Source organism: Vreelandella indica (assembly GCF_037070225.1).
Taxonomy (GTDB): Bacteria; Pseudomonadota; Gammaproteobacteria; order Pseudomonadales; family Halomonadaceae; genus Vreelandella; species Vreelandella arctica.
This window is the reverse complement of record NZ_JBANSO010000032.1, coordinates 1-41,790: the sequence shown is the minus strand read 5'-3', so window position 1 is coordinate 41,790 and position 41,790 is coordinate 1. Positions and strand designations below refer to the sequence as shown.

The window sequence follows — 41,790 nt, the reverse complement described above, 5'->3', positions numbered from 1 at the left end:
CGAGGCTGCTCGGGTGGCCGGCCGGGTGGCCGCTTCAGGTGCGGTGCCGCCAGCTTCTGCAGGCCGGAGTGACTGCGCAGTCGGCCCAGGTACTCGATGTCGCGCTCTTCCAGGGCCTCCAGCGTCGCGTTGTCGGTGAAACCGGCGTCGATGCGCACCCGAACCTGGGCGCCGGTGCTCTCGTTGAGTCGCTTCACCAGGTGCGGGATCCAAGTGTCGGCGTTCTCGGCCGGGCCGGCGTTGCCCTCGCGCAGCAGCCCACCCACCATGTCGCCGGTCTCGGCCAGCGAGGCGACCAGCGGCGAGTAGATGCGGGCCCCGTAAAGGCCATGATAGGCCGACCCGCCCTGGTGGCCATGCACCTTGATCGGCAGGCCGTCGATGTCCAGCGTCAGCTGCTTGGGACGTTCACCGTTCTGCAGCGAGGTCAGGCGCCAGACCACCAGCCGCAGCAGGCCTTCGTGCACGGCATCGATATTGTCGTTACGACCGAGGCAGCTCAGCAGCCGCGACAGCGTGGCTTGAGACGGCCGGTCCTGGGCCAGGGGCGTTGTCCCGCGCGCATCGCTGCAGGCCAGCTGCCAGAGCGGATCACGGCGCAGCGTGTCGGTATCGCTGAGGTCGATCCAGCCCATCGCACGCTGCAGCACCAGGGTACGCAACTGGCTGGCCAGCGAATGAAGGATGCGCAGCGGGTGGCGTCGATCGACCAGATTGTCTTCCAGCGCCTCAATCACGCCGCTGTTGTCGAGGGCCTCACGCAACAGCAGAGCGCCGCTGTCGCTGGTAGTGCGCTGGCCGCTCAGCTCAACACGGACAGAGCCGTTGCATGAGGGCGTCCAGGTGGATAGGCTTTCACCCATGGCGAGTGGTCCTCTTGAATCGTGTTCTGGCAGGAACATCCTGATTCTACAAGAGAAAACCACTTGCCATCTTCGTTTTCAGGTCGGCCTCATGAATAAGCCGGGTTAATGACATCTGATTGATCATCACTGATAGCTTTTGGCAGCAAGGACCGACTGATTAAGCTCAATAGGTTTGTGGACTATTCGGGTGGCATGCTTAAACACCATCAAGCTAGCCGAGCGACGTACGGGACGCGACGCCCCAGCAATGGCTATATGAGTCAGTGCTACCCGTAGCCGCATAAAAATATGTCCGGCAGGCTGATTTCCTTTGCCGTCCTCGATAACTTGTTTGGCGGGGCCTTTCTGTCGACCAGAGTGCTCTATAGGTCTATGCAGGGCTGAATTCTGGGGTGAAGCGGCTCTCTAATAGCAATAATCAGTATGGCGGTTGGCCTGCTGTTATTTGTGCTGTTTACTGGCTCAACCGTTTTCCTATTACGTGCCATTGTCGAAACCTTTGGCCTGTATATAACCAACCTGCTGTCCATGGCGTTCTGGAATGACACGCTGGCACGTTACTCCAGCGAAGGCTGTATCGTAGAAAAAAGCAGCGTAGTGCCGTCGAACTCGCCGAGGGGGTAAATGCGGCTTCCCCCGTCTGACAAAGCAAATCTCGATTGCTTGGCCTCAGCATCAGAATAAGAAAAGATCATCTAATGGCAAGAGCAACGGCTCTACACTTATAAAGCTTTACTATCACGATCATCTGTATAGGCTATTAAAAGTAGAGTTATATCTCGTAAAAACGCTCGGAAACATAAAATTAGCAGGATTAGGCAATCTTCAGCGAGGAATACACCTACTGCTCGTTGCCATCCCTCTCTATCATTTCTCTCACGGTCTTAACGGCCAAAACATGCCGCCACCTGGCGCCCACCGCGATATATATCAGCCATATACTGGCTCTAAGCGGACGGGCATAAAGACTTCATTTTCCAGGTTATGCGGATATGTCATTCAATGAGAGGAATTAATTCCATGAAATACTCCACTATTATTATGCAGACAATTACCGCTAGCGCTTTAATCCTGGGCATGGCCGCTCAAGCTACCGCTGCAGAGTCAAACCAAGCTGGCTTCGACACTAGCAGCTCTACTCATGGCGGCACACGGGAAGGCAGCCCTCAGTACCGTGTTGAAGCAGAAGATGGCCAAGCCATTGAGTATCAAGAAAACCAGTCTTACCGCACTACGTTCGAGGCTGGCAGCCCTGCACTGGGCGGCACACGTGAAAGAATGCATCGTGACCTTGTTGAGATCGAGAGTAATCAGACCATGTCTCAACAGGTTGCTCATTCCGATCATGCTGACAACTTAGTACGCGGCACACGTGGCTAAACCCAGCGTCAATATATCGCGCCGACCTAGCAACTAAAGCGGCGCAGACATTTCGGGCCACCCAATCGGGTGGCCCGTTCTTGTATATAAGCAACGACAGTGACAATATCGCTGAAAATGCAGCCTAAGCAAGCATGCTTATGCGTGTTTCACCCCGCAACTTGATCATATCGGTCCGTGGTGGTGCGCCAAACATGCGGCTATATTCGCGGCTGAATTGCGACGGGCTTTCGTAACCAACTCGATAACTGGCCGTAGAGGCCTCAAGACCCTCTTTGAGCATCAACAAGCGTGCCTCGTGCAGCCTCAGCTTCTTCTGGAATTGCAATGGCGACATGCAGGTAACCTGCTTGAAGCTGTGGTACAGCGCAGATTCACTCATATTCACATCTTCCGCCAATTGCCTCACCCGCAGTGGCTCGGCGAAACGATCCTTCAGTACCGAAATCACCTGGAAAATTCGGTTTGACTGGCTGTCGATGGAAGCGAACTCACGCATGCGAGGGCCCATCTCGCCAACCAATGCACGGTAAATAATCTCGCGCCGAATCAGCGGCGCAAGTACACGCGCATCGGTGGGGGTGTCAAGCAATCGAACTAGCCGGGTCATTGCTTCCAGAATTTCCAGGTCGACCGAGGCGACACTCATGCCGCAGGCTGAATGTGGGAAGGCACTGGATTCGGTGACATGAGTGGCATCGCCCAACTGCAGCACCAGTTCGGCAACTTCGGCAGGGTCGATATTGATCTTAACGGCTAGAAAAGGATTCTCCGGCGAGGCATCTATCACCAGCTTGTTCACCGGAAGATCGACGCTGGAAACCATATAGCTGAGAGCACCGTAAACGATTTCACGATTCCCCAACTGTACAGTTTCGCGCCCCTGAGCAATAACACAGAGCGACGGCTCGTATACTGATGACATGCAACTGGTAGGCGCATCCGCTCGAAACAAGTTTAAGCCTGGAATAGCTGTTTCATATAGGCCCTCTTCACTCACTCTGGACGAGACGAGATCGGCAAGTTGCCGGCACATTGGGGCGGCAGTTAACTGCGCAGGAACTGACAAATAATTTGGATAGGCAATATTACTCATGACTGACCTCTCAATACGTAGAGGCAGTATACAGGATTAGGTAAATCATAGCCCGCTAACAAAAATGTCAAAAAAGCAGATAATCCACTGGGAAAATTACTCAAACCTAGGCTGTGCAGGCACTATGCTGGCACCATTGGTTGAGTTTAAGATTGTTTTTTTGATATTGGATTGTTGCAGTTTCATTAAAAAAATAGGATTAGGCAAATATTTCGTAGTAATGTGCATACCGTTACGGCTCCTCCAATCGAAACGACACCCAACGACCTCGATCGAGCTGCATTTTTGTTGCTCTTTCCTAAGGCTTTGTTTTCCTAATTGTCGATATGTTGTCTGCTGGCAGACGATGCTGGGCTAACCGCATTGCAGGAGGTCATCACCGTGGTCGGCCTGCCGATGTTTATTCTGGTGTTTATCATGATGTTCGCATTGTATCGCGGCCTCTCCCATGAGGATCTGAGCGAAGTAAGGGTACGAAGTAAGGGTAGGCAGCCCAGGCAGGAAGAGTTGAAGCCGGAAGATTAGGTGACGCACAACCTTATCCATCGCAGACCCTGCTCTTCTGGCGGGGTGGGCGTTGAAAGCTCAAGCTTACGACATCGTTCTCTTAGCAGCACATAAAGTGAAGAAAGCTTCGGCACTAAACTTAATTCAAGCTAAGCTTGATATAGGGGCTAGTGATATAACAGTAGCTTCTAAATAAAGAGCATAATAATTAACAATGAAGAGAAGGAGGCAAAATGGCGGTCAAACATACCCCAACAAATGAAGTGCATAAAGGATCAATAGGTGGCAAAACGGGTTGCGGGTTTGATACCCGTGAACACTCTTCCCACTGGGTAGCCATCTGAACGAATTAGCTGCGCTAAAAATGGGTGTAAGAACTAATATCCCAACCCAACAAAAAAGCCCACGACTAGGTCGCGGGCTTTTCTACAATTTGGCACGCCCGGCAGGTTTGAACCTGCGACCCTCGGCTTCGGAGGCCGGTTTCAATTTTACAGCCCATCTTTTTTATCACCGGAAAAATTTATAAAATTAAATATAAAACAATAGCTTATAATATTAATCACTGCCTTAAAACTCTTCACCAAAACACCAATTAACGCCATACTGTGCCTTTTGGCGGCACAATATTGGCACACACCGTGACTTTTCCGCGCCCTGTTTTTGACCGGATTTGACCTTTGGCCAACGCGCAATATGTGCCTGTTTAAATGATTTGGCTACGCGTAAAACGCCAATAGTGCCACCGCCGAAAAACGCAGCACCATACGCACAATCTGCCCTTACCACTACCATGTAAACTCATCATCAACGCCAACACGCGAACGGTTTCGGCTTTGGAGGCCGGCATGTCATCTGCTTATCGCAGCAAGTTGCCCATAGGTATTCAAACGTTTTCGGATATTCGGGAAGGCGGCTATTACTACGTCGACAAAACACCGTTTATTGAGCAGCTGACCCATCAGAACAAATACTACTTTCTTTCTCGCCCGCGCCGCTTTTAAAAGCCTGCTGCTAGATACCTTGGGCTGCCTATTTGAAGGCCGAGATCATCTGTTTCAAGACTTATATATTCATGATAAGTGGGACTGGCAACAGCAGTACCCCGTGGTGCGTTTGAGTTTGGTAGCGGTGTTGCCAACAGCCGTGAGGATTTAGATGCCAACATCCGCTATCAGCTTCAGCAGCAACGGAAAAGCTGAATATTGAAACACCGCCTCCCGAACGCATTGCAGACAACTTTGCCAGTCTGCTTGAAAATGCACGGAGTGTTCACGGCCAACGCGTGGTGGTGCTCATCGACGAGTACGATAAGCCCATTTTGGATAACCTCTTGAATACTGAACGAGCCCGCGAACTTCGCGAGGGACTGAAAAACCTCTAGAGCGCGCTTAAAGACGCCGACCCTCACCTGCATGACCGGCGTTTCCAAGTTCAGCAAAGTCAGTCTATTTTCGGGGCTAAACAACCTCAACGACATTACACTAGATGCCCCTTACGCCGCCATTTGCGGCTACACCGATCACGATATTAATACGGTATTTGCCTCCGAGCTGCCAGGTCTTGACTGTGAAGAGATCCGCGCTGGTACAACGGCTACCGCTGGGGCGGAAAGCACGTCGATACTGTTTATAACCCCTTTGATGTATTGCTGCTGTTACAAAAACGCGAGTTTGGGCCGTACTGGTTTGAGAGCGCCACGCCCAATCTATGTAACGTCCCCTTCACTCCAGCAGTGAACCCCAACTGGTGTTTTCCTACGGCTCGGGTATCACCGTCTGCATCCTTCTGCTGGCCGCCGAACTGGCGGGCTACCATCAGCTATCGCTGTACGACGGTCCTTGGGCAGACTGGGGGAGCGATGAAGCACTGCCAGTGAATTAGGGTGTTGAGATGCCAGCCATCACAGCAATGAACAACCTGCTGTTGGGAGTCAAACGCAGCCACAACTGGCGCTGATGCCTATTGAGAGACAGCACTCACCACTACCGCTACTCCTTGGTGAGTTTATCCCACTCACCATGCTGCCACACAAACCCTTCAATTGAGGCGCTGTAAAGCTCATCATGCCAGGGGCAGGCAATGGTAATTAAGGTACCCAGCGTTTCAGTCTGCCATTGCGCAATAAGCGCTGCCATTGCGCCTAACACTGTCTTCTTGTTGTCATCATCGACATACGCAAACACCGTCACTTTCACAGGCGCTGCCATGTTGATGACTTTTTTAAAGTCAAAAAGCACCGCTTCCACCGTTTGCTTTGACGACGCCAACACACCCCACTCGCTCTCTAACGCCAGCAGAATACGCTGGTGTGGATTATGAAACGTGAAGTCGCAAAGAAACTCCCGTGGACGGCCAGGGGCATTACAATAAACAATCCCGTTAGCGGGAAAAACAGCCGATTGCGCGTTGCAAGCCGCTTCAGCAGCCTGAAAAACGCGAAGCGTATCATCTGCATTATGGGTTTTGGCAACCAAAGTACGCCCACGCGTTTCATCCAACGCTTTAGCAAACGATACAAAAAAGTAGGGTGCATCAAATGTCATCATCCGTTCCCTTTACACATTACCCCTAGGTTAGGTAGCGCTGCTTTTACGCCAGCAGCATTTTCGTATACTCACGCTGCTGTTTTATCGCGTCGTCTAAAATAGCCAGCAGCTTGTCGTAATCCTCTGGCATGTTTGCATCCATGCCGGCTTCCTCAAAGCTCCTTAGCGTGGCTTGGGTGTCGCCGACGAGCGCTTGAAGCTCGTGAATTACGCGCTGGTGATCATCAGGCGTCATGCTGGCCCTTGGGTTTGGAGTGTCGATAACACGCTGGTAAAGCGTTTGGCGATTTGCATCTCAATGTTTTCGTGTTTACCCAGAGTAAGTAGCTCAACCTTGCGCAGATAGTTCATCACCGCTTCTTGCTCACGGTAGTTTTTTAACCCTGAGGTTACTCGACCGGTTACAAGTTATTACCCGTGTCTGCTAACTACAGAGAAATGGCCTTCATTCACAAAATCCATTGATAAACTTTCTCATTATACAATTAGTTCTTAGGACTTACTTTGAGACGTTTACACTACGCTGTGTGGTACGGTGATAGTGCTAGCTGATTTTTACCCATAATAATAAAGCAGGGCATTCTATGACCTCATTTCGCCATCTTCTCAACGTTAAAGAGCTAGGCTACGGCACCACGCCCATTTTGCTGATTCATGGCTTTGGTTGCGACCAAACGGTATGGCGTCGCCTTCTTCCAGTACTTGAGAAAGACTACCGACTGATCCTAGTCGACCTTGCAGGTTTCGGCGGTGCCGCACCGGAAGCCTACGACAAAGCGCGGCATGGTACGTCCTCCGGTCATGCGGATGACATCGTCGCCCTATGTGATGAATTAGGCTTGGAAAATGCGCTGATGCTTGGCCACTCCATCGGGGGGACCATCGGTATGCTCGCCTCTATCCAACGTCCCAAGGCCTTCCGCCGTTTAGTGATGATTTGTAGCTCTGCGCGGTACCTTGACGACCCTCCTGACTACCAGGGTGGCTATACGCATGAGCAGCTTGATAGCCTGATGCTTCTTATGGAGCAGAATTACCTCGATTGGGCCGGTACCGTCTCGCGGGTGGCGCTTGGCGATGCTGCCACTGAGACTCACCAGCAGAACCTGCAACAACGCTTTCTTTCCGTATCACCTGAGGTACTGCGACCACTGGCAAGAAGCATTTTTCTCGGTGATACCCGCCACCACCTGCCCAGCGTCACGGTGCCTAGCCTAATCATTCAAACTGCCCGCGACGCCATGGTGCCTCTCGAGGCAGCCCAGTACCTGCAACAGCACCTCCCCGATGGTGAACTCGTGGTGCTGGATGCAGGTGGCCATTATCCCCAGCTCACGGCCCCTGACATCTTGGCTCAAGCCCTGCGGGAGCGGCTCGACATGCAGAAAGGCTGATCCCTATGAGTTTGAGAGCTTCCGATTTGGCCCGCTGGTGGCAGTTCGCTCCGTCTGGTCAGGTGGTTATTGATGAGCAGGGCAAAGTTCTGTTGGCCAATTACACCCTCCGTGATTGGCTAAGCTGCTCGACAAGCCAGCTGATTAACCAGCCGGCAAGCGACCTGTTTACGGTTGAGTCGCGCATGCTGTACCTCGGGGTTCTAGCGTATCGACTCACCGATGTAGGAGCAGTTGATGAAGTCCATCTCAACCTACGCTTGGAAAATGACGATGCCCTTCCAGTACTCTGCAGTGCGCGCCGCCTGGGCGCGGAAGAGCCCTCCCTGACGTTAATTTCGATGCTGCCCATAGGCCGTAAGGATCAACTAGAACGCGAACTGCTAGAAGCTCGCCAGGCAGTCCAACACGCTCTGGAGGAGAAAAATGCGGTCATCGCCGAGCTAGAATCGATGCGCGCCACATTAGAATCGCACAACTCGGAACTACAGCGTCTCACCATGCAGCTTGGCCATGAGGCTAACAGCGATGCGCTTACCGGCTTGCCCAACCGACGCCATTTCGATCTCGTGCTGCAGGAGAGACTAGCCTTAGCAGCCGTCGCTCGTTCCTCTGATGTTTTCAGCGTGGCTATCTTGGACATCGACCACTTTAAGCCAGTCAACGATGAACATGGGCATGCTGTCGGTGACCATGTCCTACAACAGCTTGCTACGCTGCTTTCATCGCAACTACGCGGCCAAGATATTGCCGCGCGTATCGGCGGCGAGGAGTTCGCCCTGCTGATGCCGGACACCTCCATTGATGAGGCAGTCAACGCCTTGGATCGCTTGCGCCTTGTCATTGAGACGTACCATTGGCAACCAGTTCCCATCACCGCCAGCTTGGGCGTGACAGGCTATCTGCCGGAAGATACGAGCGAAAGCCTGATGGCGCGCGCCGACGACGCCCTATATGCGGCCAAACACCAGGGGCGTAACCACGTCGCACGAAGATGAAGAGGAGCTTGTCATGCAAGCCAGAGCGACAGCACTAAACGCACGGGATGATATTGAGCTGCCTTACCGGATACGAGATGTCGCCGCGGATGTTGGCCTACTCATGGTCGCCACCACGTTTACTCTGCTGGGAGGCACAGGTCTCATCGGGCATCTCCTCGGCATTGCCTATCCGCTGAGCGGTGTGATGGTGGTCGACGCTGCCTTAACTGGTTTCCTGGCTGGCCTCTGCTTGTTGGGTTGGCTGTTTAATCGGCACTGGCTGAACTACTTGGCAGCCATGCCGTTGGCGGTGGTCACTCTCTACACCCTAATACATAACGGCTTAGCCGATGGGCCCTGGGTAGGAACGTCTTGGGTGACCGGTGGCCCAAGAATTCTCTCGGCGGCGGCGTTTCTGCTCTTTCTAGTGGCCCAATGCACCGCTCTAGGCATGAAGCGGCCTTGGCACCGGTTAGTCTGGGCCGTTAGTGGGTTGCTAGCACTAGGCGCGGGTAGCTTTTCACTGCTGCTAATGCTGCTTCCGGCTAGCCGTTTAGATTGGGCAGAAGGCTTTGTGTCTGCCCCTATACTGGCCACCCTTTACGCCCTGCTGGGTGGTGTTACTTTCGTTGTCGCCGCCTGGCGCGGTAGTCGTCGCTTGATTCCCCTGGGCAGTCTGACCAAGATCGCCGCCGTTGCTGGCGTCATGGTCAGTTGTCTCGCCTGGTACACCCTGAGCTGGAGCGCTCAGAACGATATGCAACGTCAGGCAGCCATCTTGATAGATAATGCTGCTCTCAATGCACGCCACATAATGAAGACACAGCTGGAATTTATTCAGCGTTTGGCATGGCGTAGGGGGTTAAATGATATTCCTGAACTGGTGGGCAATTGGGAGCACGATGTTCAGACCTACTTTCGACATGCCCCTTATTTAAAGAGCCTTGCCATACTGAACCCTAACGGGAGCCTTGAAGATCTGCGCGTTTCTAATGAGGAATATCAGCGCCACTTTGTTCAGGAGATAAATCTATCCCGCCTTCGCGATGAGCTACTCTCTGGGTGGGAAGAAGCGTTGGCATACACGATACCGAGCAACCCGAGGACGTTACTGATTATCGCGCCCTTAGGTAACGGCACAGGCAGCCGTCTAATCGCGGAGGTCGACTTGGTGGGGCTGCTTGAACACGAGCTTAGCCTACCCTTAAACCTTTTGCGGCTTTCAGTCGGTGGAGACACACCTTATCTGGTCATAAGGCACCCTGACCGTCTGGCCCACGGCAGTGGTAAACGATCTCTCCCACACCTTGAACGTCGCCTTGTCGGCCTTCCCGGCGGCACTCGCTTAACGCTTGATGTCCATATGAACGCCACATCAAGCATGCTGCAGGCAGGTGTTATGCCGGCAGGTTTTGCTATCGCTGGCCTGACGCTCAGTTATCTGCTGGCCCTGAGCCTGGGGCTGGTCAGGCTGGTGGTCTGGCGCTCACGTGAGCTGTTGAGTGCCCGACAGCGCCTTGAAGCGCAATACGACCTCGAACAACGTTATCGTTCACTTTACCTCTACCATCCTGATGGCGTCTTTTCGCTCGACCATGCAGGCCATATTGTTACCGCGAATGATGCCTGCAGCAAAATTACCGGGCGCACCAACGATAAGATAATCGGACGTCATTTTTCTACCCTATTGCAGCCTCAAGATATCGAGCGAATGCAGGCTCTTTATGCGTCGACATTGTCCGGACACCCCACCCAGGTGGAACTGCAGATAACCAGGAGTGATGGGCATGGGCGGTTCCTTGATTTGACTACAATGCCGATTATTGTTGACGGGGAGACACACGGTGTCTTCGGCATCGTTAAGGACATTACTAAACAGTATGAGCAGGAAGCCCAACTGGCTTATCAGGCCTCCCATGATCTGTTAACCGGCCTCCCGAACCAAACGACCCTTGATGAGCGCCTGAAGGAAGCGTTTGATCAGGCGCAGCAGTCGGGCAGCTTACTGGTCGTGATGCATCTCGACCTGGACGGCTTTAAGGCGGTTAATGACGGACTGGGCTATCACATCGGCAACCAACTCTTGGTGGCGGTGACCGACCGACTGCAGCCGCTAACCGGGCCAGACGATACGCTGGCTCGCCTCACCGGTGACGAGTTCGCCCTACTGTTCAATCATCTCCAGGACCATCAGGCCGGGGGCGATATGGCCGAGCAGATGATTGATGCACTGTCAGCGCCTTTCCAGCTCGAAGGCAGGGCTGTCCATATCAGTGCCAGCATAGGCGTCGCTTGTAATGCCGAATCTTGTGAATACGCTTATGAGCTGATGCAACGCGCCGACCTTGCCATGACCGACGCCAAACAAAAAGGGCGCAACACCTGGCAGTGGTATCAGGGCGAAGAGCAGCGCGTAACCGAAGCATCCGTTACCCTGCGACACGGCTTGCATACAGCCTTGCAGGATGATCAATTCGAACTCTACTACCAGCCCATCGTGGAGGCAGTGAGTGGTCGCATCCGTGGATTGGAGGCGTTAATCCGCTGGCAACATCCCGAGGGAGGTATGATCTCGCCAGGAGAGTTTATTCCGCTTGCAGAGCAAACGGGGCAAATCATTCCAATGGGGCGCTGGATTATGCGTCAGGTGTGCCAAGATGCTGCAACCATGCTGGCTGCAGGCGGGCGTAGGGTGCCAGTAGCTGTCAATATCTCATCGCTTCAGTTTCGAAGAGAGGGATTTCTTGACGATCTTCATCAGGCGCTAAGTGCTTCTGGCCTCCCACCCGAGTTTCTGGAACTGGAGGTTACCGAAAGCGTTCTGCTGGATGGGTCTGAACAGGCCACTGAGCTGATCAATCAGCTCAACGCCATGGGGATTAAGGTGGCACTCGATGACTTTGGCACCGGTTTCTCCAGCCTGAGCTATCTGCGTGATCTGCCCATTCACAAGATCAAGCTAGACCGAGCCTTCATCAAGGACATCACGACCGACAAACGCAATGCCGCTATTGTGCAGGGGATTATCACCATGTCGCACCAACTGGGTCTGCTAGTGGTGGCCGAGGGCATTGAGGAGCTCAAACAGCAGCAGGATCTCGTCCGCCGTCACTGCAATCTATTGCAAGGGTTCCACTTCGCCAGGCCTATGCCGTTAGAAGCCGTCATGCAACTGCCGGATCAGTTACCTGCATCTTCTCACGCCTGAGGTTTAGACCTCTGGCTCCATGTCTATTAGTCACAGGTTTCAGGCATACGGTAGCTCTAGACATAGCGAGGAAGGAAGGCGGAGAAACGTGTGTGATATCGAGCGCCATCACAAATGTTATGCAAATCAAAATATAATTTCCCGCTTGTAACTTAACCTTACTAGCCCTGCGATCACGCCCCATAAGAGGGAGTACAAGCATCATGATCGTGTAGATCAATTGACAATGGACACATTATGATTAGTTTATAGGATCGCTTGGCACCTATCTGCAATCCACCGAATGTATCGCATTAGCAGGGGTAATTACCGTGGCATTTTCGTTGGATGATAGTACTGAACAGCTGGCGAATACTTTACCAGTGGTGGCCCGCCTATTTGATATTAGTGGCGCTGCGATTTCTTTATTCGATGACCATGACAGGTTGGTTTATGGAAATGCCCACTACTATCAACTCATCTGTCATACGCAAGGGTCGCACCCAACTTGGCCGGATGTCGTACGTGACAATTACGCCAAGAGCCAGGGGCTAATTATAGAGACGGAGGATATTGAATTATGGATTCGGTTGGCGCTCGCAAAGCGACGCAAGCAAACCTATCGCCAGTTTGAAATTGATGCATGGGATGGCCGCTGGCTGCTGATGACAGAAACCCTGATTCCGGATGTTGGCCTGCTCGGTATCGGTGTGGATATCACCCAGGCAAAGACCTTAACGACGGCATTAAAACGAGAATACCAGAACGCGCTGGTCAAAGCGGAAACCGACCCACTAACTGATATGGGCAATCGCAGAGCGCTAGAGCGTTTGCGTAAGATACTCGTGAGTAAGGGACGCCATTTTCAGGTGACTGCGTTGATGATAGATATTGACCAGTTCAAGCCCTACAACGATAGGCTGGGGCATTTGCAGGGTGACCTTTGTTTACAGCAGGTGGCCCTGGCGATTCAGAATAGTCTAAGAGAGTGTGAAGCTTACGCAATAAGATTAGGGGGTGACGAATTTCTGGTGCTACTACTGGATGCACCTTTATCAAAACCACAGCAAGTGGCTCATCGAATTAGAAACAGTTTACTTAGAAGTGCCATTCCCCATCCTACGACAGATTCTGGTCTTGTTACCCTCAGCATGGGCCTTGCCAGTCGGGACATCATCGATCCAGAAGGCTTTTCAACGTTACTTAAAGACGCTGACGATGCGCTCTATGACGCTAAACGTAGTGGGCGTGACTGTATCAACGGCCTTAGAAATTGGTAGCGTTGATGAGTAATCGCTACAGGCTATGCGCAAAGTCGCTCCCGTTTGTTGACTTGATTAAGTGTCTGAGGCTGCGCCTATTAACTCATCAGAGTGTATTGACATGGCGCCGCTCTTTATCACCGTGGCCGCTTCACATCGAGCGTCTTTATGAGAGCGGCTCACTCCCATTTCCTTGCGGGTCGCTGAAGCAGTAAACCAATGTCGCCAGTACGAGTACGCCAGCAAGAAGGAAGAATAACAAGCAGTACTGCTCGCTTGGAAACAGTTGATTTTCATATGCAATACTCATTATCCATCCGCTGATGCTTTGAATCAGGGCAACACCGATAAAGCTTAATGCCGTGAGGAACGCCATCCCCCGTCCATAATAGGCTGGCGTCAGAAAGCTTCGACAATGGGACATCAATAACGGATAGTTAAAACCAAAAAGCCCTACAGCAACGAAGGCCCACATCGCAAAATAGGGTCCCTCAGACGGATAAATCGCTAATACAAACAAGGGAACCAAGGTCAACACAGAACTGAAAATCACTAGCTGTTTAGTCCTTTTCAGTAAACGGTCCAATACGCCCAGCATGAAGGTGCCGATCCCCAGCGCAATCGACATCGCCAGTATAATGTTGCCCCGCTCGTCGGTTCCCAACTGAAATACCTCTGCCAGGTAAGGGCCACTCCAAAGTCCACGAATAGCCATCAAAACCGCATAACTAGTCAGAAACATCGGGATAATCGGCCATAGTCCCCGTACGGTGGTGACACACGCCATTCCCTGCAGCAAGTTTATCAGCGAATGGTTTATGCTATCAGGACGGTCCGCCTTCAGCCCCAACAGGCAACAGCTAGCCGAAAGTGCGGACAACACTGTGACAAATAGAAGTGCAGACCGCCATCCCAGCCATTCGGCAAGAAGGGCCAACGGGGTAGTGCCGAGCAGATCACCGATGCTGCCAACCGCAATTATTAATGTGGTGTAATAGGTAAAACGGTCAGGAGGAAAATTGTGACCTATGAATAGCATCGTCCCGGTGAATATAGGCGCACAGCCGACACCAATAAGCACCTGTCCAACTAATGCGAGCGAAGATGAACTGGCTGTTGAAAAGAGTACCGTGCCTAGTACTGCTAGCCACATGAATAGAGCGATGCTTAGACGCGCACCAAGTCGATCCAGCGCCAGGCCACTGGGCACTTGGGCAACTGCAAAACTAATAAAAAATGTCGACGAAAGCAGCCCCAGGCCACCTTCACTTAAGGCAAGATCAGATGATATTTCCGGCGCAATCACCGAGATCATGCTGCGATAAAACAGGCTGATCGAGTAGGCGAAACAAAGTATTAACATGTTACGCATTTAACGTATCCATAAGCAGAGACTAAAATTTTTGTTGAATTGGGGTGCTCAGGTAGGGTGTTCGGAATATCAAGCAACTTTTATCACTGCATGCAGGCCAAAGCTCACCGAATAAGCAATACTTGTACTTCGTCGGGAGTCATCCGCCGGAGCCGGAGACCGGCGTATCCGCGCGTTTCTCGTCTCAGAAGAATTAGTGATAAATCCTCGGCCCGCATGGCTAGGCGCTTGTGATACACCGATCAGTAGTCGTCAACGAGCAGCTGCCATTGCTGTCGTGTTCTCCTTTTGCGCCCTTCTTCGGTTCTGTTTTCTCGCGTTTCCTGTCGGTCAAGGCTTCTTCAATCGCTACTGCTGGGCAGCCATACCTGCAAGCAGGCCCTGGGCCATTTAGCAGACAACATGCCTGGCGAGCGAAGCTGCTCAAAACTTTGAACGTGACCTGCCCAAACCCGATTCGGCATGCGCCCTATCATCGGCTATCACTGATGGCATCAATACCCATAACGCGCCCAGTCCCATGAACAGCGATAAGGCTGAAGCAGCGGTATAAAGGCTGGCCCGAATTATTTTAGATGAGGTTAATCAATCATCCGGGCCCCGAAAACCAGCCGAAACAGTCTAAGCGAGATTGCTGATTGTCAGCACTCAATGGCGTTCACGGCCAGACCGCCCTTGGAGGTTTCCTTGTACTTAGCCTGCATATCAGCACCTGTGTCACGCATGGTGCGAATGACTTTATCCAGGGAGATGAAGTGCTCGCCATCCCCGCGCAGGGCCATCTGGGCGGCATTGATCGCCTTTACCGAGGCGATAGCGTTACGCTCGATGCAGGGCACTTGCACCAAGCCCCCCACGGGGTCGCAGGTCAGCCCCAGGTTGTGCTCCAGCCCAATCTCGGCGGCGTTTTCCACCTGGCCCACGCTGCCCCCCATCAGTTCGGCGAAGCCGGCGGCGGCCATCGCGCAGGCCGAGCCAACCTCCCCCTGACAGCCCACCTCGGCACCGGAAATGGAGGCATTTTTCTTACACAGGACACCCACAGCACCGGCGGTAAGAAGAAAGTCCACTACGTCACGCTCGTTGGCACCCTTGCGAAACTGCATATAATAGTGCAGCACGGCGGGGATGATGCCGGCGGCGCCGTTGGTAGGGGCGGTTACCATACGCCCGCCGGCGGCATTTTCCTCATTGACCGCCAAGGCATAGAGGTTGACCCAATCCATAGCCGACATCGTGGAGGCGATCAAGGAGTCGTCGTCGTCGCTTTCCAGCATCCGTTGATGCAGCGCTTTCGCACGGCGCCTGACGTTCAGCCCGCCGGGCAGCACGCCTTCGGCCTCAAATCCCTTCACCACGCAGGCCTTCATGGCTTCCCATATTTCGCAGAGCCCTGCACGGATCTCGGCCTCGCTGCGCCACATCTTCTCGTTGGCCAGCATCAGTTCGCTGATGCGCAAGCCACTCTCCCGACACATCCTTAACAGCTCGGCGCCGGTCTGGAAATTATAAGGCAACTGAGAGGTGTCTCTATCTAGCTCGCCACTACTCGCCTGGGCGTCGTCGATGACGAAGCCGCCGCCCACCGAGTAGTAGGTGTTCTGGTAGAGTTCGCCAGCATGGCCGTGGGCGATCAACCGCATGGCGTTGGGGTGGTAAGGCAAGCTATCGGGATGCAACTGCATGTCACGCTCCCACAGGAAAGGCACGCTATGCTGATCATCCAGCCGCAACGTAGACACTTCCCGCAGTTGGTCGATGCGCGGCCCAATCACAGTCGGGTCGATCTGATCCGGGCGCTCGCCCATCAAGCCCATGATCACGGCGTGGTCTGTCCGGTGGCCGATACCCGTGGCGGAAAGAGAGCCGAAAAGCTGCACTTCAATACGCGCCACCTCGTTCAGCAGCTTATGGGCGTGCAGTTCACCGACGAAGTCATAGGCTGCCCGCATGGGCCCCACCGTATGCGAGCTCGATGGACCGACGCCGATCTTGAACAGTTCAAAAACGCTGATGGGCATGTCTCTCCCCCTTAAAAAATGATTGTTGTTATCTGTGTTAGCGATTGAATACCACGGTACGCCTGGCATGCAGGAAGACACGACGCTCCACATGCAGGGCGATCGCCCGGGCCAGGGTTAGGCATTCGATATCGCGCCCTTTGGCTACCAGGTCGTCGGGGTAGTCGGCATGGCCGACCGGTTCCACCCCCTGGGAGATGATTGGCCCTTCATCCAGGTCATTGTTGATGTAGTGAGCCGTGGCACCGACCAGCTTTACGCCCTTCTCGTACGCCTGGTGGTAGGGCTTCGCGCCCTTGAAACCCGGCAGCAGTGAATGGTGAATATTTATCGCCCGCCCCGAGAGTTTTTGACACATCCCGCTGGAAAGCACCTGCATATAGCGGGCCAGAATCACCAGCTCGGCGCCGGTCTCCTCGATCACCTTCGCAACCTGCGCCTCCTGCTCGAGCTTGGTCTCCGGGGTGATCGGAAAATGGTGATAGGGGATGTCGTGCCATTCCGCCAGCGGTGCCAGGTCCGGATGGTTGGAGACGATGGCGCGTATCTCGATAGGCAGCTGGCCGACGCGGTAGCGGTAGAGCAAATCATTGAGGCAATGATCAGCCTTGGAGACCATGATCACCACCGGCATACGTGTGCCTGGGGCTATCAACTCGGAGGCCATCGCAAATTCAGCGGCCCTTTCGGCGAAGCCGGCCTGGAAGGCTTGGGCATCGAAGCTTTCCTGCTCGGGACGAAACTCGGTGCGGATGAAAAAACCGCCACTGAGCCGATCGTCAAACGATTGCTGCTCGGTGATGTAACAGCGCTGTTCTTTCAGAAAGCGTGTCACGACGTCCACGGTCCCAAGCCGACTGGCACACTGGGCGGCCAATATCCAACCATTGTTTTTATCTTGCATAGCATGTCTCTCTCGAACGCAGCCGTCTTTCGTCGGCGCCTTCTATCTCAGGCATCGACGCCGATGGCGTATTCTTTACCGGCATCTAATAGCCAACGATAGAGGTAGTCTGCGAAGCTACGGCGCAATACCAGCTCCCAGCGGTTCTCCGTCGGGCGGCGCAGGATCAGGTTACTTTTAGCAAAGACCGTGGTGACTCCTTTGCCCACTAGGAAAGCCTCGGGATGGACGTCGTAGGCCGTCGACTTCATCAGCAATTCGCGGGCCTTGTCGCCTTCAAGCTCAAGCAGGGTCTGGCCGCCGCTGACGTTGACGATGGCGTAGTGAGCATCGCCCAAAACTTTGCGCAGCCGGTTTTCGAGTTCGAACTCCTCGCCGCCGGGCACGATCAGTAGCCACTCATCCGGCGAGAGCCACTGGATCGAGCACTCGCCACTCTCGTCCCCGATCAGGCCGTTGGGGCGCCCCGGCAGGCCGAAGCCAAGCACTTTGCGTACCGCTTCGTCGAGTACGATGGCACCGCCGCGCAAGATTAAATACCCCAGCATGGCACGCTCGCGCAGCACGACACGGCTCTTGGCGCTGATGCTGGGACGGCCGTTGTTATGGTAAAACCAGGCCAGCGGGGACTCCACCGGCACTGCCGCTTTGGGATGCGTATCGAAGGTTCTGACGTTCTCGGCAATCGAATTAGACATGCTGGCGCTCCCCCTTGGGATCGTAAAAGATAGGGCTGACGATCTCGGCCTCGTGCATCTGCCCATCGACCATGGGCAGATAGACGGTCTCGCCCATCCGCTGTTGTCCGCCCTTGACCACCGCCAAGGCAATACCGTGACCGAGAATGGCGCTGTAGTAGCTGGAGGTGACATGGCCCTTCATGGGCATCGGGATCGCATGCCCCGGGTCGAAGACGATCTGGGCACCCTCCTCCAGTATCACCGTCGGATCCTTGGGTTTCAGGCCCACCATCTGCTTGCGGTCCTGTCGGGCGGTATCCGGGCGTGTCAGGGCCCGCTTACCGATCCAGGAAAATGGTTTGTCGTAACCCACTGCCCACTGCATCCCCAGATCTTCAGGCGTGACTGAACCGTCAGTCTCTTGCCCCGCAATGATCAGGCCCTTCTCTGCCCGTAACACGTGCATGGTCTCGGTGCCGTAAGGCGTCAGGTCATACTTTTCACCATGCTCGAACAGCGTCTTCCACACATGCAATGAATAGTTAGCCTGCACATTAATCTCGAATGAAAGTTCGCCAGTGAACGAGATGCGGAACACCCGTGCAGGAACATCGGCGACCGTGCCTTCGCGCCAATCCATAAACTTGAAGGCGTCACGATCCAAGTCGATATCAGTGATCTCCTCGAGCAGCTTGCGTGCTTCCGGACCAGTGACGGTGATCGTCGCCCAGTGGTCGGTGACCGAGGTGAAATATACTTGCAGCTCGGGCCACTCAGTCTGGTGCCACAGCTCCAGCCACTCCATCACGCCGGCGGCCCCCCCCGTGGTGGTGGTCATCAAAAAGTGATTCTCGCCCAGACAACTGGTCGTCCCGTCGTCCATGAGCATGCCATCGTCTTTGCACATCAAGCCGTAGCGCACACGCCCAGGCGCTAATTTGGCCCATTTATTGGTGTAGACACGCCCCAGGAATTCTCTGGCATCCGGCCCTTGGATATCGATCTTGCCCAGGGTCGTGGCATCCAGTATGCCCACCCCCTGACGCACGGCCAGGCACTCCCGGACCACTGCATCAGCCATGCTCTCGCGTTTGCCGTTGACGGCTTCGGCACCTTCTTGTGGAAAGTACCAGGGGCGCTTCCATTGGCCGACATCTTCGAACTCGGCACCACGTTCCACGTGCCACTGGTGTAGGGCCGTGTAGCGCTCAGGGTCAAACAGGTCGCGACAGTGACGACCGGCGATAGCGCCGAAGGTCACCGGCGTATAGTTGGGGCGGAACACTGTAGTGCCCACATCAGGAATCGTCTTGCCCAGGCAACGTGCGGCGATCGCCATGCCGTTGATATTGCCGAGCTTGCCCTGGTCGGTGCCAAAGCCCATGGCGGTGTAGCGCTTGACGTGCTCAATGGACTCGAAGCCTTCGCGGGTCGCCAGCTCAATGGCCGCCGCCGTAACATCGTTCTGTAAATCGACGAACTGCTTGGGGCCACGCAGCGTCGATTTCTCATGGGGCACCTGATACAGGGCGCAGGCGGCACCTTCGCGGCGAGCCTCAACCTGGGGCAGCTCAACCGCCTGGACAGACCGGCCGAGCGCCTCCAGGGCACGGGCAGCCATGGTAGCGCCATCGGCCAGCCCTTCGGCCAGGTCATGGATGCCGCGGGCACTGCCCGCGGCGTGCACGCCCTTCACCAAACTGGGCACGAAGCCAAGAATCTCGTCGTTCCAGGTCGGCCGCGCGCCGGTGTGGGAGGCCAGGTGGAACACCGGGCTGTAGCCGCCGGAGGTGGCGATGGTATCGCACGCCAACGTCTCAGCCTGACCGGTCACCTTGAACGCATCAGCGTCGATGGTGGCGATGCGGGCGCCGTTTACCCGAGTGCCTCCCTTGGCTTCAAGCACAGCACTGCCGGTGATAATACGAATTCCTCGGGCGCGGGCTTGCTCCACCAGGTCGCCATCCGGCGCCTTACGGGCATCGACGATGGCCACTACCTTTCGGCCGGACGCTGCTCCCAGGTCATGCCAGTCCAGGGCGGCGCGGTAAGCGTGGTCATTGCTGGTCGAGAGCACCAGCTTATTCCCAGGTACCACACCGTAGCGGCGAATGTAAGTAGAAACGGCACCGGCCACCAGGTTGCCCGGCACGTCGTTATTGGCGTAGACCAGCGGCCGCTCGTGGGCGCCACTGGCCAAAAGCACTTGGCCAGCGCGCACGCGATGCATCCGCGACCGGCTGGGGCGATAGCCGTTAATCAGCGGAGCGGTCTCGCCGAGATGCTCGGTGCGCCGCTCATGCAGGGTGACGAAGTGGTGGTCATGGTAGCCATTGGCGGTAGTACGCGGAAGCAAGGTGACGTTATCCAATGCGGCGAGTTCACCTATTACGCGCTCCACCCACTGGGCGGCAGGTCGGTGGTCAAGCTGCTCGCGACTGTCGAGCAGCGAGCCGCCCATCTCCTCCTGCTCGTCACAGAGAATCACCCTGGCCCCGCTGCGTGCTGCGGTCAGTGCCGCCGCGAGGCCCACGGGACCGGCACCGACCACCAGGAGGTCACAGTGCTGGTGCAAATGGTCGTAGCTGTCCAGATCGCTCTGCATAGGACTGCGCCCCAGTCCTGCGCCCTTGCGGATGTACTTTTCATAGGTCATCCACATTGAGGCCGGCGCCATGAAGGTCTTGTAGTAGAAGCCCGGCGGCATGAAGCGCCCGCCCAGCTTGCCCACCAGGCTCATAACATCGCGCTGGACGTTAGGCCAGCCGTTGGTGCTCTGCGCCGTGAGGCCGTTGAACAGCGCTTGCTGAGTGGCGCGCACGTTGGGCACTTGAGCAGCCTCGGTACTGCCTAACTGTACCAAGGCATTGGCCTCTTCAGCGCCAGCAGCGACGATGCCCCGCGGCCGCGAGTACTTGAAGCTGCGGTTAACGATGTCGACCCCGTTGGCCATCAGCGCCGAGGCCAGGGTATCGCCGGTATGGCCCTGGTACTGTTTGCCGTTGAAGGTGAAGCCCAGTGAGTGGGCGCGATCGATGCGTCCGCCTTCGCTAAGACGGTTCGGCTGTTTTAACGACTGTTTCAAAGACTTGCTCATGCCTTGACTCCTTCCTGACGCTCGACCACTTCCGCCTCGGCAGCGGCTTTCTCAGCGGCGACCTGCTCGGCGGGTTTGCCCTCAGGATGCTCGGCTGTGAAACGCGGCGGCTCACCGATCTTGTAGGTCTCGTATATTTCGTAGGTCACGGTATTACGCGTGATGTTGAAGAATTTGCGACAACCGATGGCATGCACCCATAACTCATGGTGGATGCCACGCGGGTTGTCGCGGAAGAATAGGTAATCTCCCCATTCTTTATCGCTACAGGCCTCGGGATGCTCTGGGCGAGCAAGGTGCGCCTGACCCTTGGCATGGAACTCCTCTTCCTCGCGAAGCTCCCCACAGTAGGGGCAATGGATATGGAACATGCTACTGACTCCTTTTAGTGGGCCACGCCTGCGGCGCCGTGCTCGTCAACCAGTGCCCCGGTGTGAAAGCGATCAATGGAGAACGGTGCGGCAAGTGGATGCGCCTGGTTCTTGGCCAGTGTCCAGGCGAAGACGTGACCGGAGCCTGGTGTGGCCTTGAAGCCACCGGTGCCCCAACCGCAGTTGAAGAACATTCCCTTCACGGGCGTCGCAGAGAGGATCGGGCAGGCGTCTGGGCAGGTGTCGACGATGCCGCCCCACTGGCGATTCATTCGCACCCGGGAAAATATCGGGAACATCTCCACAATAGCCTGCAGGGTGTGCTCCACGGTGGGATAACTGCCCCGCTGGCCGTAGCCGTTGTAGCCGTCGATGCCGGCACCGATCACCAGATCACCCTTGTCGGTCTGGCTGATGTAGCCGTGCACATGGTTGGACATCACCACGGTATCTAACACCGGCTTGAGCGGCTCGGAGACCAGCGCTTGCAGCGGGTGGGACTCGATGGGCAGCTTGAAGCCTGCCATCTTGGCCAACACGCCGGAGTTGCCCGCAGCCACACAACCCACTGTCTTGGCCTCGATGTCGCCGCGATTGGTATGCACCCCGTAGACGCGGCCATCGCGAATCTTGAAGCCAGTGACCTCGGTGTTTTGGAGAAGATCGACACCCAGCGCATCGGCTGCCCGGGCATAGCCCCAGGCAACGGCGTCATGGCGTGCAACCCCGGCGCGGGGCTGCCAGGAGGCCCCCAGCACCGGATAACGGGCATTTTTCGAGCAATCCATGATCGGTACGATCTCCTGCACGCCTTTGGCGTCCAGCACCTCGCCGTCGATGCCGTTCAGGCGGTTGGCGTTAACCCGGCGCTTGATGTCGCGCATATCCTGCAGGGTGTGACCCAGGTTCATGACGCCGCGCTGGGAGAACATCACGTTGTAATTGAGATCCTGAGAAAGTCCTTCCCACAGTTTCATTGCATGTTCATAGAGCGCCGCGGATTCATCCCATAGGTAATTGGAGCGCACGATGGTGGTATTGCGTGCGGTGTTGCCGCCACCCAGCCAGCCCTTCTCAACCACGGCGACGTTGGTGATGCCATGCTCCTTGGCCAGGTAGTAGGCCGTGGCCAGGCCATGGCCCCCACCGCCGACGATAATCACGTCATACTGTTTCTTGGGGGCGGGATTACGCCATTGGCGTTCCCAGTTTTCATGATGACTAAGCGCGTGCTTGGCCAGTCCGAAGCCTGAATAGCGTTGCATAACTTTCTCCTGAAACCGCTCCTGACTCGTGAAGGCGATTAGACCGCCGATGCGGCGTCAGCCTGGGCGTGGGCCTGCTGACCGCTGGTAGCAGCGGCCTCGGCGTAGACCGGATGGCGCTCGCAGAGCTCAGCAACCTTGTCGCGCACTTCCGCCTCCACGGCATCGCTGTTACCAAGCTCGGCCAGCACATCAAGGATGTCGCAGATCCAATTGGCCAATTCAGCGCATTCGCTTTCGCAGAACCCGCGTGTCGTGGCTGCCGGTGTGCCGATACGCAGCCCGGAGGTGACGAAGGGGCTCTCAGGGTCATTGGGCACCGCATTCTTGTTGACGGTGATATGAGCCCGCCCGAGTGCCCCGTCAGCATCCTTGCCGGTGACGCCCTGCTTGATCAGCGAGACCAGGAAGAGGTGATTGTCGGTGCCCTTGGACACAACGTCATAACCGCGAGCCATGAACACTTTGGCCATGGCCCGGGCGTTATCGATCACGCGCTGTTGGTACTGCACGAACTCCTGGCTCATAGCCTCTTTGAACGCGACCGCTTTAGCAGCAATCACATGCATTAACGGGCCGCCCTGCTGGCCTGGAAAGACCGCGCCATTGAGTTTCTTGTACAGCGCCGGATCGCCATGGTCAGAAAGGATCAGCCCACCCCGCGGGCCGCGTAAGGTCTTATGGGTGGTGGTGGTCACCACATGAGCGTGGGGGATCGGGCTCGGGTAGTGGCCAGCAGCGACCAGGCCCGCGACGTGGGCCATGTCGACCATCAGCCAAGCGCCGACCTCGTCAGCGATGGCACGAAAACGCCGCCAATCGACCACGCGGGCGTAGGCCGAGAAACCGGCAATGATCATCTTCGGCTTGTGGCTGCGCGCCAGGCGCTCGACTTCTTCGTAGTCGATCTCGCCGGATTCCGGGTTCAGGCCATATTGCACGGCGTGATAGTGCTTGCCGGAAAAATTAGGCGCGGCGCCGTGGGTCAGGTGGCCGCCGTGGGCCAGGCTCATGCCCAACACGGTATCGCCGGGCTTGATCAGCGCCATGAAAACCGCTGCGTTAGCCTGAGCACCCGAGTGTGGCTGGACATTGGCATACTTGGCCCCAAACAAATCGCAGGCACGGCTTATCGCCAACTGCTCGACCACATCGACGTGCTCGCAGCCACCGTAGTAGCGCTTGCCGGGGTAACCCTCGGCGTACTTGTTGGTCAGCTGGGTACCCTGGGCCTCCATCACCGCGCGGCTGGCGTAGTTCTCGGAGGCGATCAGCTCGACGTGGGCCTCCTGGCGAGCCGCCTCGTCGGCAATGGCCGCAGCGATTTGGGAATCAAAGTTGGTAAGAGAAGAACGGTTCATGGAAGACTCCTGTTGTTCTTAAAAGTGGGCAGGGCGTTTCCTCGAATCTATCGGCAACCCGCCATGATGAGAAATTTGAAATCCTTATGCGCAGATAATCGCTGCACAGCTCATTCGTTTCACGTCTCGATTAAAGGCGATAGTGAGGGGTAAAGATTGAACAAATGCGACAGGTTTCCTGAACTCTCAGCACAGCAAGCTACCCGCTCCCTTTCAGCAGAAAGCGTCAAGTGGACTTCAAGGAAGCCCTGGGGGAGCCCAGGACAAAAGGAAACGAGCCAATACTCAGAGCGTCAGGTGGCTATCGACATGCAGGAAGAAGGGGTCGACCCGGTCGCTGCCGGGCTCGCCGGAGCGCTTGCGCATCTCCGACGGACTCATGCCGAAGGCGCTACGAAACCGGCGCGAGAAGTGGGCCGTATCTGCGAAACCGCAGCGCTCGCCGATCTCGGTGACGCGCTTGCCAGTATAGTGGAGCAACCACAGGCCATAGCGCAGCCGAAGGTCGCGGGCAAACTTCTGCGGCCCGACACCCAGTGTTTCACGAAAGTGGCGCTCCAGATTGCGGCGTGAGGTTCCCACCCGCTCTGCCAGCTCATCTATCGTGATCGCCACGCCCAGGTGCTGCTCGAGCACGGTGATGGCGCGGCGCACCAGACGATCCTCGATCTTGCCGAACACCACCGGCTGCGGCTGGGGATGGGCGCTGGTGCGGGCCTCGTCGAGCAGCATGATATGCAGGCTCTTCATGGCCCACGCCTTGCCCAGATGCCGCTCGACCAGATAGGCGGCCAGATCGGCGGAGGCCGCCCCGCCCGCGCAGGTGAGGCGGTCCCCATCGTCGATGAAAAGGCGATCGGCGACCGGCTGGATGGCAGGAAAACGCTGCATCATGTCGCGGTGGTGATACCAGCTGACGCAGCAACGCCGCCCCTTCATCAGCCCCGCCTGGACCAGGGCGAAGACCCCGGTGCATAACCCCACCAGCGGCACGCCCGCCTCGGTCGCCTGTCGCAGGTAGGCCAGAGCGGTGGAATCCGCCCAGTCGCACTCATCCAGCACGCCACCGATCACCACGATGTAGTCGAACTCACCGGGGACCCGGAAACGCTCGCAGGGCGAAACAGCGGCACCGCAGCTCGAGAGCGCCTCCTGCCCGGTGCTGGTCATGAAGGTCCAGTGGCAGCTCAGCTGGCGGCTGCGGTCTCCCTCGTCGGCGGCCAGGCGCAGACAGTCGACGAAAGCGGCGAAGGGCAGCAAGGTGAAGCGGTGCAGCAGGACAAAGCCGACCGAGAGATGCTCATCGCGAGAAGGGTAAATCGAGGCGTTTTCTGGCGTCATGGCAATCCATCCTGTAGACCCTGTTTCAGGTTCGAGATCATAGCCTACCTCGCCACCAGCCCCGTCCTCTTAAGCAAAGCGAGCCCAATAGGGCTCGCTTTTTTAACCGATGCGCCGAAGCCAATTCCAGAATCAGGCCTGGCCGACGGTCTCGATATAGTCCACGCAGCGATCCACGGGTTCGACATCGCCGAACTTGGCGTCGATATCGAACAGGTTCCAGGCCACCGCCCCCGGCACACGGTCACCGATACACTCCTTGACCGCGATAGGACGGAAACCATCAGCGATGCCGTCACAGATCGTCTGGCGAACACAGGCACAGGCCGTCACTCCGGTCACCAGGATCGTGTCGATACCGTTGGCCCGCAGGATGCCAGCAAGCTCGGTACCATGGAAGGCCGAGGCACGCTTCTTCAGCAGCGTATATTCACCCTCGACCGGGGCAATTCGGGAATCGATGGCCCACAGTTCTTTGTCGGCAAGATCGACGACATCGATCGGGATCTTGTTGTGCCACAGCCCCATGTCGGTAAAGGGCGCATTGCGATCGGTGATCTCGTAAGCCGTAGTCACATGAATAACCGGCAGGTTCGCGGCGCGGAACGCCTTGAGGAGCTTCTGCATGCCGGGAATGATCTCGTTGTCCATCTTCTCCTGGTCGCAGGTGAAGGGGTTGCCTGGGCGGGTCCAGGCATTGGCGAGGTCGACGCTGATCAGCGCTGGCTTCTTGCCGAAACCGACACGGCGCTGGAAACCACGCTCCTGGTAAAGCTTGGTGGATTCTTCAAAGGCTTGCTCGAGCATTACCGTCAGATCTTGAGACATTTGTCTTACTCCATTTTATTGAGATTAGTGATCTTCTTTAATTGATGAACAATCAGATGTCATCAGACAACTTCAAGATTAATCACTTCATCTAATGCCGTCCAATTACATTTTCAAGAACATTGATACCAAAATAAGCAACAATACACCGAGACAAAAGTTTCGAAAACCTGTTCTCGAAAGCCTATAGATCCTCTCGCGAAACCGTCTTGTCCAGTTGAGCGGAGCGCAGGCGCATGAAGCTTTGATTTTCGCGGTCATAGACCCAGTTATAATCGACACTGGTAGCCAGATAGTCATCGGAGGGAACACCGCCACATTCCTCCTGTGGAAAGTGCTTCATCACATACAGCTTCATGATCGCGAAGTAGATCAGGGCACCGAGAACGAAGCCCAGCAGGAAGGCCCACTGCCCCGAGGAGAAAGCGACAGAACCGGCCACCAGCCAGGCAATGATGCCCGCAGGGTTGAAGCCCTTGATGTAGTGAAACTGGCCGCCTTTGCGATAGAGATGGGGCACATTGAGGCGCCGCTTACGGATGAAATAGTAATCGGACACCATGATTCCGCCGATGGCCGACAGATAGGCACCATAGGAGAAGAGAAATGCGAAGAGGTTGTCGAGTATCGCCCAGGGCATGAACAGGGTCCCGACGACGGCCGCAATGGCGACGGCGGCGGGATAGGACACCTTGGGAGCCCCCACATTAACGAAGGCGAGCGCCGCCGGGATCAGGTTGGCCGCATTGTTGGTTGACCACTGGGCCAGGATGACGAGCACCAGGAGCACAATGAGGCTCAGGCCTTCGCCCTGCCCCTGGATGACGGTGACGGGGTTCCACTCGCCCGCCGCAATGAAGGAAACCGCACCGATCAGGGCAATCCAGGCCTGGGTCGCCGGTAGCGCCAGCAGCTGTGCCAGCAGCACATTCCGGTTGCGCGAGAAGAAGCGACGTTCACCGGGCGGGGCCTTGACGAAGCGAGTGATATTGGGGATATCTATGGCCAGCGTCGACCAGAAGGCCACATTGGCGAGAAACAGTGTCAGGATGGTGACGTTCTGCTCGCCGACGAACCGCCAGATATTGATCCCCTGGGTCTGGGCCAGCACATCAAGGGTGAAGTACATCCATATCGAGATGGCCAGAATGGCAGGTGCGGCGATGGCGGCCAGCCTCTCCACCGCCTTGATCCCCATGGCGGTGTTGGCTACCTGAACCAGAGCGAATACCCCATACCACAGGGCCCAGTTGGAGAAACCGGTGAGGTACTCCACGATACCGTTGAGCGCGAGAGCTCCCAGATAGGTCTGGATGCCGAACCAAATAGCGGCCACAACACCACGAAAGACCGACGGAAGATGCGTGCCATACACGCCGAAAGGGGCCCTGAGATAGACCGAAAACGACAGCCCATGTTCAGTGCCAATATCGGCGGTCAGCAGCATCAACAGGGCCAGCACCACGTTGGCAAAAAAGATGACTGATACAACTTGCCAGAGCGACAAGCCTGTAATGCCATTCGCTCCCAGCTGGAAGGTCGCGATCATCACCGCGATGCCGATCCAGATCCAGACGAAGCCCAACGCCGAGATGGGTTTCTGGGAATTGACGACAGGAAGGATGGACTCTTCCAGCAGATGATTCTTTTCCGTCGCGATAGACGAGCCGCTATCGGCGACATCCAATCCTGTATTAGGCATGGCTGCACCTTTGAGGAGTTATTGACGTTTTGTGACGCCCTGGGATCAAAACAGGGCAAGGATGGTGGAGTGGAGAATGGGGGGCTTCAGCCCCTGCCTCTCGGCGCTGCTAAGCGCCCATCTCGCTGCGCCTAGCAGCGGTAGCCAGCCGGTTCAGCTCAAGGCTTTCATCAAGGACGACACCATAAGCTTCGTAGGCGTGCTCGACGGTGCAGAAGTCATCAAGTACGTCTTCCCTGACCTGCTCGGGAGAGCGCTCGAGGGGGTTACCATACCCCCCGCCACAGGGTGCATAGAAGGCCATTACATCATTGACCTTGGTCGTATACCCAGAGAACTTGGACGGCATGCTGGTCACTTCGTCTCGAGCGGCGTAGTTGTAGATATCGCACTTGCCAACGGCGCCATCCGAGCCCCCGAAGGCTCCCCAAGGCACGTGATAGTGACGTTCGCTCTCATGGGTGATAAATCCCGGTGTCAGGACGCGCTGGGCTTTGACAACACCGATCCCCCCGCGATGTTTGCCGGCGCCGGGCATAACATCGTCGCGGAGTTCGTAGCGGTCGCAGATCATCGGCAGGTGCATGCCGAGATCCTCGATCGGGTTGTTGCGGGTGTTCGCCATGAGGTTGTCGATAGAGTCGGGGCCATCGGAGGCGGGACGCCCGCCATAGGCTCCCTCGTTGACCTCCAGGAAGACCCAGTAGTCGCCGTCGGCTTTCATGCCCGCATAGGAGGCGAAGGAGATGGCGGCAGAGCTGCCGGCGATGGTTTGTTCGGGCATGACGGGAGCGAGCGCCTTGATGATCAGGTCGATCATCATGTTGCACTGCGTGAACCGCGCCTCCGCCGCAGCCGGAAAGATGGGATTGAAGATCGAGCCCTTGGGCGCCACGACGTTGATTGGGCGGAAAGAACCCTCGTTCGAGGGAATCGGTACGTCCAGCTTGCTGGAATCCAGCAGCAGCTTCCGGAACGCGGCGAACGCCGCCACCTTGCAGGAGCCCTCGAAGGGCACGTTGTAGGCGGTAGGCGTCTGGTCGGCGGAGCCGGTGAGGTCGACGGTGACGGAGTCGCCCTCCACCTTGACCGTCACCACGACCGGAAGTCGCACGTCGCGATTACGCCCATCATCATCCAAAAAGCCTTTCGCCTGATACTCCCCGTCCGGGATCTCGGCGATCCGCTTTCTCAGCATCGTCTCGGAGTAGTCGATCAGCTGGTCGATCGCGGTGAAGGTGCGGTCCTTGCCATACTTGTCGAGCAACTGCTTGAAGCGCTTGCCCCCCAGTTGTGCCGAAGCCACCTGCGCCTCGATATCACGCATCAACTGCTGAGAGGCACGGCTGTTGGCCGTGATCATCTTCTCCAGCCCGGCGTTCTTCTTGCCCTTCTCGTAGAGTTTCAGGCCGGCGAACAGCATCCCCTCGGCATAGACATCGCCGACATCAATGATCAGCCCTGGGGTGGCGGCCCCGATGTCAATATGGTGCGCAGTGTTGGCGGAGAACCCGATCAACTCTCCCTCGTAGAACACGGGAATGATGATGGCCAGATCGGGGGTGTGGCTGGAACCGTAGTAAGGGTGGTTATGTACCACGACGTCCCCTTCGTACCACTCGCCATCCTGCAGCGTCTTCTCGACGCCTCTCAGGTAGGCGGGAATCGAGCCAATGTGCATCGGGGTCGACTCGGACTCGCAGATGGTCTGGTAATTCCGGTCGAACAGACCGGCGCCCAGGTCCTGCGACTCGCGAATGATAGAGGAAAAGGACATTCGGTAGAGCACATGGCCCATTTCCTCGGCAATGGTGTCGAGTGCACCACTGATGACTTGCATTGTGATCGGATCAACTTTCTTGTTCTCCATCTTGCCCACCTGTATGAGTAATTAGCTGGTTTTCGTGATCATGAGGTTGCCGTGGTTCGAGACAATAGCCTTCCAACCGGGCGGCACAAGGGAGGTCGAGTCATGTTGCATGACCAGGGCCGGACCGGGTATCTCATGGCCGCACAGCAACTTGCTGCGGTCATAGCGAGGCGTGCTGTGAAGGGAGCCGTCATCGAACACGGTTTCCCTGACATACATGAAGGCCTCGTCCAGCCCACGTCCCTCCGCCAACGCGAGCGGTTTCCACGCCAGCTTCGTCGATTTCGACTCGCCGACTACGCGCAGCGTGACCAGCTCAACGTCGGCATCGTCATAGCTGTAGCCATAGTCGGTCTTGTGCTGTCGATGGAAGTTCTCCACCACTTGATGAACGCTCTCCCTGGTGAGGTCACCATCCGGAATTTCCGCTCGCAGCTCGAAGCCCTGACCGTGATAGCGACACTCGGCGAAGCGGGTCAACGTGACATCGGCCGCTGCCACACCATCCTTGGCCAGCTTCTGCATGGCCTCTTCATCCAGGTCGTGCATCAGTTGCTGCACGGTCTCGAAGTTCTGGTTGCTGATCGAGGTCAGCTCGCAGAGATGCGAGCGGGTGACTTCGTACTGCAGGTTGGTGGTCAGCAGCCCGGCGGCCGAGGTGATACCTGGAGCGGGTGGTGCGATCACACCCTTGGCATTGACCTCCTCGGCCAGGGCCGGGCCATGCACCGGGCCGGCGCCACCGAATGGCATCAGCATGAACTCACGCGGATCAACGCCCCTGGCCACGGAGTTGGAGCGGATCGCCAGCGCCATGTTGTTATTGACGATTTTGATGATGCCCAGGGCGGCGTCCTTGACGCTCAGGCCCAGCTTGTTGGCGATCTTGTTCTTGATAGCATCATGGGAGAGTTGCGCATCGACCTTCAGGTCGCCACCCAACATCTGGTCGGCATCCAGACGCCCGAGCAGGATGTTGGCATCGGTGACGGTCGGTTCCTCGCCGCCCCGGTTATAGCAGGCCGGCCCCGGCATCGAACCCGCCGAGCGCGGCCCGACCTGGAAACCGCCTGCCTCATCGACATAGGCGATGGAACCGCCCCCGGCCCCGATGGTGATCAGGTCGATCATCGGCACCATCACGGGATGACCGCCCACGTAGGAGTCACGCGGGTTCATGATCTTGATATCGCCTTCCGTCAGCGTCGAAATATCGGCCGATGTACCGCCGATATCGACGGTGATGATGTTGCGCTCACCATCCAGGCCGGCGAAGAAGTGGCCCCCGATCACGCCACCGGCCGGACCGGACATCAGGATGTTGACCGGCTTTTCACAGCAGCTATCAACTGTGGCCAGGCCACCATTGGACTGCATAATTCTCAAGTCGGAATCGATGCCGTTCTTTTTGAGCTGAGTCTCGAGGTTGATGAGGTAGAGGGAGGTCTTCGGTCCTACATAGGCGTTCATGGCCGTAGTGGAAAAGCGCTCGTACTCGCGCATGGCATCGACGACCTCACATGAACAGCAGACGTAAGCATCGGGCATCTCTTCCTGGATGATCTCCTTAGCCCGGATCTCATGGGACTTATTGAGGAAGGAGAAAAGAAAACCAACGATGACAGACTGGATGCCGGCCTTCTTAAAGGTCTGGGCGGCCTGCCTCACCTCGTCCTCGGCGAGAGCCACCTCCACCTCGCCAGTTGGCGGCAGCACGCGTTCGGTGATGGAAATACGATAACGGCGCTTGACAAGTGGCCTTGTCTGCCAGGGCACATCGAAGTGGAGGGAAAAGTTGTGGGGCCGCTTGTGACGCCCGATATGCAGGATGTCACGGAACCCCCGGGTGGTCAGCATGCCGATCTCTGCACCATTGTGCTCGATCGAGATGTTGGTCGCGACCGTCGTGCCATGCACAATAGTACCGACCTCGCCTCGTTCGATCCCGGCCTTGTCACAGACCTCCAATATCCCTTGCAATACGCCAATCGACTGATCCTGTGTCGTGCTCGGTACCTTGTGTCGGTAGGTGCCAGCACCGACCGAATCGGTAGAGAACGTCTCCAGGATAATATCCGTGTTGGTACCACCAACATCTACGCCAATACGAGCCATTAAAGCTACCTCACTGTTTTATTCTTTAAGTATTAGAATCACCAGAATCGGAAATCTCTTATCTTCACTATCCTGGTCTATTGCCTTCATTGCTCTTGTTGGGTCTCGCTAATTTTTAGTCCACAGAGACCCTCCCAACCCCCAGCGACCTTAGACCAAAGAATAACAATAAATAACTGGACTCTTTTCAGACTAGGACTTAAGAGTTATGAGGTCTAATGCCATTTTCACTCACATTGATACCCTGAAAATCATGAATATTCGTTTTGACCTCCGACAGATGAGAGCCTTCCTCGCCGTCGCCCAGACCCTGCATTTCAAGCAAGCCGCTGAAATATTGTGCATTACCCAACCCGCCTTGAGTCGTATGATCAAGGCACTGGAAGAGAACGTCGGCGCTGAGCTTTTTTCGCGAACCACCCGGCAGGTCGAGCTGACCATGGCCGGCCGGCTCTTCCAGGAGGAGTGTCAGACAGCCATCTTGCATCTCGAGCGCGCCGGACATCTGGCCCGGCAGGCGGGTAGTGGTGACATCGGGCATCTTTGCATTGCCTATAACGACTTCTCCATCAACGGTGTCCTGCCCAGCATTCTCGAGCTGTTCAAGGAGCAATACCCCGACATATCCGTTGACCTGGCGTACATGCCATCGCATCTGCAGCACCGTGCGCTCCTGGACCACGAGATCGATGTCGGCTTCCTCATCGGCCCACTGCAGGCCGACGGGATCGAGACGTTCCGTGCAGCCATGGAACGGATTGTCGTCATTCTGCCGCGTCGCCATCCTCTGGCGACGCGGCAACGGTTGAGCATCGAGGAGCTGGCCCAGGAGAAGTTCATCCTCGGCACCGAAAGCGGCTGGAGCGAGTTCCGTCTCACCGTCTTCAACCTCTGCATGCGCGCCGGCTTCACGCCCCACGTCGTTCAGGAAGCGAGTACCAGTAACGGCATCTTTGGCCTCGTCGCTGCTAACATGGGTATCTCGCTCTACTCCGACTGCGTCACGCGCTTTCAGCGGGAGGATATCGCCATCGTTCCCCTGGATGATGACTCGATCACGGTCGAGACCATAGCAGCCTGGAGTCGGGCCTATGTCACGCCCAGCTTTCGGCTCTTCAAGCAGGTGCTTCAACGCCAGCTGGCCTCAGCTCGGCCGCCCGAAGACTGAGCGCCGCGTCGAGCCAGCCACTCTGCACTTAACTATCTGGGAAGACGCCATTCTCGATGGTCAGGGCATGCGCTCAGTCTCGTGGCGCAGGCCTGCGCTGATGATTTTCATTAGCTACCCCTTATTGATAACTCGGGGAGTCGATCGTGTGGTGATGAAAGAGCATCTGTTCCATCAGCAGCGCGTTCTGCAAATTCAGACGCACATGAGGATCCTGCAGCGAGTGCCCCGTCAGCTGTTCGATGCGCTTGAGGCGTTGACGCAGCGTATTGCGATGGATACCGAGCGTGTCGGAGGCCTGGCACTGATTGCCGAGGCTCTCCAGAAAGACCGTGGCCGTCGCCTTGAACTCGCGTGATTTACGGTCATGGGCAAAACAGAGCGCGCCCAGCTGCTCCTCGCAGAAGCGCGCCACCATGCCGCGCTGGGGAATCGCCGCCAGGAGTCGCGCGATGCCGAGCCGTTCGTAGAAAAACAGTGGGGTATTGTGCTGCTGCATCGCGAACCGCAGGGCTTGAGTGGCCTGCTCGGCCGCGATCGCCAGCTCGCTGAGATCTGCTCGACGTTCACTGACCCCGGCGTACAGCGGCGTGTCCGGCTGACAGGCCTGCAGGGCCTTCACTGCCTGCTCCAGGGTCTCCGCCAGCATCACGGCCTCATTCGGCGACGCTGGCCAGATGGCGATCAGGCACCGATCGTATTGCACAACTGGCCAGTCGATGCCTCGCCGCTTGAGCAATGCGTCCAGCTGCTGCTCCAGCAGCGTCAGGTCTGCCGCCGGCGGGGTATTGCCCTCTCCATGCCAATCGGCTGGCCGCAAGGCCACCAGCACGAAGGCCCCTGTAGCTTCGAGCCCCAGTTCAGCAGCGCGCAGCCTAACCAGCTCCGGCGTGTTCGCCCCTCCATTGATTAATCGCGTCAGGAAAAGCCGGGTCGACTGCCCGGTGAGGTTGTCCTGGACGATGGCGTTGCTGAGGGTTTCCATCACCATGACCAGCGGCAGGGTGTAGGGTTGCTCGAACAACGGACAACTCAGCTCATTGGCCAGCTTGATCACGCTTGCGGGAATCTCCTGCATGCCCTCCGCGCCCGTCAGGATGACCATGCCCGCCGCACGCTGCTCGGCCCCTTCGCGGACCAGCTGCTGCAGACTGGCTTCGCTGCGTGGCCGGCTGACGCCCGTCACGAACACCAGTTCGCCGCCCCGCACCCAGGGCGCCAGGGTGTCGCCCTCGACAAGATAGGGCCAGCGAATTACACCCTGGCTGCCCTGCCACCCGGCCCGCAGGCATATGCTGTCGAGGCCTGGCAGGCGGGGAATGTCGGCACAGAGGATGGCCATCAGCTTTTCGCCACACCCAGCGAGGTGGCGCCTGAGGGCAGGTAGCTGAGCATCGCGTAGCCAACGACGGCGGCCAGCACGCCCACGACCGGGGGCAGCACGGGCGATGCATATGCCGCGGCGGAGCCGATGACGTAAGCTCCTAGGCCATGCCAGTTGAAGGCCGGCAGCCGGGCTTCCGCCAGTAACGGGTACTGGCCACGGTGCTTGAGCCAGAAGTCCGCCATGATGACCCCGCCGATCGGCGGTATGAAGGTACCCAGCAGCACCAGGAAGGGGGTCAGGAAGTTGTACATGCCGCCGATGGCCAGCACGGTACCGACGATGGCGCCGCTGGCCGTGACGATACGACGCTTGTCGGTGCGCAGCAGGTTGCAGCCGGCGACGGCGAAGTTGTAGATGGTGTTGTCCTGGGTGGTCCAGATGTTCAAGAACAGCATCAGCACCGCCAGCACGACGAACCCTTGCGCCAGCATCACGCCCACGATATCGGCCTGTTGGTAGACCAGCGTGCCGAGGGCACCTGTGAGCACCATCAGTCCGTTGCCCACGAAGAAGGCGGCCAGCGTGGCGATCACTGCGATCTTCGGCGTGCGCGCGAAGCGGCTCCAGTTGGTGGCCTGGGTGCCGCCGCTGACGAAGGTGCCGAACACGATGGTGATAGCAGCCGTCACGTTCATGGTGGTCGTGGGCGTCTGACTGGTCAGTCCAGCGAACCCACCCACGTCGACCAGCCCCGTGTAGAGGCTAATCAGGATGAATACCAGCATGGCCGGCACGGCGAACCGGGACAGCAGATCCAGACCGCGATAGCCGACCATGGCGGTGAGACAGAAGGCCAGGCCGAAGAACACCATCAGGGGGGTCGCGTAAGCCTCCGGGATACCGGTCGTCTTGACGAGCACCAGTGCGATGGTGGCGGTCCCCCACGCATACCAGCCAATCTGGGTGAAGCCTAGGATGATGTCGGAGAGTTTGCTGCCCACCTCACCGAAGCAGAGGCGCCCCATCAGCACCGAGTTCAGGCCGCTCTTGCAGGCGATATAGGCCAGAATGGCGGCGTAAGCCCCCAGCAGCAGATTGCCGACGAGAATAATCCCCATCAGTTCGCCGATGGCGAAGGCCTCACCCAATGTGCCCCCCGCCCACATGGTGGAGGTGAAGAAGGTGAACCCCAGCAGGACGAGTGAGGTGGAGACCAGGCCCCGGCGATCGCTCCGCGGCACTTCACTCAAAGGATAGTCGGAAGACCCCATGCTTAACTCCTTGATTTTTGGTATCGAGCATTCTCTACATGGGTAACTGCAATCCCCATGCCATCCTGGGCTGATCAAACAAAGTCAAAGACCGGGTGTGAAAAATGTGGATGGCATGACGGCTATTACTGTGCATACTGCATAGCCCTTTGCTTAAAAGCCCAGCGACCGCCTACGGCTTTTCCATGGCATGCGCCAAACATGACAATGACGCACTATTGCGGTGCACCTACCTTTAACAGCAATGGAGGCAGGAACGCCGAGGAGACGGCATTGCCAGGCATGGTGCCTATTTCGGCACCCACACGGCATTCTCCTTACATGATAGGCGCCAGTTTGTATAATCAGCGCTTACATCAGACACCGACATGGCAGAGTGATGACAAATATACCAACCGACCTGCTGAGGACCTTTGTCACAATCAAGGACTTGGGTGGCTTCACCAGTGCGGGAGAACTGTTGGGCCGATCGCAGCCCGCCATCAGTTTACAAATCAAGAAATTAGAGGAACTTCTTGAAACAAAGATATTTCTTAGAGGGTCAAGCTTGGAAATGACCGAGGACGGGGAATACTTGTACGAAGCCGCTCGGCAAATACTAGAGGTCAATGACCGGATCATTGCCAAGGTGAGGGGAGACAATATCTCGGGAAAGGTCAGGCTCGGCATCCCCAACGACTTTGAATTGGCATTTTTACCTAAAGCACTAAGAAAACTGTCAAGGGTTTACCCCAATATCAATGTCGAAGTCGACTGCGAGATCAGCAAGGTAATATTACAGCGTTATCAGAAAGGACATTACGATATTGCCTTGGCCATGGAGCGTGCCGAACATAGCGAGGATAGAGACGCGCGTGATTACCGGCTGGAGAGCCTGGAATGGGTTTACAAGGATAGTCTACTCATTGGAAACTATGACGACCCGATACCTCTGATTGCCTACCCTCAGGGTTGCGTCTACCGCTCTCTCATCGAAGAAGCCCTGAAAGGTCAGAATCACTCTTACCGCTTCATGTACACGAGCACCAGCTTGCTGGGTATTTTCTCAGCCGTTGAAGAGGGCCTAGGGGTCACGGCCATGGCCAGCTCCGTAATCCCAGACCACCTGAAGCATGCGGTCAGCACCGACAGTCTTCCGGGCCTTGAGAAAGTGTGCATCGGGCTGTACTACAAGGAGCGTGAGCTGAACGTGGCCTCGCGGCACGTACTTGACTTCCTGCGCTCAGGCATTGCCAACTTGTAGAAGCCGCAAGAAGCTATCATTCGTGCAGGACATGAACCCACCATATGTTCCAAAGCTCTAGCCTGGCAGCGAGTACACAACTGCCAGGCTAGACATCACTTAACATCTATATGGCTATGCCACTGAACAGCAAAAGATCAGTGCAGCATTATCTGCAAACGCTACCGTGAAGCACTTGGCTTCAGCGAGTCATCGGTCATGGCCTGAACTTCTCCTTCACTATCGATTTGTAGTTCCAGGTTCGGATCCGGGTCATTTACTGCTTTTTCCAGCTCTTTAACCGAGTTATCTCTGTTCAGTAGGCGTCTTATCGTATTGATGATCATCAACAGGATCACAATCGAGAAGGGGAAGGCGCCAATAATAGTGCCGGTTTGTACTGTATCAACGACGCCACTGCCTCCCAACGTCAACAGCACCGTCGCAACGCTACCTATACTGATGACCAACACCACCCGGAACCAGGCCCCCGCCCTTTTCGGTGCAGACACGAAATCTGCAAGCGCATAGGTACCGGCATCCAGCGATGTCACATAGTAGGTCGCCACCAGCACGGTAGCCACCACCAGTAGAAGGCTGCCGACGATCGGTATCGACTCCAGCATTGCAAACAGCCCACTGGCGACATTCTCGTTCACTGCCGCTGAAATCCCACGCCCACTTAGGTCATCGTAGTAGATGGCGGCCGACCCAAGCACGCCAATCCACAGCATGACGATCAGCGAGGGAACGATGGTGACTCCAATCACGAATTCACGCAGCGTTCGTCCCCGCGAGATCCGGGCGATAAACCCGGCGACAAAGGGTGAGAAAGCAATCACCCAACACCAGATAAACACAGTCCACCAACCATTCCAGCTATTCTGCCACGAGGACAAGGGTTCGGCGGTGCTCGGTGCGTCAGTCCAGAAACTCATGGCAATGAAATTTGTGAAGAAGGAGCCAAAGGTTTGGGTAATATTGGAGATAATGAACAGCGTGGGTCCGAAAATAAAAGCGGCAACCACAAGAAAAATACTCAGGATTGAGTTTGTTTCACTTATCAGCCGCATTCCTTTACTGATGCCAAAGAAGGCCGATATTGCCGCAGCAGTCCCTAGACCAACAATGACAAATAGCCACAGGGTGGGGCTGGAAGCCATCCCGGTGAAGGAGGTAAGACCTGAGGAGAATTGCATAGCCGCAAAGGCAAAGGAAGTGGATAAGCCCAGTATTGTTGCCATGATTGCCAACAACTCGACTACCACGCCGGCTCCGCCTTGGGCCCATTTTGGCAGTATATCTACTGTCGCCTCACGAAACGTCAGGGTTTTGCCCAGATTGTGATGCGAATAGGCGAGACACACTGCCACGACGCAATACATGGCCCAGGCAGTGAACCCCCAGTGAAAGTAAGCCCAGACCATACCACCCCCTGCGACATTACCCTCCAACGCATGAATGACTGGGCTCGCGTCGCGAAGCATGATCGGCTGGGCAACTGACCAAAAAATCAGTCCAATACCCTGTCCGCAGGCAAAAAGCATCGAGTACCAGGCAAAGTTACTGTATTCAGGCGTCGCTTTGGGGCCACCTAACCGCACGCGACTCCCCACCTTACTAAAAGCAAGCCAAGCACATACGGCCACCGCAAAAAGCGAATACAGAATAAACAACCAAGTATATCCACCTGTCACATACGTTCGCATATCAAAAATGACGGAGGCTACCCCATCGGGGCTTCTAAGCACCATGACAATAAGTGCGAGAATCGCTATAGGGGGCGTGAACTGAATAACCAGTCTTCCAATAGGTGGTAAATCACGCCCGGTGAAACGCGGAATTACAACAGGTTCAAGAGACTCTTTGCGCCTCTCTGGGTTGTCTCTATTGGACATTTCACTCTACCTCACTGTTATTGTAATAATATGTTATCTGTCCCAGCCAAGGGCCGAATAATTGCCAAGACTTGCGCAACAACCCTTCAATTTAAATGCTGCAATATGCCCGAGACGCACTCTTCAAGAATAAGCGCGCCTTTCTCTTCGGTGGCTTTAAGCGGTGATGAAAGAGTACCGGAAGACGCAACCCAGGAAGGGTCGGGTGGAAAGACATCATAAGGAGGAAAAACGGCCGGCTCGACATCAACTGCTTTGGACATATCCACCAGTTCAGGATGAATCTTTAGCATAATCGAAGTCTCAAGAACCCCGCCATGCTCAACTGCCCAACCAGAAAAGCCCTCCGGAAAAACTTTCGCTACCGTCTCTTCGCTAATGAAATCCCAATACGATAACAAGTAGATTTTTATGCTTATATTTTCCGCCTTGCATTTATTGACTAACTTGTCAGCAGCCTCGTAAAGATGCGTTGAGTTTTCGAAGTGTCCGTTTATTAAAATAAACTCACGATTGCCGTGATTGACATAGGCTTGCAGAACATCGAAGACATAATTCTCAAGGGAGCTACCGGAGACACAGGTTGTTCCCGGGAAGAAGTTACCTCCACCTGACTTTACTTGTGATTTATACCCATAACTAATCGCAGGCGCCACCAGCATATTGTCGCCTTTTCCCGACACTTTTTCAGCAATATAACTGGGAATCAAAACATCTGGGTTGAGCGACATATGAGGGCCGTGCTGCTCTATTGCACCCACCGGCAGGATAATCTTGCACTTACCCTTCTCGGTGTACTTCTTGTACGAAACCCAGTCCATGTTCTCGATTTTCACGTTTTTCATATCGACTCTCCAAGCACTGAATGGTTTATCCAGCTTCAACGGTTTTTAGCCTTGATGGTTGATAAAAGGCTTGAATACAACCATTTTGAAAAATTCAAAGAAACCGCAACCGCCTTCCTGACAGAAAAGGGGGCTTAGCCCCCTTTACCTGCTTACTTAATGATGTTGTGCTCCGGCCCATACGGGAAGCCGGTGATATTCTCGGCCCCATGCTCGTTGACCACGAGGATATCGTGTTCGCGGTATCCGCCTGCTCCCGGACGACCTTCGGGTACCGTAATCATCGGCTCCATCGAAACGACCATGTTCGGCTCGAGTACCGTCTCGATATCCTCGCGCAGCTCAAGGCCAGCCTCGCGGCCATAGTAGTGGCTGAGGGTGCCGAAGGAGTGTCCGTAGCCGAAAGTACGGTACTGGAGCAGGTCATGCTTGGCGAAAATATCATTAAGCTCATGAGCGATATCGCAGCAACGCACCCCGGGCTTGATCAGCTCTTGGCCCCGGCGGTGAACCTCGCAATTTGCTTGCCAGAGACGCAGGTGCTCATCGGAGGCATGCCCCAAGAACAGGGTCCGCTCCAGAGCCGTGTAGTAGCCCGAGATCATCGGGAAGGTGTTCAGACTGAGGATGTCGCCGGGCTGCACGCGGCGGCTGGTCACCGGGTTATGGGCACCGTCGGTATTGATGCCCGACTGGAACCACACCCAGGTATCCATCAGCTCGCTGTTCGGGTAGGTCTTGGCGATCTCGCGCACCATCGCGGCCTGACCGGCCAACGCCACCTCGTATTCAGGCACCCCCGCCGCAATGGCATCGCGCACGGCCACACCGCCTACGTCGGCGATACGGGCACCCTGGCGAATCAGCGCAATCTCCTCGGCAGACTTGATCATGCGCATTTTCATGGTGGGCACACCGATATCGACCACTTCCACCTCACCCAGGACGGTCAGCAGCTTCTGCTGGTTCTGCAATGTCAGGTGGTCGAACTCGACGCCAACGCGACGACTGCCTTTGCAGAGCTGCTTGACGGCCTTGAAGAAATTATCTTTCTGCCAGTCGGTATAGACGACATTGTCGCCCAGACGATTGCGGCGGAAAGGCTGCCCGCCGTCGATGTTGGCGGACACAGTAGTAAAACGATCCTGGGTGATGACCAGGCCATAGTCACGGCCGAACTTGCAGTAAACGAAATCGCTGAAATAATTGATGTTGTGGTAGGACGTGAACACCACCACATCGATATCCTGCTGCGCCATATAGTCGCGCAGACGTGCCAGTCGGCCCTTCATTTCGCTGTCCGAGAAGGTCGGCATGACCTTTTCGCCATTGGGGATTTCAATCAGTGACGGAAGTTGCATTTTATTGTTTCCTCGCTTCATTCAAGGGAATCGCTGTACCAGCCTGGACGGTGTCTGCTTTATCCGCTCCGGAGCACCGTTCTCATCGGTTTCGATGAATCGCACTCTTTTCTGCTAGTAAGAATGAATATGGCCAGCGTCGTTTTCCAGTACCAATGACTAGTGCAAATACAGCCATTAGCAGAAAAAATGAAGTTTCAATTCAATTGTTTGTGAAATATTAATGAAAAATTTTATAGCCTCGAAACCCGTCTGTGGAAATTCCACACAAAATAACGAGTACTCAGGAAATAAATCGTTAAAAATGGTGGAATTACCGACCATCACTGTTAGGACATCATTATCGCGCTGGAGGTTATTAGAAATAACGAACAGGAATGTAAGATACCCCACCCTATTTCAATGTTAGACATACCTACATTGAAAAAGGGTTCTTCGTCACTTCACGTGGATTTGGCCTGATCGAATAGGCGGCCCACCGGGCTCCCAATCAGGTAGATCATGGCGATAAAGTTGGCCTCGTTCCGGTAGCCACGTGCCCGTGACCGAG

At 56.0% G+C, this 41,790-nt stretch carries 32 protein-coding genes and 1 pseudogene; 11 read left to right on the top strand and 22 right to left on the bottom strand.

Annotated elements, in window-relative coordinates; translation table 11 throughout:
* On the bottom strand, window positions 1–902 hold a 902-nt coding region (locus V8L71_RS18040; protein ID WP_336275006.1), incomplete at its 3' end, for an IS1380 family transposase.
* A gap of 387 nt (window positions 903–1,289) precedes the next feature.
* Between V8L71_RS18040 and V8L71_RS18035 the strand changes: the two genes are divergently transcribed.
* Window positions 1,290–1,490 carry a BCCT family transporter gene (locus V8L71_RS18035; protein WP_336275005.1) on the top strand — a complete coding sequence of 67 codons (201 nt, stop codon included), beginning with the start codon at window positions 1,290–1,292 and terminating at the stop codon, window positions 1,488–1,490.
* Between the two features lie 396 nt (window positions 1,491–1,886).
* Complete coding sequence (locus V8L71_RS18030) at window positions 1,887–2,246, top strand: hypothetical protein (RefSeq protein ID WP_336275004.1); 360 nt, start codon at window positions 1,887–1,889, stop codon at window positions 2,244–2,246.
* A gap of 124 nt (window positions 2,247–2,370) precedes the next feature.
* On the opposite strand, the gene V8L71_RS18025 is transcribed toward V8L71_RS18030, so the two are convergent.
* Window positions 2,371–3,282: an AraC family transcriptional regulator gene (locus V8L71_RS18025; RefSeq protein WP_336275008.1), complete on the bottom strand. Its 912-nt coding sequence runs from the start codon at window positions 3,280–3,282 to the stop codon at window positions 2,371–2,373.
* A gap of 378 nt (window positions 3,283–3,660) precedes the next feature.
* Here V8L71_RS18025 and V8L71_RS18020 point away from each other — a divergent pair, with 378 nt between their 5' ends.
* The 3 genes and pseudogenes from V8L71_RS18020 (at window position 3,661) to V8L71_RS17995 (ending at window position 5,733) form a co-directional block, all read left to right on the top strand.
* The gene (locus V8L71_RS18020) at window positions 3,661–3,867 is read left to right on the top strand and encodes a hypothetical protein (protein WP_336275003.1); all 207 of its coding nucleotides are present in this window, start codon (window positions 3,661–3,663) and stop codon (window positions 3,865–3,867) included.
* A gap of 830 nt (window positions 3,868–4,697) precedes the next feature.
* Window positions 4,698–5,554 (top strand): annotated as a pseudogene (locus V8L71_RS20785) (ATP-binding protein); the annotation flags it as partial.
* Window positions 5,555–5,598: 44 nt separating this feature from the next.
* Entirely contained in the window at window positions 5,599–5,733 is a 135-nt protein-coding gene (locus V8L71_RS17995) for a hypothetical protein (RefSeq protein WP_268746289.1), read from the top strand.
* A gap of 107 nt (window positions 5,734–5,840) precedes the next feature.
* Here the strand turns inward: V8L71_RS17995 and V8L71_RS17990 are convergent, their stop codons facing one another.
* Together V8L71_RS17990 and V8L71_RS17985 are read right to left on the bottom strand one after the other, a co-directional pair.
* Window positions 5,841–6,398 (bottom strand): hypothetical protein, encoded by a 558-nt coding sequence (locus V8L71_RS17990; protein WP_336274999.1) that lies wholly within the window; start codon window positions 6,396–6,398, stop codon window positions 5,841–5,843.
* Window positions 6,399–6,441: 43 nt separating this feature from the next.
* Complete coding sequence (locus V8L71_RS17985) at window positions 6,442–6,633, bottom strand: hypothetical protein (protein ID WP_336274998.1); 192 nt, start codon at window positions 6,631–6,633, stop codon at window positions 6,442–6,444.
* Between the two features lie 349 nt (window positions 6,634–6,982).
* Between V8L71_RS17985 and V8L71_RS17980 the strand changes: the two genes are divergently transcribed.
* The 4 genes from V8L71_RS17980 (at window position 6,983) to V8L71_RS17965 (ending at window position 13,239) form a co-directional block, all read left to right on the top strand.
* Window positions 6,983–7,792, top strand: a complete 810-nt coding sequence (locus V8L71_RS17980; RefSeq protein WP_133731911.1) for an alpha/beta fold hydrolase — start codon at window positions 6,983–6,985, stop codon at window positions 7,790–7,792.
* 5 nt (window positions 7,793–7,797) lie between these two features.
* Window positions 7,798–8,790: a GGDEF domain-containing protein gene (locus tag V8L71_RS17975; protein WP_336274997.1), complete on the top strand. Its 993-nt coding sequence runs from the start codon at window positions 7,798–7,800 to the stop codon at window positions 8,788–8,790.
* Between the two features lie 13 nt (window positions 8,791–8,803).
* On the top strand, window positions 8,804–11,980 hold the full coding sequence (locus V8L71_RS17970; RefSeq protein ID WP_336274996.1) for an EAL domain-containing protein: 3,177 nt from the start codon (window positions 8,804–8,806) through the stop codon (window positions 11,978–11,980).
* Between the two features lie 311 nt (window positions 11,981–12,291).
* On the top strand, window positions 12,292–13,239 hold the full coding sequence (locus tag V8L71_RS17965; RefSeq protein WP_336274995.1) for a GGDEF domain-containing protein: 948 nt from the start codon (window positions 12,292–12,294) through the stop codon (window positions 13,237–13,239).
* A 148-nt stretch (window positions 13,240–13,387) separates the two neighbouring features.
* Here V8L71_RS17965 and V8L71_RS17960 read toward each other — a convergent pair whose 3' ends face one another.
* The 13 genes from V8L71_RS17960 to V8L71_RS17900 form a co-directional block, all read right to left on the bottom strand.
* A complete protein-coding gene (locus V8L71_RS17960; protein WP_336274994.1) occupies window positions 13,388–14,593 on the bottom strand; it encodes an MFS transporter in 1,206 nt (401 codons plus the stop codon).
* 641 nt (window positions 14,594–15,234) lie between these two features.
* On the bottom strand, window positions 15,235–16,614 hold the full coding sequence (locus V8L71_RS17955) for an L-serine ammonia-lyase (RefSeq protein WP_336274993.1): 1,380 nt from the start codon (window positions 16,612–16,614) through the stop codon (window positions 15,235–15,237).
* A gap of 37 nt (window positions 16,615–16,651) precedes the next feature.
* Window positions 16,652–17,518 carry a formyltetrahydrofolate deformylase gene (gene purU / locus V8L71_RS17950; protein ID WP_336274992.1) on the bottom strand — a complete coding sequence of 289 codons (867 nt, stop codon included), beginning with the start codon at window positions 17,516–17,518 and terminating at the stop codon, window positions 16,652–16,654.
* Window positions 17,519–17,565: 47 nt separating this feature from the next.
* Window positions 17,566–18,216, bottom strand: coding sequence for a sarcosine oxidase subunit gamma (locus tag V8L71_RS17945; RefSeq protein WP_336274991.1), 651 nt, complete (start codon window positions 18,214–18,216; stop codon window positions 17,566–17,568).
* Window positions 18,209–21,295: a sarcosine oxidase subunit alpha family protein gene (locus V8L71_RS17940; protein WP_336274990.1), complete on the bottom strand. Its 3,087-nt coding sequence runs from the start codon at window positions 21,293–21,295 to the stop codon at window positions 18,209–18,211. Before V8L71_RS17940 ends, V8L71_RS17945 begins: the two co-directional genes overlap by 8 nt.
* A complete protein-coding gene (locus tag V8L71_RS17935; protein WP_336274989.1) occupies window positions 21,292–21,666 on the bottom strand; it encodes a sarcosine oxidase subunit delta in 375 nt (124 codons plus the stop codon). The genes V8L71_RS17940 and V8L71_RS17935 overlap by 4 nt, the downstream gene beginning before the upstream one ends.
* A 14-nt stretch (window positions 21,667–21,680) precedes the next feature.
* Complete coding sequence (locus tag V8L71_RS17930) at window positions 21,681–22,931, bottom strand: sarcosine oxidase subunit beta family protein (RefSeq protein WP_336274988.1); 1,251 nt, start codon at window positions 22,929–22,931, stop codon at window positions 21,681–21,683.
* 38 nt (window positions 22,932–22,969) lie between these two features.
* Window positions 22,970–24,292, bottom strand: a complete 1,323-nt coding sequence (glyA, locus tag V8L71_RS17925) for a serine hydroxymethyltransferase (protein WP_336274987.1) — start codon at window positions 24,290–24,292, stop codon at window positions 22,970–22,972.
* A gap of 285 nt (window positions 24,293–24,577) precedes the next feature.
* The gene (locus tag V8L71_RS17920) at window positions 24,578–25,633 is read right to left on the bottom strand and encodes a GlxA family transcriptional regulator (protein WP_336274986.1); all 1,056 of its coding nucleotides are present in this window, start codon (window positions 25,631–25,633) and stop codon (window positions 24,578–24,580) included.
* A gap of 132 nt (window positions 25,634–25,765) precedes the next feature.
* Window positions 25,766–26,461 carry an isochorismatase family protein gene (locus V8L71_RS17915; RefSeq protein ID WP_336274985.1) on the bottom strand — a complete coding sequence of 232 codons (696 nt, stop codon included), beginning with the start codon at window positions 26,459–26,461 and terminating at the stop codon, window positions 25,766–25,768.
* A gap of 184 nt (window positions 26,462–26,645) precedes the next feature.
* Window positions 26,646–28,163: an NCS1 family transporter gene (locus V8L71_RS17910; RefSeq protein WP_336274984.1), complete on the bottom strand. Its 1,518-nt coding sequence runs from the start codon at window positions 28,161–28,163 to the stop codon at window positions 26,646–26,648.
* 109 nt (window positions 28,164–28,272) lie between these two features.
* Complete coding sequence (locus tag V8L71_RS17905; RefSeq protein ID WP_336274983.1) at window positions 28,273–30,033, bottom strand: hydantoinase B/oxoprolinase family protein; 1,761 nt, start codon at window positions 30,031–30,033, stop codon at window positions 28,273–28,275.
* Between the two features lie 21 nt (window positions 30,034–30,054).
* On the bottom strand, window positions 30,055–32,148 hold the full coding sequence (locus V8L71_RS17900; RefSeq protein ID WP_336274982.1) for a hydantoinase/oxoprolinase family protein: 2,094 nt from the start codon (window positions 32,146–32,148) through the stop codon (window positions 30,055–30,057).
* Window positions 32,149–32,356: 208 nt separating this feature from the next.
* On the opposite strand from V8L71_RS17900, the gene V8L71_RS17895 reads away from it, so the two are divergent.
* A complete protein-coding gene (locus tag V8L71_RS17895; protein WP_336274981.1) occupies window positions 32,357–33,316 on the top strand; it encodes a LysR family transcriptional regulator in 960 nt (319 codons plus the stop codon).
* Between the two features lie 121 nt (window positions 33,317–33,437).
* Here the strand turns inward: V8L71_RS17895 and V8L71_RS17890 are convergent, their stop codons facing one another.
* Both V8L71_RS17890 and codB read right to left on the bottom strand, forming a co-directional pair.
* Window positions 33,438–34,658 carry a PucR family transcriptional regulator gene (locus V8L71_RS17890; protein ID WP_336274980.1) on the bottom strand — a complete coding sequence of 407 codons (1,221 nt, stop codon included), beginning with the start codon at window positions 34,656–34,658 and terminating at the stop codon, window positions 33,438–33,440.
* The gene (gene codB, locus V8L71_RS17885) at window positions 34,658–35,914 is read right to left on the bottom strand and encodes a cytosine permease (RefSeq protein WP_336274979.1); all 1,257 of its coding nucleotides are present in this window, start codon (window positions 35,912–35,914) and stop codon (window positions 34,658–34,660) included. The genes V8L71_RS17890 and codB overlap by 1 nt, the downstream gene beginning before the upstream one ends.
* A gap of 379 nt (window positions 35,915–36,293) precedes the next feature.
* On the opposite strand from codB, the gene V8L71_RS17880 reads away from it, so the two are divergent.
* A complete protein-coding gene (locus V8L71_RS17880; protein WP_336274978.1) occupies window positions 36,294–37,157 on the top strand; it encodes a LysR family transcriptional regulator in 864 nt (287 codons plus the stop codon).
* A gap of 161 nt (window positions 37,158–37,318) precedes the next feature.
* Here the strand turns inward: V8L71_RS17880 and V8L71_RS17875 are convergent, their stop codons facing one another.
* From V8L71_RS17875 to V8L71_RS17865, 3 genes are all read right to left on the bottom strand, one after another.
* Window positions 37,319–39,034 (bottom strand): BCCT family transporter, encoded by a 1,716-nt coding sequence (locus V8L71_RS17875; RefSeq protein ID WP_336274977.1) that lies wholly within the window; start codon window positions 39,032–39,034, stop codon window positions 37,319–37,321.
* 86 nt (window positions 39,035–39,120) lie between these two features.
* Window positions 39,121–39,879, bottom strand: coding sequence for a creatininase (locus V8L71_RS17870; RefSeq protein ID WP_336274976.1), 759 nt, complete (start codon window positions 39,877–39,879; stop codon window positions 39,121–39,123).
* A 152-nt stretch (window positions 39,880–40,031) separates the two neighbouring features.
* Window positions 40,032–41,240 (bottom strand): M24 family metallopeptidase, encoded by a 1,209-nt coding sequence (locus V8L71_RS17865; protein WP_336274975.1) that lies wholly within the window; start codon window positions 41,238–41,240, stop codon window positions 40,032–40,034.
* Window positions 41,241–41,790: the final 550 nt, after the last annotated feature.

Excerpts from the sequence above, each read along its gene's own strand:
- V8L71_RS18035 (WP_336275005.1), top strand. The coding sequence starts at position 1,290 with ATGGCGGTTGGCCTGCTGTTATTTGTGCTGTTTACTGGCTCAACCGTT.
- V8L71_RS18030 (WP_336275004.1), top strand. The coding sequence starts at position 1,887 with ATGAAATACTCCACTATTATTATGCAGACAATTACCGCTAGCGCTTTA.
- V8L71_RS18025 (WP_336275008.1), bottom strand. The coding sequence starts at position 3,282 with ATGTGCCGGCAACTTGCCGATCTCGTCTCGTCCAGAGTGAGTGAAGAG.
- V8L71_RS17990 (WP_336274999.1), bottom strand. The coding sequence starts at position 6,398 with ATGATGACATTTGATGCACCCTACTTTTTTGTATCGTTTGCTAAAGCG.
- V8L71_RS17985 (WP_336274998.1), bottom strand. The coding sequence starts at position 6,633 with ATGACGCCTGATGATCACCAGCGCGTAATTCACGAGCTTCAAGCGCTC.
- V8L71_RS17980 (WP_133731911.1), top strand. The coding sequence starts at position 6,983 with ATGACCTCATTTCGCCATCTTCTCAACGTTAAAGAGCTAGGCTACGGC.
- V8L71_RS17975 (WP_336274997.1), top strand. The coding sequence starts at position 7,798 with ATGAGTTTGAGAGCTTCCGATTTGGCCCGCTGGTGGCAGTTCGCTCCG.
- V8L71_RS17970 (WP_336274996.1), top strand. The coding sequence starts at position 8,804 with ATGCAAGCCAGAGCGACAGCACTAAACGCACGGGATGATATTGAGCTG.
- V8L71_RS17960 (WP_336274994.1), bottom strand. The coding sequence starts at position 14,593 with ATGCGTAACATGTTAATACTTTGTTTCGCCTACTCGATCAGCCTGTTT.
- V8L71_RS17955 (WP_336274993.1), bottom strand. The coding sequence starts at position 16,614 with ATGCCCATCAGCGTTTTTGAACTGTTCAAGATCGGCGTCGGTCCATCG.
- purU (WP_336274992.1), bottom strand. The coding sequence starts at position 17,518 with ATGCAAGATAAAAACAATGGTTGGATATTGGCCGCCCAGTGTGCCAGT.
- V8L71_RS17945 (WP_336274991.1), bottom strand. The coding sequence starts at position 18,216 with ATGTCTAATTCGATTGCCGAGAACGTCAGAACCTTCGATACGCATCCC.
- V8L71_RS17940 (WP_336274990.1), bottom strand. The coding sequence starts at position 21,295 with ATGAGCAAGTCTTTGAAACAGTCGTTAAAACAGCCGAACCGTCTTAGC.
- V8L71_RS17935 (WP_336274989.1), bottom strand. The coding sequence starts at position 21,666 with ATGTTCCATATCCATTGCCCCTACTGTGGGGAGCTTCGCGAGGAAGAG.
- V8L71_RS17930 (WP_336274988.1), bottom strand. The coding sequence starts at position 22,931 with ATGCAACGCTATTCAGGCTTCGGACTGGCCAAGCACGCGCTTAGTCAT.
- glyA (WP_336274987.1), bottom strand. The coding sequence starts at position 24,292 with ATGAACCGTTCTTCTCTTACCAACTTTGATTCCCAAATCGCTGCGGCC.
- V8L71_RS17920 (WP_336274986.1), bottom strand. The coding sequence starts at position 25,633 with ATGACGCCAGAAAACGCCTCGATTTACCCTTCTCGCGATGAGCATCTC.
- V8L71_RS17915 (WP_336274985.1), bottom strand. The coding sequence starts at position 26,461 with ATGTCTCAAGATCTGACGGTAATGCTCGAGCAAGCCTTTGAAGAATCC.
- V8L71_RS17910 (WP_336274984.1), bottom strand. The coding sequence starts at position 28,163 with ATGCCTAATACAGGATTGGATGTCGCCGATAGCGGCTCGTCTATCGCG.
- V8L71_RS17905 (WP_336274983.1), bottom strand. The coding sequence starts at position 30,033 with ATGGAGAACAAGAAAGTTGATCCGATCACAATGCAAGTCATCAGTGGT.
- V8L71_RS17900 (WP_336274982.1), bottom strand. The coding sequence starts at position 32,148 with ATGGCTCGTATTGGCGTAGATGTTGGTGGTACCAACACGGATATTATC.
- V8L71_RS17895 (WP_336274981.1), top strand. The coding sequence starts at position 32,357 with ATGAGGTCTAATGCCATTTTCACTCACATTGATACCCTGAAAATCATG.
- V8L71_RS17890 (WP_336274980.1), bottom strand. The coding sequence starts at position 34,658 with ATGGCCATCCTCTGTGCCGACATTCCCCGCCTGCCAGGCCTCGACAGC.
- codB (WP_336274979.1), bottom strand. The coding sequence starts at position 35,914 with ATGGGGTCTTCCGACTATCCTTTGAGTGAAGTGCCGCGGAGCGATCGC.
- V8L71_RS17880 (WP_336274978.1), top strand. The coding sequence starts at position 36,294 with ATGACAAATATACCAACCGACCTGCTGAGGACCTTTGTCACAATCAAG.
- V8L71_RS17875 (WP_336274977.1), bottom strand. The coding sequence starts at position 39,034 with ATGTCCAATAGAGACAACCCAGAGAGGCGCAAAGAGTCTCTTGAACCT.
- V8L71_RS17870 (WP_336274976.1), bottom strand. The coding sequence starts at position 39,879 with ATGAAAAACGTGAAAATCGAGAACATGGACTGGGTTTCGTACAAGAAG.
- V8L71_RS17865 (WP_336274975.1), bottom strand. The coding sequence starts at position 41,240 with ATGCAACTTCCGTCACTGATTGAAATCCCCAATGGCGAAAAGGTCATG.